The organism is uncultured Clostridium sp. (genome assembly GCF_947039605.1).
In the GTDB taxonomy this organism is placed as follows: Bacteria; Bacillota; Clostridia; order Clostridiales; family Clostridiaceae; genus Sarcina.
Genome location: NZ_CAMQZG010000024.1, coordinates 1 through 54,675, shown reverse-complemented (window position 1 = coordinate 54,675; position 54,675 = coordinate 1). Strand labels below are relative to the sequence as shown.

51 protein-coding genes, 1 pseudogene and 2 riboswitches are annotated in these 54,675 nt (G+C 28.8%); of the genes and pseudogenes, 39 read left to right on the top strand and 13 right to left on the bottom strand.

Translation table 11 applies throughout. From position 1 onward, the window contains the following. Together Q0V24_RS10385 and Q0V24_RS10380 are read right to left on the bottom strand one after the other, a co-directional pair. Positions 1-781: transposase (locus Q0V24_RS10385; RefSeq protein ID WP_297521158.1), on the bottom strand; the 781-nt coding region annotated here is incomplete at its 3' end. Beyond that, positions 775-921, bottom strand: a complete 147-nt coding sequence (locus Q0V24_RS10380; RefSeq protein ID WP_297521156.1) for a MerR family transcriptional regulator — start codon at positions 919-921, stop codon at positions 775-777. The genes Q0V24_RS10385 and Q0V24_RS10380, both read right to left, overlap by 7 nt. 253 nt (positions 922-1,174) lie before the next feature. On the opposite strand from Q0V24_RS10380, the gene Q0V24_RS10375 reads away from it, so the two are divergent. Then, positions 1,175-1,591 carry a hypothetical protein gene (locus Q0V24_RS10375; RefSeq protein WP_297521154.1) on the top strand — a complete coding sequence of 139 codons (417 nt, stop codon included), beginning with the start codon at positions 1,175-1,177 and terminating at the stop codon, positions 1,589-1,591. Positions 1,592-1,731: 140 nt separating this feature from the next. After that, positions 1,732-2,742: a DUF5050 domain-containing protein gene (locus Q0V24_RS10370; protein WP_297521152.1), complete on the top strand. Its 1,011-nt coding sequence runs from the start codon at positions 1,732-1,734 to the stop codon at positions 2,740-2,742. 59 nt (positions 2,743-2,801) lie between these two features. Here the strand turns inward: Q0V24_RS10370 and Q0V24_RS10365 are convergent, their stop codons facing one another. From Q0V24_RS10365 to Q0V24_RS10340, 6 genes are all read right to left on the bottom strand, one after another. Then, positions 2,802-2,975 (bottom strand): (2Fe-2S)-binding protein, encoded by a 174-nt coding sequence (locus Q0V24_RS10365; protein WP_297521150.1) that lies wholly within the window; start codon positions 2,973-2,975, stop codon positions 2,802-2,804. A gap of 137 nt (positions 2,976-3,112) precedes the next feature. Further along, entirely contained in the window at positions 3,113-3,445 is a 333-nt protein-coding gene (locus Q0V24_RS10360) for an EamA family transporter (protein WP_297521149.1), read from the bottom strand. After that, positions 3,438-3,776: an EamA family transporter gene (locus Q0V24_RS10355; RefSeq protein ID WP_297521147.1), complete on the bottom strand. Its 339-nt coding sequence runs from the start codon at positions 3,774-3,776 to the stop codon at positions 3,438-3,440. Before Q0V24_RS10355 ends, Q0V24_RS10360 begins: the two co-directional genes overlap by 8 nt. 8 nt (positions 3,777-3,784) lie before the next feature. Next, the gene (locus Q0V24_RS10350; RefSeq protein ID WP_297521145.1) at positions 3,785-4,420 is read right to left on the bottom strand and encodes an HAD-IB family hydrolase; all 636 of its coding nucleotides are present in this window, start codon (positions 4,418-4,420) and stop codon (positions 3,785-3,787) included. Positions 4,421-4,508: 88 nt separating this feature from the next. Further along, a complete protein-coding gene (locus Q0V24_RS10345; RefSeq protein ID WP_297521143.1) occupies positions 4,509-6,095 on the bottom strand; it encodes a hypothetical protein in 1,587 nt (528 codons plus the stop codon). A gap of 12 nt (positions 6,096-6,107) precedes the next feature. Next, positions 6,108-7,019 carry a decaprenyl-phosphate phosphoribosyltransferase gene (locus Q0V24_RS10340; RefSeq protein ID WP_297521141.1) on the bottom strand — a complete coding sequence of 304 codons (912 nt, stop codon included), beginning with the start codon at positions 7,017-7,019 and terminating at the stop codon, positions 6,108-6,110. A 325-nt stretch (positions 7,020-7,344) separates the two neighbouring features. Continuing rightward, positions 7,345-7,405: riboswitch (Fluoride riboswitch) on the top strand. A gap of 102 nt (positions 7,406-7,507) precedes the next feature. Between Q0V24_RS10340 and crcB the strand changes: the two genes are divergently transcribed. The 8 genes and pseudogenes from crcB to Q0V24_RS10300 form a co-directional block, all read left to right on the top strand. Then, entirely contained in the window at positions 7,508-7,894 is a 387-nt protein-coding gene (crcB, locus tag Q0V24_RS10335; RefSeq protein ID WP_297521139.1) for a fluoride efflux transporter CrcB, read from the top strand. Positions 7,895-8,121: 227 nt separating this feature from the next. Beyond that, positions 8,122-8,757, top strand: coding sequence for a DUF47 family protein (locus Q0V24_RS10330; protein WP_297521137.1), 636 nt, complete (start codon positions 8,122-8,124; stop codon positions 8,755-8,757). 222 nt (positions 8,758-8,979) lie between these two features. Then, positions 8,980-9,816 carry an MBL fold metallo-hydrolase gene (locus Q0V24_RS10325; protein WP_297521135.1) on the top strand — a complete coding sequence of 279 codons (837 nt, stop codon included), beginning with the start codon at positions 8,980-8,982 and terminating at the stop codon, positions 9,814-9,816. 17 nt (positions 9,817-9,833) lie between these two features. Next, the gene (locus tag Q0V24_RS10320) at positions 9,834-10,505 is read left to right on the top strand and encodes a peptidoglycan recognition family protein (RefSeq protein WP_297521133.1); all 672 of its coding nucleotides are present in this window, start codon (positions 9,834-9,836) and stop codon (positions 10,503-10,505) included. 567 nt (positions 10,506-11,072) lie between these two features. Next, a complete protein-coding gene (locus Q0V24_RS10315) occupies positions 11,073-12,278 on the top strand; it encodes a sulfurtransferase (protein WP_297521131.1) in 1,206 nt (401 codons plus the stop codon). Between the two features lie 184 nt (positions 12,279-12,462). Beyond that, entirely contained in the window at positions 12,463-14,070 is a 1,608-nt protein-coding gene (locus tag Q0V24_RS10310; RefSeq protein WP_297521129.1) for a hypothetical protein, read from the top strand. Then, positions 14,067-14,774 carry an OmpA family protein gene (locus tag Q0V24_RS10305; RefSeq protein WP_297521127.1) on the top strand — a complete coding sequence of 236 codons (708 nt, stop codon included), beginning with the start codon at positions 14,067-14,069 and terminating at the stop codon, positions 14,772-14,774. The genes Q0V24_RS10310 and Q0V24_RS10305 overlap by 4 nt, the downstream gene beginning before the upstream one ends. Positions 14,775-15,094: 320 nt before the next feature. After that, a pseudogene (locus Q0V24_RS10300) lies at positions 15,095-15,193 on the top strand (chromate transporter); the annotation flags it as partial. A gap of 102 nt (positions 15,194-15,295) precedes the next feature. On the opposite strand, the gene Q0V24_RS10295 reads toward Q0V24_RS10300, so the two are convergent. Then, on the bottom strand, positions 15,296-16,444 hold the full coding sequence (locus tag Q0V24_RS10295; protein ID WP_297521125.1) for an AI-2E family transporter: 1,149 nt from the start codon (positions 16,442-16,444) through the stop codon (positions 15,296-15,298). A 446-nt stretch (positions 16,445-16,890) separates the two neighbouring features. On the opposite strand from Q0V24_RS10295, the gene yjeM reads away from it, so the two are divergent. Beyond that, positions 16,891-18,405, top strand: coding sequence for a glutamate/gamma-aminobutyrate family transporter YjeM (gene yjeM / locus Q0V24_RS10290; protein WP_297521123.1), 1,515 nt, complete (start codon positions 16,891-16,893; stop codon positions 18,403-18,405). 101 nt (positions 18,406-18,506) lie between these two features. Beyond that, a complete protein-coding gene (locus Q0V24_RS10285; protein WP_297521121.1) occupies positions 18,507-19,217 on the top strand; it encodes an MgtC/SapB family protein in 711 nt (236 codons plus the stop codon). A gap of 47 nt (positions 19,218-19,264) precedes the next feature. Here the strand turns inward: Q0V24_RS10285 and Q0V24_RS10280 are convergent, their stop codons facing one another. Further along, positions 19,265-20,554, bottom strand: a complete 1,290-nt coding sequence (locus Q0V24_RS10280; protein WP_297521119.1) for an alkaline phosphatase family protein — start codon at positions 20,552-20,554, stop codon at positions 19,265-19,267. A gap of 157 nt (positions 20,555-20,711) precedes the next feature. Between Q0V24_RS10280 and Q0V24_RS10275 the strand changes: the two genes are divergently transcribed. The 12 genes from Q0V24_RS10275 (at position 20,712) to Q0V24_RS10220 (ending at position 37,441) form a co-directional block, all read left to right on the top strand. After that, entirely contained in the window at positions 20,712-21,251 is a 540-nt protein-coding gene (locus Q0V24_RS10275) for an NUDIX domain-containing protein (RefSeq protein WP_297521117.1), read from the top strand. A 109-nt stretch (positions 21,252-21,360) separates the two neighbouring features. Further along, a riboswitch (Lysine riboswitch) is annotated at positions 21,361-21,547 on the top strand. 173 nt (positions 21,548-21,720) lie between these two features. Then, on the top strand, positions 21,721-23,013 hold the full coding sequence (lysA, locus tag Q0V24_RS10270; protein ID WP_297521115.1) for a diaminopimelate decarboxylase: 1,293 nt from the start codon (positions 21,721-21,723) through the stop codon (positions 23,011-23,013). A 174-nt stretch (positions 23,014-23,187) separates the two neighbouring features. Next, positions 23,188-23,691 carry a signal peptidase I gene (gene lepB, locus Q0V24_RS10265; RefSeq protein WP_297521113.1) on the top strand — a complete coding sequence of 168 codons (504 nt, stop codon included), beginning with the start codon at positions 23,188-23,190 and terminating at the stop codon, positions 23,689-23,691. 477 nt (positions 23,692-24,168) lie between these two features. Next, positions 24,169-24,705, top strand: coding sequence for a signal peptidase I (gene lepB, locus Q0V24_RS10260; protein WP_297521111.1), 537 nt, complete (start codon positions 24,169-24,171; stop codon positions 24,703-24,705). Positions 24,706-24,742: 37 nt separating this feature from the next. Then, the gene (ftsH, locus tag Q0V24_RS10255; RefSeq protein ID WP_297521109.1) at positions 24,743-26,914 is read left to right on the top strand and encodes an ATP-dependent zinc metalloprotease FtsH; all 2,172 of its coding nucleotides are present in this window, start codon (positions 24,743-24,745) and stop codon (positions 26,912-26,914) included. 139 nt (positions 26,915-27,053) lie between these two features. Further along, the gene (locus Q0V24_RS10250) at positions 27,054-29,186 is read left to right on the top strand and encodes a UvrD-helicase domain-containing protein (protein ID WP_297521107.1); all 2,133 of its coding nucleotides are present in this window, start codon (positions 27,054-27,056) and stop codon (positions 29,184-29,186) included. A gap of 468 nt (positions 29,187-29,654) precedes the next feature. Beyond that, positions 29,655-30,761, top strand: coding sequence for a BMP family protein (locus tag Q0V24_RS10245; protein WP_297521105.1), 1,107 nt, complete (start codon positions 29,655-29,657; stop codon positions 30,759-30,761). Between the two features lie 108 nt (positions 30,762-30,869). Continuing rightward, complete coding sequence (locus tag Q0V24_RS10240) at positions 30,870-32,435, top strand: ABC transporter ATP-binding protein (RefSeq protein WP_297521103.1); 1,566 nt, start codon at positions 30,870-30,872, stop codon at positions 32,433-32,435. Beyond that, a complete protein-coding gene (locus Q0V24_RS10235; protein ID WP_297521100.1) occupies positions 32,428-33,507 on the top strand; it encodes an ABC transporter permease in 1,080 nt (359 codons plus the stop codon). The genes Q0V24_RS10240 and Q0V24_RS10235 overlap by 8 nt, the downstream gene beginning before the upstream one ends. 1 nt (position 33,508) lies before the next feature. Further along, complete coding sequence (locus Q0V24_RS10230) at positions 33,509-34,465, top strand: ABC transporter permease (RefSeq protein ID WP_297521099.1); 957 nt, start codon at positions 33,509-33,511, stop codon at positions 34,463-34,465. A 376-nt stretch (positions 34,466-34,841) separates the two neighbouring features. Then, positions 34,842-35,885, top strand: a complete 1,044-nt coding sequence (locus Q0V24_RS10225; protein ID WP_297521097.1) for an aminotransferase class I/II-fold pyridoxal phosphate-dependent enzyme — start codon at positions 34,842-34,844, stop codon at positions 35,883-35,885. 188 nt (positions 35,886-36,073) lie between these two features. Continuing rightward, positions 36,074-37,441, top strand: a complete 1,368-nt coding sequence (locus Q0V24_RS10220; RefSeq protein ID WP_297521095.1) for an MATE family efflux transporter — start codon at positions 36,074-36,076, stop codon at positions 37,439-37,441. Between the two features lie 50 nt (positions 37,442-37,491). Here Q0V24_RS10220 and Q0V24_RS10215 read toward each other — a convergent pair whose 3' ends face one another. Beyond that, positions 37,492-37,701: a hypothetical protein gene (locus Q0V24_RS10215; protein WP_297521093.1), complete on the bottom strand. Its 210-nt coding sequence runs from the start codon at positions 37,699-37,701 to the stop codon at positions 37,492-37,494. A gap of 207 nt (positions 37,702-37,908) precedes the next feature. Between Q0V24_RS10215 and Q0V24_RS10210 the strand changes: the two genes are divergently transcribed. Beyond that, entirely contained in the window at positions 37,909-38,889 is a 981-nt protein-coding gene (locus tag Q0V24_RS10210) for an LCP family protein (RefSeq protein WP_297521091.1), read from the top strand. Between the two features lie 144 nt (positions 38,890-39,033). Next, a complete protein-coding gene (locus Q0V24_RS10205; RefSeq protein ID WP_297521089.1) occupies positions 39,034-39,873 on the top strand; it encodes a Cof-type HAD-IIB family hydrolase in 840 nt (279 codons plus the stop codon). A gap of 61 nt (positions 39,874-39,934) precedes the next feature. On the opposite strand, the gene Q0V24_RS10200 is transcribed toward Q0V24_RS10205, so the two are convergent. Next, positions 39,935-41,527, bottom strand: coding sequence for a peptide chain release factor 3 (locus Q0V24_RS10200; RefSeq protein ID WP_297521087.1), 1,593 nt, complete (start codon positions 41,525-41,527; stop codon positions 39,935-39,937). A gap of 159 nt (positions 41,528-41,686) precedes the next feature. Next, a complete protein-coding gene (locus Q0V24_RS10195; RefSeq protein ID WP_297521085.1) occupies positions 41,687-42,304 on the bottom strand; it encodes an AAA family ATPase in 618 nt (205 codons plus the stop codon). Between the two features lie 422 nt (positions 42,305-42,726). Here Q0V24_RS10195 and Q0V24_RS10190 point away from each other — a divergent pair, with 422 nt between their 5' ends. From Q0V24_RS10190 to Q0V24_RS10130, 13 genes are all read left to right on the top strand, one after another. Further along, a complete protein-coding gene (locus tag Q0V24_RS10190) occupies positions 42,727-43,359 on the top strand; it encodes a sugar transferase (protein WP_297521160.1) in 633 nt (210 codons plus the stop codon). A gap of 2 nt (positions 43,360-43,361) precedes the next feature. Beyond that, a complete protein-coding gene (locus Q0V24_RS10185) occupies positions 43,362-44,276 on the top strand; it encodes a glycosyltransferase (protein ID WP_297521083.1) in 915 nt (304 codons plus the stop codon). Positions 44,277-44,292: 16 nt separating this feature from the next. Next, positions 44,293-45,186, top strand: coding sequence for a glucose-1-phosphate thymidylyltransferase RfbA (gene rfbA, locus Q0V24_RS10180; protein ID WP_297521081.1), 894 nt, complete (start codon positions 44,293-44,295; stop codon positions 45,184-45,186). Positions 45,187-45,199: 13 nt separating this feature from the next. Next, entirely contained in the window at positions 45,200-45,769 is a 570-nt protein-coding gene (gene rfbC, locus Q0V24_RS10175; protein WP_297521079.1) for a dTDP-4-dehydrorhamnose 3,5-epimerase, read from the top strand. 34 nt (positions 45,770-45,803) lie between these two features. Continuing rightward, entirely contained in the window at positions 45,804-46,685 is an 882-nt protein-coding gene (rfbD, locus tag Q0V24_RS10170) for a dTDP-4-dehydrorhamnose reductase (protein WP_297521077.1), read from the top strand. Positions 46,686-46,698: 13 nt separating this feature from the next. Further along, on the top strand, positions 46,699-47,748 hold the full coding sequence (gene rfbB / locus Q0V24_RS10165) for a dTDP-glucose 4,6-dehydratase (RefSeq protein WP_297521075.1): 1,050 nt from the start codon (positions 46,699-46,701) through the stop codon (positions 47,746-47,748). After that, a complete protein-coding gene (locus Q0V24_RS10160) occupies positions 47,749-48,747 on the top strand; it encodes a glycosyltransferase family 2 protein (RefSeq protein ID WP_297521073.1) in 999 nt (332 codons plus the stop codon). A gap of 13 nt (positions 48,748-48,760) precedes the next feature. Next, positions 48,761-49,939 carry an O-antigen polymerase gene (locus Q0V24_RS10155; protein ID WP_297521071.1) on the top strand — a complete coding sequence of 393 codons (1,179 nt, stop codon included), beginning with the start codon at positions 48,761-48,763 and terminating at the stop codon, positions 49,937-49,939. Beyond that, entirely contained in the window at positions 49,939-51,006 is a 1,068-nt protein-coding gene (locus Q0V24_RS10150; protein ID WP_297521069.1) for a glycosyltransferase, read from the top strand. Before Q0V24_RS10155 ends, Q0V24_RS10150 begins: the two co-directional genes overlap by 1 nt. Beyond that, positions 50,996-52,138 carry a CDP-glycerol glycerophosphotransferase family protein gene (locus tag Q0V24_RS10145; RefSeq protein ID WP_297521067.1) on the top strand — a complete coding sequence of 381 codons (1,143 nt, stop codon included), beginning with the start codon at positions 50,996-50,998 and terminating at the stop codon, positions 52,136-52,138. Before Q0V24_RS10150 ends, Q0V24_RS10145 begins: the two co-directional genes overlap by 11 nt. Before the next feature lies 1 nt (position 52,139). After that, complete coding sequence (locus Q0V24_RS10140) at positions 52,140-53,537, top strand: lipopolysaccharide biosynthesis protein (RefSeq protein WP_297521065.1); 1,398 nt, start codon at positions 52,140-52,142, stop codon at positions 53,535-53,537. Between the two features lies 1 nt (position 53,538). Next, a complete protein-coding gene (tagD, locus tag Q0V24_RS10135; protein ID WP_297521063.1) occupies positions 53,539-53,961 on the top strand; it encodes a glycerol-3-phosphate cytidylyltransferase in 423 nt (140 codons plus the stop codon). A gap of 53 nt (positions 53,962-54,014) precedes the next feature. Further along, positions 54,015-54,675, top strand: a 661-nt coding sequence (locus tag Q0V24_RS10130) for a glucosaminidase domain-containing protein (protein WP_297521062.1), incomplete at its 3' end; no start/stop codon positions are given.

Here is a 54,675-nt window from a genome sequence, read left to right as displayed (position 1 = left end):
CTATTTGTTTTTGGATATTTTGTCTAGTAGCTTCTCCTTTTTCTTTATTTTTTCTGAATTTAAAACTTTCATATTTTCTTGAAAGAATTCTTTGTTCTTTTTTTAATTTTCGCTCTAATCTTTTTACTTTTGAGGTTTTATTAATATTCTTAAACCTCATGGTATTACTTGCGATTAAGGTATCCTTGATTCCTAAATCACAACCTATACCACACGAATAAGGTTTATCGTTAATTATTTCTTTAATTTCTATTAGCACAGATACAAAATATCTTCCAGCTTTTTTAGAAACCGTACCACTTCTAACTTTTCCATTAGTCGGAATATACCCAAACTCCTTTAATCTTACCCATTTTAGGGTAGGAATATTTAATCTATGTCTATCTATTTCCCAGTCTGTTTTATTACTTTTGGGAAAATAAATACTAATATCTTGATTCTTTTTCTTCTTAAATCTAGGAAATCCACCAAGACATTTAAAAAATCTTTTAAATGATGTTTCTGCATCACATATAGCTTTTTTTCTAGCTTTAGAGCCACCAGTATTTATAAAGGAAAACTCATCTAATACTTTAACCTCGTTATTAATATATTTATCAAAGTTATTTGCACTAATAAATGCATCTTTTTTATCAATTTTTTCTTCTTTGAACTGATTATAAAGTTCAATATTTTTTGATATATAAAAGTTATATAAATATCTACAAACCCCAATACTTTGTTCTATTTTAAGTTTCTGTTGCTCTGTTGGTTTTATCTCGGTTTTGTATGCTTTTAACATTGTTCGTAGGTATAATACCTTCTATCCGTTGGCATTCTAAATATTTTTAATATTCCATCATTATCCCAACGATGCAAAGTCCTTACAGAAACATTTAGAAGTCCTGCAAATTCATTAAATTTATAGTTATTATTTTTCAATATAATCACCTCTAATTATATTGTTCTACATATGACTGTATTTATACATAATTTTAGTAACTAGTACCTTCCTCCTTAATTATTCAAATATCCATTATATATATAATAACATTTAAATATAAAGAATATAAATATTATTTTGCGTACTAAGAAGATAAATTTAATACTAGACAGATAATGTTTTAAGTTTTAAAATTAAATGTATTCTTATTTTGCATAAAGTTTATGCAAGATATAATTAGGAGGATTTATAATGTACGTTAATTTTATAAGAGAAGTTGTAGATACAGATGAGTTAAGAGAAAAGATAGAAACTGAAAGTTCTTTTAAGGTAGTTGCAGACCTTGCAAATGCTACTAAAAGAGAAGACTTTGCAGCTTTTGAACTTGAAATATCATTAAAAGATGTAAAAGCTGTTTTAGAGGAGAATGAAGTGGATTTAGACGCAATGTCTGAGGATGATTTATTTGATACATATTTAAATGCGGCAGAAGAAATTGCTGAAGGTTTAGCAGATATTATGCCAGACTATGCATTTATGGATGCTAGAGCTTATACAATATATGAGCTTGAGAATGTTGTTAAGTTAGTAGTTGCTACATGTCCTGAAAGACTTGGAGAGTTAAAACTTAATGATGTAATGAAAAGATTATTAAAACAAGTATACTAAAAGAGTTAGCTATCAATTTGATTGATAGCTATTTTTTTATAGAAAAGATACAGTATGTTTATAACGTAGTGTATCTTTTTTGATAAAGTTAATTAAGGGGACAGACGATAATATAAAAAATATACTTGGATGGTGGAAAGATGAAAAAGATAATTCTTTTAGTACCTATATTATTAGGTGGGATGCTAGTTAGTTGTGGAGAAGAACCAAAGGAAATAGAGAAAAAAGATAATAATATAAAAGTTAATAGTTATGTTAAAGCAGAGGATGCGACTATAAAGGAAGAACTTTTTTTAGTTGATGCAAAAACACAAGAAACATATTCATCAAGGATTGCAGAAACAAAGATTAATTACTTTTATTCATCTATAAAAGATAATAATAGAATTTATAGAGAGGTTATTAAAAATGATAATATAAATAATCCAAAGTCAGAAGTTTCTATGTTATCTGGAAAGGACTTAATACATAATGAGGGGAAGATGTATTATTCTAATACTCAAGATGAGGGGAAGATATACTATTTTGATGAAAGTGATTTTAATGAAGATATAGAAGCAGTAGCTCTAAATATTAGTAGTAGTAGAGACCTTGTTGCAAGTACTGATGGAATATTTTATATTAATGAGGATGATAATGAGAAAATATACTTTGTAAGTTATGATGGGAGTATTGATAAAGCTGTAACACAAGATAGGGGAGCAAAATTTATTGTATCTGATTCTGTGTTATATTATCAAAATGCGAGTGATGGATATAATCTATATGCAATAAATTTATTAGAAAATAAAAGATATAAATTAACAGATTTTTCAGTTGAAAGTTTCACTGTGGTAAAGGGTTTTGTACTAGCTACAAATAGTGATGACAATAATAGTTTATATTTTGTGAAATCAAATGAGAATATAGAAAAATTAAGTGATAGAAAATCATTTGAGTTAAAAAGTGATTTAAATAAAACAGAGCAAAATAAAAATAAATTTTACTATATAAATGAAAGTAGAGAGCTTATAGAGGCAGATATGGGCGAGGGTATGAAGATAAAGTTAGAGAAAAGAATTTCAAGAGATTCTGTAGAGGATTACTATTTTACGAGCGATAAGATAGTTATAAAAGATGAAGAGGAAGTATTAAAGTCATATAACAAATAAAAAGAAAAGGACTATCTCGGAATAGAAAATTCTATTCTGAGGTAGTCCTTTTTTATAAATTATTTTGTATTTTTAACAATTATATTTTCTATATCATTAATGCAAGATCCACAAGCTGTTCCAGCTCCTGTTACATCTTGAACTTCTTCTAATGTTTTAGCACCATCATTGATAGCATTTACTATGTCAGCCTCGCTTATGTTTAAGCAGTGGCATATTATATTATCTTCCATAAAACAAATTCTCCTTTTGTTAAAACAAATTCTCACTCTATTAAGAGTAAGTTATATGTTTATTTTACCATAAAATTAATAAAATATACAGAATTATTGTTAAATAATTCTGTATATTTTAGGAGAATTGATACTATTTATATGGCTACATAGATAGAACCGATTAATATTAGCACTATTCCAATAATTTTTTTAATTGTTATTTTTTCACCAAGTGCAAGTCTTGCAATAATTAAAGTCCACACATAAGTTATTGAAGTTAGTGGAATTACAACACTATAAGGTAAATATTTTAATGCAATAATATTTAAAATTGCAGCTGTTACATAGAAAAAGCCACCAACATAAATTTTCCAATTGGTAAATAAAGATAAAATTCCAGTTAAAGTATCTGTGCCTTTTTTAAAATAAAAGGCACCGAGTGCTCCAAATAATGTCATTATAGGGAACAATAAATATGCTTTATTCATTTTTTTCACCCCTTGCTATAAAGATAACTCCAATAATTATAATAACTATTCCAATTGTATGATTAGTAGTTATTTGCTCATTAAGGAATAGTGTTCCATTTATAAGTGCAAAAATATATCCAACACACATAAGAGGGTGAAGTATTGATAAATTTCCGAATTTAAAAGCGACTATCATAGATAAGGCACCAACACCATATAAGACAAAGCCAAGCAATATTAAAAGTATGTTACCACCTACCCCCATTTTCCAAAAAAGTTGTCCAAAAGATGTGCAAAGAGCTGCTAGTACTATAAGAATAATTCCTTTTGTTAAGTTTGTACTTTTCATATTATCACCTATTTCCATTTCAATACTTCATAAGTATCATTATTTTTCTTGAAGTTTATAAGATAAGCTTTTTTTACAAGGTTAAACATAGGTGTATCAGATAGTGAATCAGAGAAAGCTACAGAATTTTCTTTATCAATTGATATATTTTGAGATTTTAGATAAGTGTTTATTCTCACAACCTTTTCATCACCCTTGCAATTTATACCATCCATTTGATTAGTAACTTTATTTTGAGCATATTTAAATTTTGTACCAATGACAAAATTAACATATTCTTCATCTTCAAAGTATTTAAGATAAGCTTCAGGAGAAGCTGAAACAAGAAGAATAAAGTATCCATTGTTTTTAAGAACTTTCATTTTATCGAGTGCATTTGAAAAGATTTTTTCTTTTAAAATAGAATTATAAAAAGATTTCAAATCATCACTATTTAAATAGTTGAAAGTATAGAACATAGCTTCTTTAGCTTTTTGTGTATTAATAAGCCCTAGTTTATATAAAACAAGTTTTATATAAAGTGAAGGGAGCTTTGCTTTTGAGGCTGGATATTTTATTTTTGTATATTGCAGAAGATGAAACATTGAATCACCACTGATTATTGTTTTATCAATATCAAATATTGCAACTTTTTTAGATATCATAAGTAAATGCCTCCATTTTGTCTTTAGTAGTTTTATATTAAAGTATAAATATAATCACTTGAGTAAGATACTCAAGTGATTAGTTAGTTTATTTTACTATTGTATATTTCAAATCAAATTCTTTAGCCTTATTTATGAATGATTGTTCAAAGTTATTTTGATAAATAACTAAAGGTTTTGTAAATATATATTTTTTCACTCTGTTTGATTGATTGATTTTAAAATAAATCATTGTTGGAAGTATCATTGCTGAATTTACAAAAATTAAAATTAAAAGCAATAATCCAATAATTCTAGATATTTTAGATTTTTTTATCATCATCAGAGTTCCAACTCCAACAGGGATAAGCCAAACAAAGTTTATATATCTAGCCCACCAAAAAGCACCGGCAGCAAGGAAAGTTCCAATAGTAAATACAAGTGTTAGAACACTGTAAATAAGAGCTTTCTTATTTCTACATGATGCAAGTAGATAAAGCATACCTATAAATGATAGAGGTAGGAATATGATAGAATAAACTCCAAATCCTCTTATTCTAGCATCAACACCAGAATAGAAAGTGAGAACATGAGAGTTAACTTCAAAAAGTTCTCTAAGAGATGTTGCAGATTTACCATCTGGATTTGTGTTTGAAGGTACTGCTATCATAGATTTATAAAATTGTTCAAACTGTCCATCATATCTATAGTCTAATGGTGTATTAGAAGTCATTATATTTATTTTCCCTGTGCCAGCAAGTGGGTAAAGAGGATTTCCATTATTAATAGTATTTGTAATGTATGGGTTGAATCCTACAACGCATACAGTTATAGCAAGACTAGCAATAAGGAATATTAGAAGTCTTATATTGTATTTCTTTGAATTAAAGAAGAAACTACAAATTAAGAATGCTAAAAGAATTACTCCTGCATAGGCAAGTCCTGTAAATTTTATATTTGAAAGGAATATTGCTACATTCACAAGTGTTAGATATTTAAAGAACATTAAATCCTTATAGAATAATATTAATATTAAATTTATTATAAGGAAGATAACATAAATACCAAGCATTGAATCTACATAATAAGTAAAAGATTGCCCAAGTACAACTGGGTTAAGAACTAATAATAGAGCAGCAAATGCTGATAAGATTTTTCTTTTCTTTGTTATTAAATAGAATGTACCAAAACTTAATACAAGTAGTATTAATGGTAAGAATGAAGAAAGTATTTTTGCACTTTCAATTCTATTAGTAATTTTAAAAATACTTGCTGCAAATACACAAGATGCTTTTGCATAGTGCATTACCCAAATATTCATTGGTATATGTGATTGATAAAATGGATTCCATCCATTTTTTATAGCCATAACAGCCTCTTGGTGGTAAGCCATAGAATCGTATGAGTAGTCCCAAATTATATTATTTATCCATGCTAAAAGTGCAGCACTAATAAAAAAGAATATAAGTGAGAAAATCATAAATTTCCATGTAACATTTGATTTATCCTTATCAAGGAACAGTTTTGAAATAAACATAGCTATGATAGGGAAAACAAAAAAGTTAAAGCTAGTCATAGACACGTGTATTGCAAAAAGAAGTGTACTACCTATAAAAATACTTCCTATGTATATTAAAAACATAAAAGATATAAGTATTGAGTAAAATGAAATTTTATTATCCTTTAATCTTTCCATTGAAGCCTCCTATTAACTAAACCATAAAAGTATAATCATACTTGTAATGGCCCATAAAATAATATTCGCGATAAGAGGTTTATCAGTGATAAGTGCTTCAGTTGGACTACCACCTTCACCTTTTTTTATAACAAGATATTTATATCTAAATAATCCATAAACTACAAATAAATTAGTTATCATCATATAAGGATTTGGATGCCCTATAAAAGTATACATTGCATAACTTACAAGTGTGCAAGGTATAGATATATTTGATATTTCATTTAGTAAATCCTCAGAATAATCATCAAGAATTTTTCTATGTTCGTTTGCATTTCCTTGTAATTTTATAATCTCATTCTTTCTTTTTTCAAAGCCAAGGAATAAAGAGATAAAGAAAGTACAAAGTAAAATCCAACCTGATAGTTTTACATCAATAGCAATTCCACCAGCGACAACTCTTAAAATAAACCCAATAGCAATTGATATAACATCAACAATAACTATATGTTTTATTTTGAAAGAGTAAAGTACATTATTGATAAAGTAAAGTATTATTACAATAAACAATTCAAAATTAATCAGATAAGATCCAACTAAACTGATTGTAAGTAAAACTAAGAAAGATACGATAGCAGCAGGAACTTTAATTGCACCACTAGCTATTGGCCTAAGCCTTTTCTTTGGATGTATTCTATCTTTATCAACATCAACAATATCATTCATTATATATACTGTAGATGAAATTAAACAAAATAATACAAAAGCTAAAAGACTATATCCTATTTTTTTAGGCTCTAAAAAGCTGACTGAAAAAATAAGAGGTCCGACAACAAAGAGATTTTTCACCCATTGTTTTGGTCTCATTAGTTTAAGTAAGTTATGAATAAAAGATTTTTTTTGAATATTATTGCTATTTTCTTCTTCATTGGTAAAATTCATAATCTTATTCCCCTAAGTTAAATTTTTTCTAGTAAATTTATTTACCGAAAATTTGCATTTTTAATTATATCATAATATTTTTTGTGTGAAAAATTTTTTAGCTATGATAAAAATAGAATTTAAATATATTGCACATTAGAGATGAAAGAAGTAATAATATATACAATTAAATGAGAAATATGTAATATATAAATTTAAATTTTAAAATTTTTTTTAAAGAGTAATTTTATTTTGAAAAATATATTAATAAAATTTGAACAGTAGACACAAAACTGTAATAAAGAATCATTATACTTATAGTATATTAAAAGAGAAAAAATATAGCTTTATTATAGGTTATGGAGTCAACCGTTAACTGCAGAAATGCTAATGACTCCTACATATTTATCCTTATTGTAAAATAGTGTAGGGCTAAAGATAGGATAGTAACTTAATTCTTAGTTTATTACTAGCGAAGAAAAACTTGTAATATTTAGGAGGACTATAATATGGAAAGATCATTATTAGTATTCGTAGTAGGTTGCGGAGGATTTATAGGAGCATCATTAAGATATCTTATATCATTATGGGCGACAAAGGGAATAGGACCAGGCTTCCCATTTGGAACTTTAATAGTAAATATTTTAGGAGCTATCATAATAGGTTTTGTTACAGAAATGAGTTTAAGAACAAATGTAGTTTCACCAACAGCGAAGACATTTATAACAACAGGAATGATGGGAGGATTAACAACTTTCTCAACTTTCTCATTAGAGACAATAACAATATTCTCACATGGTAATATTGGACTTGGATCATTAAACATAATATTAAACTTAGGATTAAGTTTAGTTGGAGTTATAATAGGTCAATTTATAGCTAAAGTATTATTCTAATTTATAGCAATAAGTTTAGTTTATTTACATTACAAAAGTAGGTTATTTGTAATTATATCATTTAGTATTTATCAAAAAGTAATCTACTAAGAATTAAGTTATCAATAAAAATAATACTTAAAATAGTACAATTAAAGTTATCATATATGTATTTGGGGACTTAGGGTATGGTTTTATGAACAATAATATATGGTTAAATTGAAGTTTATTTCAAGGGAGTTGTAGACATGTTTAATAAAAACCAAAGTGAAGATAAGTTCTATAAAAAGTTTATTGAACAAGCAGAGAACGTATTAGAAGGAACAATAGTACTTAAGGATTTTCTAAATACTATGGATAATGAAACTATTTATACTCAAAAAATGCAAACATTAGAGCGCAAGGGCGATCAGATAGTGCATGAAGTAATAGCAGAGCTTAATGATACATTTGTAACACCAATGGATAGAGAAGATATATATAAATTAACTAAAAGATTTGATGATTGTATAGATTATACAGATTCAATTGTGAATAGTTTTATAATATATAATGTTAGTAAGTGTACAGATGCAGCAAAGGTTTTTGCAGATTATATTGTTGAGTGTGCAAAAGAGGTATTAGAGTTAATGAAAATATTGAGTCTAATGAAGAAAAAGCACGAAAAAAAAATCATACATAATAAAATTATAGAAATAAATAAAATTGAACATAAAGCAGATATTCTTTTTAGGGATACTGTTGGTAAGATGTTTAGAGAAGAAGAAATAGATGTCTTAGAAATTATAAAATGGAAAGACCTATATCAGGCATTTGAAAATACAGTAGATTCTTTTGAAGCTGTTGTAAATATTATAGGTGGAATTATTATGAAAACTGCATAGGATATCATAATAATTTTAAAAATTAAAAATAGTTAAACTCAAATGTTTAAAAAGGTCTAGAATTTTAATTCTAGGCTATTTTTTTATACTTTTTTAGAATCGAAATTATTTTAAAATTATATTTGTATCAGGTTAATATTAGGAAAATAAAATATAAATGGATATATAAAAATTGTATTAATATGGTATTATTAGTATTAAAAGTATGTTAAGGGGGTATTTATGAAGCTGAAAATATTAGGGTCAGGTGGATGTAGGGCACTACCAAGACCAACTTGTAGATGTAAAGTTTGTATTGAAGCTAGAAAAAAAGGTGAACCTTTTAAAAGGACTGGTCCATCTTTATTTATAGAGGGAGAGAATATATTAATAGATACACCAGAGGAAATAGTTTACCAGTTAAATAGAGAAGGAATAGAAAAAGTGAATTATATATTATATTCACATTGGGATCCAGATCACACACTTGGTATGAGAGTTGTAGAGCAACTACAGGAGTCTTCGTGGATAAAAGATGGTGGTAATCCAGTTCAGATTAGAGCTTTGAGAGAGGTCTATAATGATATAAATGATATTCAAAATAAGTTTGGTGGATATTTTGAGTATTATAAAAGCAAAAACCTATGTAAATTTGAATATAGTGAGAATTTTAAAGTAAATAATTTGACTGTGAAGTTATATCCTGTAAGGGGTAATATAATAGCTACAGTTTTTTTGTTTGAAGAAAATAGAGTTAAAGTTATATATGCACCTTGTGATATAAAACCATTTCCTTATATTAAGGATTTAGAAAATGTTGATTTACTAATAATAGGTTGTTTTGTACCAGATAATTTTATAACTGATGAAAAAATATTTGGTACAGATATAGTTATGTATAGTGATTTATATACAGCAAATGAGATTATTAAGATAAAAAAAGATTTAGGAATTAAAAGAGTTATAATAACTCATTTAGAAGAAGAGTGGAAGCTTAGTTATGATGATTATAAATTATTAGAAAAAACATATAATGGGGAAATAGAGTTTGCAAAGGATGGTATGAGTATAATTTTATAAAGTAAGGGGTAAGAATTTTGAGAAAAGTTAAAAAAAAAATAGAAACAAAGTATTTAGTTAGAAGGATTTTATGCTTAGGTATTTTAGTTACAGGCTTTTTTAGTATTATAAGTATGGGAAGAATAAGTGGAAAAAAAGTTAGTGATAAGGTAGCAAAGATTAAAAATTCATATAATATTGATATAAGTTTGGAAGAATTAAAAACAATATATAACTCATTAAATATAATTAAAACAGATTTTAAGTGGGATGGAGAATTAGAAAAAGGGAATAAGCCTAATAGAGTAATATTACATCATTCAGCTATAGAGAATATGACTATAGAGGATATTCATAATAAACATGCGGAAAATGAGTGGGCTGGTATAGGATACCATTATTTTATAGGAAAAGATGGGAAAATATATCAAGGTAGAGAAGAGAATATTATTGGGGCTCATGTGAAAAAAAATAATATTAATACATTAGGTATTTGTCTTGAAGGGAATTTTGAGAATGGAGAACCAACAAGTAAGCAGAATGGAAGCTTATTGGAATTATTAAGATATTTATTTTTAAAGTATGATATATCAACACTTGAGGGACATAGAGATAATGGAAAAACACTTTGCCCAGGAGAGAAGTTAAAGGTATCTCAAATAAAAAATAACTTGGATTTATTAATGGGAAAAGAAATGAATATAAAATAAAATAAAGAAATCTCAAGAGTTTTAATTAGAGTAAATTTAAAATAAATAATGTTTGATAAAAAAAAGGCTATAAATTTTGGCTAATGATAAAAGAAAGGCTATTTAATTGATATACTATCTATTAAGTAGGCCTTCTACTGATAGTATATCAATTAAAATGCTGTGTTATTATTGTTTTCAAGATATTTTGTTTTGAATTAGACACTTTAAGGTGATAAAATTTCTTAGAGAGAATTTTCAGGGAATATAACAGGGAATATAAATAGTTAGCAAATTTATAGATATAAAAGTATCTAAACATACTTTCGAATCAAGAAAGTGTGCAATAGAACTAGCTAAAAGAATAAAAAAATAAAGAAAGGGGAAAGCTACTTAAGTACCGATGGCTAGTCGGGATCTAAAGACTGTGGAAAAGTAGAGAACAAAAAGCTTTGGTTTTATGTGAATCACTTAGTTGTTCACATAGTTCTATATCAAATTGGAGTAGTGTATGCGAAACAAGGGACAAAGACGCAGTGAAATTCTTGATATGGACATTTTTGTCTATATTTTAAGTAGCAGGTTAGCATGAATAATAAAATTCAGAAGGCTGTGGTTGCAATAGTTGCTATAATTGTTTTTTTTGCAACATTTTTTGGCTCTACAAGAGAGCAGGTCGTTGTTGAAGCAAAGAAAATAGTTTCAGATAGTAATAGTATAAATAATGAATATTTAATGGGGATTCAATCTTTAGAAAATGCACTAGGTGCAAAGGGATTAGTAATACTAGATATAAGAAGTGAAAAAGAATATAATCAAGGACATATCCTAGGGGCAATAGATGTTTCATGGAATCAATTTATTGATAAAAATTCAACTAAAAAAAATAATCAGGAAGCCAAGGGTTCAAACTATACAACAAACTGGACTAATTTTATAAATAAAGATACTTTAACAAAAGAGTTAGATAGTCTTGGTGTAACAGAAAATTCAACAGTTGTAATTTATGGTGATTCAAATGGAGATGATTTAGGCGAGCTTGGTAAACTTTCTTGGATGTTTAGAATGGTTGGTATTCAATCAAAGATGCTTAATGGTGGTTATAAAAACTGGGAATCGCAAGGTTTTAAAACTACAACAGAAATTCCGAGTATTGAAAAGAGCAATATGATAATAGATTCTTTTGTACCTCTTAAAGTGATTAAGAAAGAAGATATACAAAAAAATATTTCTAAGATAAAAATATTAGAACTTGTAAATGATGTAAAGGGTAGTGAAATTAATGTACAAGCTCAGGAAAATAAAGTCAATGATACAACTGATGTAAGTAATAAAACAAATTCAGATTCAGAAAATGTTCAACTTAAAACAAATGAGCAAGATACAAAAATTGATCCGCCAGTAAAGGGTGTTATACAAATAAAGCTAAGTGATATGTTAAATCCTAATGGAACTATAAAACCTGTAAGTCAATTACAAGATTTATTTAGTTCAAAGGGCATTGACCAAAAAGATATAGTATTATTCTATAATACTGATAAGGGGAATTTAGCATTCCTAACATTAATGCTTAATATGGCAGATTATAATAATATAGAAAGCTATAATGCTAGTTTAAAACAAGTTGTGCAGATAACAACACAAATATTAAAAAAAGAGAAAGCTAAAGATAAGGAAGCTAATAAAGATAGCAATGATAATAGCTTATCTCAAAATAATAATATTAAAAATCCTATAACAGATACAAGCAGTACAAATACAAGTAGCACAAATCAAAAAAATGAAAATAATTAGTTAAAAAAACTATCCTAGTAGAAAAAATCTACTAGGATAGTTTTTTTAGTTGCAAGAGTTATTTTAAGAAAATAGATAGAGATTTTGCATATTAAAAAAATATTAAGTAATGACTTATTGCATATTACATAACTTTTCTAACATATAAATATATAGTAGTAATTTATTAAAATAGGAGGGTAAAATGGATGTTTTGTCAAAAACAATAAGTTCTATAACAGCACAAAATTTACTTGGATGGCTTGTTATAGGAATAATTATCATAACTTTTATAATAGGAATTGTATTAAATATTACGATAAAAAGATATTATGATGATTTGAATAAGGATATTTTAGCGGGAATAAATAGAGAGGGTGAGGTTTACTTTCAGATTCCAGAACTTAATAAGATATTTAATAGATTTAAAAAGAGTACAGAGTGTGGAACTGACAACATAAATACACAGGTAATTATAGAAAAAAATCTTGATGATAAATTTACAAAATTTGAGGATACTGCAAAGCTTATTCCATCAATATTAATAGCCCTTGGGCTTCTTGGTACATTCCTTGGTCTAACTCTTGCAATTTTTGAAACAAAAGAAGCTTTAACAGGAATTGAAAGTATAAATGTTTTTACACAGAAGCTTCAAGCACCAATAGCTAGTATGGCAACAGCCTTTTGGACAAGTATATTTGGGGTTCTTACATCAATGGTTTTAAATTTTATGACTCAATCAGTAAAACATTCTAAAAGTAAATTTTATAATGAAATGGAAGACTTTTTAGATAATGAGATATTTGCAAATCATGCAAAAACATTTAATACAATATTTGAAGAGTTTAGCAAAACAGTTAAACTTACAATGCTAACTTTAACAGAGGAAATGACTAATTTATTTAAAAATGGAGTTGAGGAATTAGTTAGTAAAATTAATGCAAGTTCTATTGATCTAACAGAGTCAGCAAATGGGCTTACAGAGTATACAAAAGAGTTCAAAGGGCTTGTTGAAACATTCTCTCATACTGTGCATAGTTTTGAGGCACCGGTTGAATCATTTAATGAATCGGTATCAAGTTTTGTAATTACATCAGAGAATTTAAGTGGAAGTGTTGAAAAAGGATTTAGAGATTTTGTATATTCAGCAGAAAACTTAGATAGAGCTATGGTAGATTTAACAAATAATATAGATACATCATTTGAAGCTATGAGCAGGTCTATGGATGTATCATTAGATAATTTATCAGCAAATCTAGGGCAATGTTTTACAGGGATATCAGTTAAATTTGAAAATTCAATGGGGAAAATGCAAGATGGTATTGATGATAGCATAATAAGAATAAGTAATGCAGTTCTAACAAATGCAGAGAGTTCCCTAGAGGTTGCAGCTACGATTAAAGAAGAAACAGATAATCTTGTAATTAACCAAAATAATATAAAAGATTTAATAGCAGAAGTTAAAAAGAATAATGATGTAAGTAATAAAGAAGTAGCATATCAGACTGTTGTTCTTAATAAACAGACTAAATCATTAGATGATAGTCTTAGAACATTCTCAAAGAGTTCAGAGCATATACCAATATTCCTTGCAGAGAGATTTTCTCATGCTTTAAAAGAGTATTTAGATGATGTGGGGATTAAGATAACTAAACATATAGATAATAATATGGGAACTATACGAAGCGATATTATTGGTGCAAGTAGGACTCTTGATGAAACAATGAATGTTATAGATTCTTCAAGAGAAATAATTAATAGTACTAATAGAAAAAGAAAGGAAACTAACAATTATAGGAGTAAAAGAGAATGAAGCTAAGAAGAAAAAATTATAAGGAAATAGAAGAAAGCCCATCATACTGGCCATCTTTTGTGGATATTATGTCTATAACAGCCTTAGTTTTTTTCTTTATAATGATACTTGCTATGGGTTTTTTAACTGTATATGTAGATGATATATCAACTAAAAGAGAAAAATTATATGATAGGATTGAAATGGAACTTAAAGAAAGTAATGTTGACCCTAGTATGATAAGTTTTAATAGAGATGAAGGTAAAATAGATATAAAAACAGAAACATTTTTTGATACAGATTCAGCAAAGCTTAAAGGTGAAGGAAAGAGAGTTGCTAATATATTTGGTCAAATATTTGAAAGTCTTTTAGATGTAGAAGAGATAAATAATGAAATAGATTATATAGAGATAATAGGCCATACAGATTATGCAGGTACAACTTTTGATAATAGAGAATTATCAACAATGAGGGCTATAAGTTTTTTAAATGAAATAATGCCTATGAATAGTGGACTTGAGAATAAATATGGACCTAAGTTTAAAGCAGCAGGTATGTCAGAGTTTGAAACTAATACGACTCCAGAGGAAAGAAATAAAAGTACAGAAAATTATAATAAAAATGAACACACAGTTGATAGAAAAATAGAGATAAAAATGATATTTAGCAATTCAGATTTAGAAGATGCAATAAAAGAAAGACATAAGGAAGAGGCGGAGAAATAAAAAGAATAACAAAAAAAGCAATCCAACAAATAAATTAATTGGGTTGCTTTTTCTGTTGTGTTTGAAAATTAAAGATAAAAGAAAACTAATTATTTAAAATACAGGTACTAAAAGGCCAATAAGACTAAGAGCCATTACTATGAAAATACCCCAAATGGTTCCAGATTGTTCTAAATTATTATTTTCCATAAAGATTCCCTCCTAAGCAAAATAGTTTAGTTGCATTTTTAGTATTTGCTAGAAGGAAAAAAGTATACAAAATACTTTAGAAAAAGAAATTAAAATTTAAAGTATATTTTAAATTTTAACAATATGTTCAAATGTTTTTTTCTTTTTTAAAAATAGGAATGTTTGGCTTTGGTGGTGGTTATGCAATGATTCCTTTTATACAAAGGGAAGTTGTTGTAAATAATACTTATACTACTTATAATAAGTGCATTTGTATCACTTGCAAAAGAGTCATATGTTGATATAAAAAGAACTCAAGCTATTTTTTAGCTTGAGTTCTTTTTTGAAAAAAGTTAAACTTCAATTTCTTCAACTTCAATTTCTTCTTTTTTATGACCAGTTCTACGATAGTCATATCTATCAAGAAGTTTAGTTGTATAAATTTTAATCACTGAGGCTACAGGACTTGCAAGTATCATACCAATAGGTCCATAGACAAAAGCACCTATAGTGACGGCAAGAATTACAAGATAAGGACTAAGACCTACCTTATTACCAATTAATTTTGGATCAAGATACCAAGCATCAAACTGTTGCAAGATAAATAGGAAGATAAGTGACATTAAACCAAGTTTAAAATCAGCTGCAAAAAGATTTACAAAGAATGCAACTATCATTCCTATAAATGGTCCAAAGTATGGAATCATATTTGTAATACCAACTATTACAGCAAGTAGTAGTAAATACTTTGAATTCATGATGTATAAACCAATAAAAGCGATAACTCCAATTATAAGTGAATCAAATGCTTTTATTGAAATATAAGTACCAACTTTTTTATTAAGTATACTAATAAAAGTTATAGTTCTTGTACCATTTTTTTTACCAAGAGTAGTAAGTGTGATTCTTTTACCAAAAGCCAAGAAATTATCTTTATCAGTCAATACATAGATTGATATCAAAAATCCAAAAACTATATTAACAATAGAAGTTGTTAATAAAATTGCTGTATTTAAGATTCCATTAAACATAGAAGTAAAGACAGTTGAGAATTTCTCGATTATTGTATTTACATCAAAATCAAACGCGTTAAGCTGAGATAAGTGAGCTTGATTTTCTACATTAGATAATATGACTGTAAGCTTGTCTTGGAATTCCGTTGTCAATGTTGGTATAGCATCTACAAGGTCTATTATACTTATATAAAGCTTAGGGAATAAGAAGAAAGCTCCTATAGCTAGTATTCCTACAAATAAGATATAAGTAAGAGCAATGCTTAATCCATGTGAGAGTTTAAATTTTTTGTTAAAAAGTTTAACAACAGGATTAAGTATGTAAGCTATGACAAAGGCTACTACAAATGGGAAAAGTAAGTTGTAAATAGTGTTAATCCCATTAAATAAACTAGCATAGTTATCTATAAGTTTTATAACTACGTAAGAAAGAATTACAACTGCAAAGATTTTGAAATACTTTGAATTATCATTGTTAAAAAGTTTCATTAAAGGCCTCCTAAATTTGAAAAAAAGATATGGAAAATATCTTCATTTATTATAATTATACATAAAAAATGTTTTATAACAATAATTCAAAATAATTATAATAAATTTTTAATTTAATTTAGCAAAAATCTTTAATAAAAAATGACAAATTTAATATTAAAATAGTATAAATATTAAAAATAATGAAATTTGCAAGAAAAATTGCAAGTAGAGTATAAAAATGGTGAAATAATTGATATTTTTAAAAGATTGTTAAAAATAAAATAAAATGATTATTTTTAAGAAAAGGTTTTTAATATACAATAATTAATAAAAAATAAGAAAATATATTGATAAAATAATTTAAATATTTAAATTTTAATAATAATGTCGTTTTAAGTTGAATTTTACACATTAATATATTAAAGTATAATTAAAGATAGTAATAATAAAAAGGTGGGAAAAGAATGAGCAATAATAGTAAGAAGAAGAAGAAGTTAACCTTAATACCGTTAGTTCTAATGATATTTACATCAGTATTTGGATTTGCTAATATGCCTAGAGCCTTTTATTTAATGGGGTATGCAGCAATACCCTGGTATTTATTAGGGGCAATAGCGTTTGTAATACCATATGCATTTATGGTTTCTGAATATGGAGCAGCGTTTAAGGATGAAAAAGGTGGAATATACTCATGGATGGCTAAATCAGTAGGGCCAAGATATGCTTTTGTTGGTACATTCATGTGGTTTGCATCATATGTAATTTGGATGGTTAGTACTTCATCAAGTATTTGGATTCCACTTTCAAATGCAATATTTGGTTCAGATACAACATCTACTTGGAGTTTATTTGGACTTGGTTCAACTCAAACTATAGGTTTACTTGGAGTTTGTTGGATTATTCTTGTAACAATAGTTGGATCAAGAGGACTTGATAAAATTAAAAAAATTACAGGGATAGCAGGGACAGTAGTTGCACTTTTAAATGTAGTTTTAATTGGTGGAGCAATTTTAATATTTATACTTAATAAGGGTCAATTTGCACAGCCTATAACATCTGCTAAAGAATTCTTAGTAGGACCAAACCCTGCTTATGGAAGTCCACTTGCTATGATGTCATTTGCAGTATTTGCAATATTTGCTTTTGGTGGAATAGAAGTTGTTGGAGGACTTGTTGATGAGTCTGAAAACCCTACAAAAACTTTCCCTAAAGCAATAACTCTTGCAGCTATAATAATTGCGGTTGCTTATGCAATTGGAATATTTGTTTGTGGTATGTTTACAAACTGGGACTCAGCTTTATCTGGTGGTTCAGTTAATATGGCAAACGTTGCATATGTTTTAATGAAAAACTTTGGAGTTCAATTAGGCTTAGCCCTTGGAACAACAGCTGCTACAGCGGCTACAATTGGAATATGGGTTGCTAGATTTGTAGGACTTTCAATGTTTATAGCTTTAACAGGAGCTTTCTTCACATTAACTTACTCACCAGTAAAACAATTAATTGAAGGAACACCAAAAGAAATGTGGCCAAAATGGATCACAAAAGAAAATAAAGCTGGAATGCCTATTGGAGCTATGGCAGTTCAATGTGCTATAGTTGCAGTTATGATTTTCTTAACATCATTTGGAGGCGAAAATGCTTCAGAGTTCTTCTCAAAGTTAGTTCTTATGACTAACGTTGCAATGACTATTCCAAATATGTTTATAGCAGGAGCGTTCTATAAATTTAAAAAGAATAAATCTATTGAAAAACCTTTTGAATTATATAAATCAAAAGGAATGGCTTTAGTTGGAGTTTTATCAGTTATCATAGTTGTAGGACTTGGTAACATAATGACAGTAATTGAACCTGTAATTCAAAGTGGAGATTGGGAATCAACATTATGGATGATAGCAGGACCAATTATATTTGCTATAATAGCACTTATATTATTCCAAAAATCTAAGCATCATTTTATAAAAGATGAATTAAAATAAGAAATTTGACTCCTTACTTAGATTTTCTAAGTAAGGAGTTTTTTTATGTCAGAAATTAAAAATTTGAATATTATATATAAATCTATTGTTTAGGGGTATATATGATTATAGAAATTGGAATTGATATTATGATAATAAGACTCTTAATGGCTTGTTTTATTGGAGGAATAATAGGATATGAAAGGGAGAAACATAATAGAGCAGCAGGGTTTAGAACTCATATATTAGTCTGTGTTGGTGCTTGTATAATATCATTGATTGAAATGAGAATGGAAGAAGAGTTTTTAAAAGAATATTATGCGTATGGGATTGATACTGTTGGAATTCAAGTTACAAGAGGAAGGCTTGCGGCGCAGGTTATTAGTGGAATAGGATTTTTAGGAGCAGGAACTATTATGGTCCATAAAGGTTCTATAAAAGGGCTTACAACCGCCGCATCATTGTGGGTTGTAGCTTGTCTTGGAATAGCAATAGGTTATGGTCAGATTTGGGTAGCATTTTTGGGAGTGGGTCTTGCATTAACAACGCTTGTACTGCTTGGAGTAGTTCAAGAAAAAATTATGAATAAAGATTTAAGGTGTAAATTAGAAGTTGTATATACCAATAAAAAAGAAGTTCTAGAGCATATTGAAAACATATTTTTTACCCATGATATTCAAATAGAAAGTTTTAAAGTAAATGATAATAGTAAGGAGAATAGTGAGGGGACATTAGAGTATAAAATAATATTGCCAAAGAAAATTAAAGTATCAATGCTTAAAAATAAACTTATGATGAATGAATATATTAGTAAAGTAAAAAGAGTGAAATGAAAAAAAGAAGTGGCTAGAAACTATTCGAGCCACTTCTTTGTATTATATTATTTAAATATGCATCTTAAAAGCTTTCCATCAGTATCAAGCATAGCATCATCTAGAAGCTTTGTGATTGTTGGAGCTATATCAATTATTCTCATAGGGCCAATGTTAAAATCTTCTTTAACTCTTGGATCACAAACTATGAAAAATGTTCCATTCTCATAATTTGAAGGCTTATAACCATGTGTTGATTTATCATATTTAGTACCAACTTTTTCAATAACCTTATCACCATCAAAGTTATTAATAAAATAGTAACCATCATTTGCTTCAATCATTAAATCACAATTTGGATCAGCACCAAACTTTGTAGCTTCTTGCTTATTATATATACTTTTAATACAACCAAAGTTTGTTTCTGAAAGCTTGTTTATTTCCATTGTTACTTTTTCTAGTAAAGTTTTATTATTTTTATCTTTTAAATAAATATAAGCAGAACCATCACAAAAATTACAAAAGACTTCATGATAGTCTATTTTTTTATTTGTTTTATCAAGTCCAAGCCAGCATTTATCAAGAAATAATTTATTGAGTTTTATTACACTATGGGTTTCTTTCATACTATGATCACCTAAAAGGATTATACAAGCATCATCAAGTGAGTCAATAGTTTGTAGTTTTGTTATTACATCGCCAAGTCTAGCATCATGACGCATTAAAGCATAGTTAGCTTCTTTTGACTTATAACCGTGCTTATGTCTATTAGTATCAACATCTGTTAGATGAAGAAAGGCTACATCAGGCATATATTCAGTTAATGTATATAAGAAACAATTCATAGAAAAGTTATCAAGTTGTGGTTGTCTTAGTCCTTCCCTGATAGAAGCAAATTTATTATTTAAATTAAGCTGATATTTAATACTTCCGTTTAGTGCAGACACCATTATTTGATTTTGCCATCCTTTGTTTGGAAATATCTCTGGCATGTTATATTTAATATTAGCCTGACAAGTTACAGGCCAAAGGATAGAGCTACAAGTAAGTTTGTTTCTTTTTATAACATCAAAGAGTGTATCACCTTTAATTTCGCTCTTCTTCCAAAACCAATCGGGGTTTAAACAGTTGCTTACTTGGATTTTTATATTATTTATAACATTATGATTTTTGGGTAGCATACCAGTTATAATACTTGTATGAACTGGGTATGTTAAAGATGGATAAACACTTTCGACTTCCGTTGAGTAAGAAGACCTTTTTAAAAGTTTACCAAAGTGTGGAAGTTTTGATAAAAAAGCAAGGTCGTTTCCATCTACAGCATCAAATGATATAATAATAAATTTTTTTTTGTTCATTAAAACCTCCTAAAAAATGTAATTAGTATAATTATAGCGTAATTTGAAGAAAATCCATACATAATAAATATAAAATTTGAAATATAAACTAAAAAAAGTTATGATAATATATAAAATAAAGAGATGAAAACAAAAGAAAAGGGATGAGGGTGATAAAATGAAATTTAAATTTTGTCCACAATGTGGTTCAGAGTTAGAACTTAGAGATAATTACGATGAGGGATTGGTCCCATATTGTAAAGAAGATAAGACATTATATTTTGATTTACCAAAGTCATGTATGGTTGTAGCTGTTTTAAAGGGTGATAAGGTTTTATTATTGAAACAAAGTTATATTTTTAAAGAAAGCAAAGTATTATTATCAGGTTATGTTGGGATAGATGAAACAGTTGAAGAGACTGTTTATAGAGAAGTAAAAGAGGAAGCTGGGATTTTAGTTAAAAATATAGAATATATAGGTAGTGATTATGTAGAAGGAAAAGAACTTTCAATGCTTACATATGTTGCACAGTACGAAAGTGGAGAAATTAATCAGTCAGCAGAGGTTGAATTTATCGACTGGGTTAATCTTTGTGATGCTCTTGATGAAATGAAGGAAGATACTATTGGACAAAGAGTAATTAAAAAGATTTTAGAGAATAAAGGTGATGGAGTAATTTATCCATTTAAACAAGTTGAGTTTATAGAGGAAGTTTAAAATTTCCAAAAAAAAGATAATTTTCAGGAAAAAAGTATTGCTTTTATTTCTTATTGTGGTAACATTATAATCAAATATTAATATAATATATAGAAAACTTAATAAAGTAAACTTTTGTAGAGGTGCCAAAATTAAGAGTAAGTATTAGGAGTCGCAAGCTTTGATTAATACTAAAAGGAAAATTGGCCGAAGATTGATAGTGCAAAATATCATTCTGGACATATGCATAACATGTATATGGCTGTCACATTAATTGCAAAATAATTGTAATAATAAAGTGGAGTGCTACTAAGTGTTAATTTAAATAAGGTTTGTGCTGGGCTAGTATAGATTTTTATTGTAACATTTGTAATTTGTACCCACTGTGAAAACAGTGGGTTTTTATTTTAATTTTATATTTTGTGGGGGCTATTATCAGTTGAGTTTTAAGACTAGACTAATTTTAAAAAATATATGGAGGTAATTTAAGATGAAAATGTTTGGGGCAATGAAAGTAGAAAACAATGAACTTTATATTGGAGGGGTAAGCTGCACAGAGCTTGCAAAAACTCATGGAACACCATTATATGTTATGGATGAGGAACTTGTAAGAAATAATTGTAGAGATTTCTTTAATAATTTTAAGTGTGAGGCTAGAAATAATAGAGTAGTATATGCAGGAAAAGCTTGTATGACTATGGCTATGTGTAAAATAGCAGAAGAAGAAGGTTTATGTCTTGATGTAGTATCAGGAGGAGAACTTTATACAGCTTATAAAAGTGGATTCCCTATGGAAAAAATTTATTTTCATGGAAATAATAAAACAGTAGAAGAGATAAACATGGGGCTTGAATATGGAATAGGTAGATTTATGGTTGATAATCATAATGAATTATATAATATAGATAGAATTGCTAGAGATAAAGGGATGGTTCAAAAAATATATATAAGAATCACACCTGGAATTGAGGCACATACACATGATTATATTAAAACAGGACAACTTGATTCAAAATTTGGATTCCCAGTTATCGGTGATGATATAATTACACTTATGAATGAAGTGAAAGAACTTAAAAATGTTGAGTTAGTTGGACTTCATTGTCACATAGGTTCACAAATATTTGATTTAGAGCCATTTGAGGATGCAGCAGAAGTTATGCTTAATCTTATGGATAACATTTATAGAGAGTGTGGAATTAGGATACATGAGTTAGATCTTGGCGGTGGATTTGGAGTTTATTATACAAGCGAAGATAATCCAAGAACTACTAAAGAATATTGCGAGGCTATATTAAATAAAGTTGAGGAAGTATGTGAAAGACTTAGTTATCCATTACCCCTATTAAGCATAGAGCCAGGTAGAAGTTTAGTTGCTAATGCTGGTACAAGTTTATATGAAATTGGTGCTGTTAAAACTATAGAAGGTGTTAGAACTTATGCTTCAACTGATGGGGGAATGAGTGATAATATTAGAACTGCTTTATATGGTGCAAAGTATGAATGCTGTACAGCTAGCAGAATGGAAGGTGAAAATCAAGTTGTAACAATTGCAGGAAAATGCTGTGAGTCAGGTGATGTCTTAGTAAATGATGCTAATATAACGAAACTTGAAACAGGAGATATTCTTGCTATGATGACAACAGGGGCTTATGGATATTCAATGGCTAGTAATTATAATAGAATGCCAAGACCAGCAGTAGTTATGGTTCAAAATGGCTTATCAAGAGTAGTATGCAAAAAAGAAAGTTTTGATGACATGATTAAAAATGAGTGTATTTAAAAACTAAAAATAATTTGAAATATATATAACTCAATATAGATTTAGAAAAACTTTGCTTAAATATTAATTTAAGTAGAGTTTTTTTGTTTTGTAGTAAAATATTAAAAAAATGTAATACCCACATATGTTATAATAATTATGGATAAAAATGGTAAAAGAAAAAGGGGGATTATTATGAAGTTTTTTAAAGATTGGATAGTACCGGTAGTTTGTGCTGTGGTGATTGCTTTTTTGATTAATAAGTTTTTAATCTTTAAGGTAGAAGTACCATCTGGGTCTATGATACCAACGGTTATGATAGGTGATCAGATATTTGTGAGAAAAGTTTATAATACATCTAAAATTGAGCGTGGGGATATTGTAGTTTTTAAAAAAGATGGTAAGAAAGAATTACTTCTTAAAAGAGTTATAGGACTTCCTGGTGAAAATGTTGAGGTTAAGGATGGTGGTAACGTTTATATTAATGGAGTATTTTTAGATGAACCTTATGTGGAAAATCCAGATGCATTGACAGGTATATTTACAGTTCCAATGGATAGTTATTTAATGATGGGGGATAATAGAAAAAATAGTGAGGATGCAAGAATGTGGAAGGAACCATATATTTCAGAAAAAAATATTATAGCAAAAGCTGGTCTTAGAATTTATCCATTTAATAGTATCGGATTTTTAGAATAATATCATTAATAAAGGGTTAATTTAGCGTTTGACTATATTGTTTTAAGTAAATATAGTCAAATGCTAATTTTTTTTAGAAATGTTTCAAAATTATTCAAAAAAAATTGTGATTTAATTAGTATATAGTATAATATTTATAGGAAAAATAATAAATATGTAAGAGAAAATATATCTAAAATATGATATACTTATTATTAACAAAAAATCAATCAGAAATCTTGAGAGGGAGATAAAACTTGATTTTTTTATATTGGTGAAATTACTGTGAACTCAATGCATTAAGGGATGTTTGACATATAGTTGTTATAAAAATATGGTAGTATTACGACATATATTAAAGAGTAGAATTGTACATCAATAAAACAATAAAGTTATGGTTAGGTATTAATGTAATACCCACCCGATTTGAGAGAAATTTATCAATGTTTCTGAGGAAGTTTGGAGTAACTAGACTTTTAATAGAAAGGGATTGGTGTAATGAACACGAATAACAATGTGTTTATAAAAATTATCAAAGATTGGATAATACCTATAGTGTGTGCTATTATACTTGCAACTTTGATTAATAAGTTTCTTATTTTTAAGGTTGTGGTACCAACAGGTTCTATGGAACCAACGGTAATGCCAGGTAATCAAATTTTTGCTGTAAAAATTTACAATCCATCTAAAATAAAAAGAGGGCAAATAGTAGTCTTTAAAAAAGAAGGCGAAAAAGAATTACTTCTTAAAAGAGTAATAGGTCTCCCAGGAGATACTATACAAATAAAAGATGGCGGAAAAGTTTACATAAACGGAGAGCTTTTAAATGAGCCCTATGTTAAGTATTCTGATCCATTAGGCGGGACATTCCATGTTCCAGAGGGTGAATATTTTATGCTAGGTGATAATAGGGCAAATAGTAGAGACTCTAGGTATTGGAAAGATCCATATATACCAGGAGGTAATATAATAGCCAAAGCGTGGCTAAGAGTATATCCTTTTGATAAAATTGGGTTCTTGAAGGATAACAATTAAACTATTTGAAGAAAGACTGTAGAAAGGAAGCGAGAAGATGTTTAAGGGTAATAAAAAACTTAAGTATATTCTGATTTATGGTGCAATAGTTGCTGGTTTAATTATAAGTTTCAACTATGCGAAGGTAGAAATGTCTACTCAAAAAGTACCGTACAGTCAGTTTAAGACAATGTTAAATGCAAATCAAATACAAGCCGTTGAGTTTGTAAATGGAGAGATTAAAATAACTCCTAAAAAAGATACTCCAGAGTATGGAAAAACTCTATACGCAGTAAATGTTGGAGAAGGTCCTCAATTAATAAATCAATTAGAGGCTAAAGATGTTAAATTTGGTGCAGCGCTTCCACAAGCATTCCCAATATTTGAATTATTACTTTACTGGGTAGGTCCATTAGTATTCTTCTTAATCATTGGAAAACTTATGTTTGGTAAAATGGATAAGAAAATGGGTGGCGGAGTTATGTCATTCGGAAAAAATAATGCTAAATTATATGCAGAGGATGAAACAGGTAAAACTTTTGATGATGTAGCAGGTCAAGAAGAGGCTAAAGAATCATTAAAAGAAATTGTTGAATTCTTACATGATACTGACAAATATGTTTCAATAGGGGCAAAGCTTCCTAAAGGTGCATTACTTGTAGGTCCTCCAGGGACTGGTAAAACTTTACTTGCTAAGGCAGTTGCAGGGGAAGCAAAAGTTCCTTTCTTCTCACTTGCAGGTTCAGATTTTGTTGAGATGTTTGTTGGTATGGGAGCTTCTAGAGTAAGAGATTTATTCAAACAAGCAGCACAAAAAGCACCATGTATTATCTTTATAGATGAGATTGATGCAATTGGTAAAAGTAGAGAAGGTTCAATCCAAGGAAATGATGAGAGAGAACAAACTCTTAATCAATTACTTACAGAGATGGACGGATTTGATGGTTCAAAAGGAGTTGTAATTCTTGCAGCTACTAACAGACCAGAAGTTCTTGATAAAGCTTTATTAAGAGCAGGAAGATTTGATAGAAGAGTTATAGTTGATAAACCAGACTTTATTGGTAGAGAAGCTATTCTTAGAGTTCATACTAAAGAGGTTAAAATTTCAAAAGAAGTATCACTTGAGGCAATCGCTAAATCAACTCCAGGAGCAGTAGGAGCAGACCTTGCTAATATAGTAAATGAAGCTGCATTAAGAGCTGTTAAACATGGTAGAAAACTTGTTATACAAGAAGATTTAGAAGATGCTGCTGAAATGGTAATTGCAGGTAAAGAGAAAAAAGATACAATAATGAATGATAAAGAACTTAGAACTGTAGCGTATCATGAAGTTGGTCACGCACTTGTAGCAGCAATGCTTAATAATACAGATCCAGTTCATAAGATAACAATAGTTCCAAGAACTATGGGAGCGCTTGGTTATACAATGCAACTTCCAGAAGAAGAAAAATATCTTCTTAGTAAAGATGAAATGATAGATCAAATTTCTGTTATGTTTGGTGGTAGATCTGCTGAAGAAGTTGAATTCGGAAGAATTACAACAGGAGCTTCAAATGATATTGAAAGAGCTACTCAAACAGCTAGAAATATGGTAACTGTTTATGGTATGAGTGATAGATTTGACATGATGGGTCTTGAGTCTGCTTCAAGTAGATATATGGATGGTAGAAATGTTATGAATTGTTCTGCTGCAACAGCTACAATAGTTGATGAAGAAGTTCTGAAAATTATTAAAGCAGCTCATAAAAAAGCTGTTGATATTCTTACAGAAAATAAAGATTTACTTGATGAAATATCAAGTGTACTTCTTGATAAAGAAACTATCATGGGTGATGAATTCTTAGAAATAGTTTATGCTAAGTATCCAGAGAAAAAAGAAAAATATGATGAACTTAAGAAAGAAAAAGAATTCTTAAAAGAAAGATCTAAGATAAGAAGAGCAGAAAAAGCTAAACTTGCACAGGCAAGAGAAGAAGAGAGAAGAGAGAGAATTGAAGAGGAAGCTGTAGCACTTGAAGCATTAGAGCGAGAAGAAAGACTTGCAAAACTTGAAGCTGCTAAAGATGAATTAGATATGATTGCAGGACCAGCTACTGACAAAGAAGAGATAATCTTTGATGCAGATAAAAAAGTTGAGGAAAAGCTACTTCTTGAAGAAAAGAAAAAATTAGCTTTAGAAGAGAAAAATGATGAAGTCATCACTGAAAAGAAAGATGATGAATTAGAATAATTTTAAGCTAGTAAAAAAGGCTGTCTTTTATAAGACAGCTCTTTTTTCGCTTATAGAAGTAAGTATTAAAAAATAAAGTGTTAGAATTCATGGTATAATGGATATACTTAAAATATAGAGTGTGAAAGGATTTGATTAAATGTCAAAGCATGATATAGATAGAACAAAAAATGTCGAGTTTTTAGTTGAAGAAAGAAAACTTGAGGAAACATCAAAAATAATAGCAGAAGAAATGCTATCTTATGTAAATAAAAGAAAATTTCTTACAGAATATATTGTAACTCAAAGAAAAGCAGCAATTGAAGAATATAGAGATGATGAAGATAAACTTATAGAGTATTTTGATCATGAATCTTATGTTAGAGAAGAATCTTTCAAAATGATAGATAGAAAACTCAAAGAGCTTACTATTTTAAAAGATTCACCTTACTTTGGAAGAATTGGATATACAGATAAAGAGTTTGATGAAATTGGAACTTTATATGTAGGAAGATTTGGAGTTACACCGGAGGGAACTTTTGAGCCAGTAGTAGTAGATTGGAGAGCACCAATTGCATCACTTTTCTATCATGGTAGTTTAGGAGAAGCATCATATGTAGCACCAAGTGGGGATATAGATGTTGATATAACTGCTAGAAGACAATTAATTATTAAAAAGGCTATGCTTGAGGGATTATTTGATTCAGAGGTAGATGTAAAAGATGAAATTTTACAAATGGTTTTAAGTAATAATACATCAGAGAAACTTAAAGATGTTATTATGACTCTTCAGGCAGAGCAAGATAAAATAATAAGACTTCCAAGAACTAAAAATATAGTTGTTAATGGAGTTGCTGGTAGTGGAAAAACTACAATTGCACTTCATAGAGTAGCTTATCTTCTTTATAATAATAGAGAAGAACTAGAGGGGAAAGTATTAATACTTGGACCTAATAGTATCTTTATGGATTACATATCACAAGTACTACCAAGTCTTGGAGAAGTAGGGGTTAAGCAAGAAACTTTCCTTGGATTTGCAATGTCTGAAATTGATGAAGAGATATCAATAATGCCATATGAAGAGTACTTAGAGAAGATAGTTCAAAAAGATGGTGAAACTGTAGAGCGAGAAGCTTTTAAAAACTCTCATGAGTTTATTGAAGAATTAGATAAGTTTACAGAAGAGTTATCACAAGGATATTTTGATATAAAGCCAGTTGAAGGTTATGGAGATATAATAGTTTCAGTTGATGAAATTAGAGAATTATTCGATAAACATTATGCTTATATGCCTCTATTTAGAAGAGCTGAAAAAATCAAAAGAATTCTTACAATGAAGATAAAAGATAAAAGAGATGAAAAGTTTAGAGACCTTATAAAAGAAATTAAAGATTTAAAAGAATCATTAAGTGAAGAAGAACTTGTAATCCAAGAAACTGATATTGAGTTTAAAAGAAAGATTAAGGTAAGAGAACTTGTTCAAGAAGTTATGGATATTAGAAAAACACTTGATGAGTGGATACAAACAGAGAGTTGTGTATCACTTTATAATAAGTTTAATAAAAATAGAGTTATAACAGTAAATGATTTAGCTCCAATTTTATATCTTATGATTAAGTTTGAAGGTAAAAAAGCTAGTAAAGATTTTAGACATGTTGTAATTGATGAAGCACAAGATTATTCTCCATTACAGTTTAAAGTTATACGAGCGCTTATCGGAAGCAAGTACTTTACAGTTGTTGGTGATGTTAACCAAAGACTTATTAAGTATTCAGAAAAAGCAGCAATGATTGAACTTGCTGATATATTTAATGATGTAGAAACAGAAGTTTATAATTTAAATAATAGTTATAGAAGTACATCAGAGATTATGAACTATGCAAATAAATTCTTAAAAGAAGATAAAATAGTTCCTCTTGTTAGAGAAGGCGAAAAAGTTGAAGTTTTACGTACTTCAGATGTTCAAGAGTATAAAGAAAAGATAGTATCTCAAATTAAAAAGCTTAATGCACAAGGTTTAGAGAGTGTTGCAATAATAACTAGAAATGCAACTAGATTAAAAGAAGTATGGAATCTTTTAAAAGAGGACATACATCTTGTTAAGTTTGATAATGAGGATATTTTCTATAAAGGTGGAAATCTTATAATACCTACTTACTTTGCAAAAGGGTTAGAATTTGATGGTGTTATAATGGCAGATTTTGAAGAGGACTTAAGAGAAGAAGACTTAATTAAGTATATAATGAGTACAAGAGCACTTCATAGTTTAAGTGATGTTGTATTAAAAAAATAAAATTGTATCTAAAGGTCAAGATAATTTATGTATTATCTTGGCCTTTTTTGTATTTAAAATAATGGAAGAGTAAAATTCCTTGAAAATAATATTGTAATCTTTTACATTTAATGGTAGATTAGAATTGTGGTAAAAAATGTTAATAAAAGAAACTTGTTTCAAAAATTTTAGATGTGTTTTTTCTGAATTAATAGCAAGTTTGATTAATATAATTATAAAAAAAGATGAAAAATTTCTTTACGAATGATAGTTCGGAAAAAATATTAAATAACCGTTAATATATAGAGAATTTAAAATGATATAAATATTTTTGTGATAAAGATATGCTATAATAACTAACGAAGTGATAATAAAATCAATAAATATTAGAAAAGTGATTATTAGAATATGTTTAATGATAATAAATTGCTAATTTGGTTAATGTTGATTTTGTATTATAAATATTTAAATTTTTAGGGGGACGATTACATGAAAAAAAGAGTAATTGCAATGGCAGTAACAGCTTTAATGGCAACAGGTGTTTTAGCAGGCTGTGGTAGCTCATCAGAGGGTGGAGATACAGCTACAGATAGTGGAAAAGCTACATTACAAGTAGGAATGATTACAGATGCAGGAACGATTGATGATAAATCATTCAATCAAGGTACTTGGGAAGGGATTCTTAAAGCTAAAGAAGAGCTTGGAATTAAGGAGAAGTACTTACAACCAAAAGGACAAACAGAGGCAGATTATTTAAACGAAATTACTAACATATACGATGCTGGTAATAAGTTAATTATAACTCCAGGGTTTAAGTTTGAAACAGCTATATACAAAGCACAAGAAAAATATAAAGATGCTAAGTTTGTATTAATAGATGGAGCACCTAAAAAAGATGCTAATACAATGGAGCCAACTGTAGGAGAAAACACAGTTTCAATATTCTATGCAGAGCATGAATCAGGATTCCTTGCAGGAGTTGCTACAGCTTTAGAAGTTAAAGAAGGTGATGTTGGATTTATAGGTGGTCTTGAAATACCTCCAGTTCAAAAGTTTAACTGGGGATTCCAACAAGGTATAGCTTATGCTAATGAGAAGCTTGGAACAAAAGTAACAATTAAAGAAGAAAATGTAATTTATGCAGAATCATTTGAAGATCATGCTAAAGGGACACAAATAGCAGCTACTATGTATGATAGAGGCGTTAAAGCTATATTTGCTTCAGCTGGAAAAGTTGGAGTTGGTGTTATCACAGAAGCTAAGACAAGAGCAGCTAAAGGCGAAGAAGTTTGGGTTGTTGGAGTTGATGTTGATCAATATGAAGATGGAATATATGAAGAAGGCAAATCAGTAGTTCTTACATCAGCGACTAAGAAGATTGGTAAGTCAGCTTATGACATGATTAATAATGAGCTTAAAGGTGAATTCCCAGGTGGAGAAACTTTCATAGTTGATATTAAAACTGATGATGTTGGACTTCCAGCAGAAAATCCTAATTTATCAGCTGAAACTATGGCTAAGGTCAATGAAACAGTTGAATTAGTAAAGTCAGGAGAAATCAAAGTTTCTGGTGAAAAAGGTGATTTAATCAAGTAATTTAATTATTATATAGGCGGGATTTTAATTCCGCCTATTTTTTTAACTAGAGATAGTTTATTTTAAAATACATAACTTGCAATGAGCTTGTTATTAGGAGGAATAGTGATGGAATATGTAGTAGAGATGCTTAATATCCGTAAAGAGTTTGCTGGAATAGTTGCCAATGACAATATAACTTTAACGTTGAAAAAAGGTGAAGTTCATGCTCTTTTAGGAGAAAATGGAGCTGGTAAATCCACTTTAATGAGTGTTCTTTTTGGTATGTACAAGCCTGAGAGGGGACAGATAAAAATTAATGGTAAAGAGGTTAAAATTACTAACCCAAATAAAGCTAATGAATTTGGTATTGGTATGGTTCATCAGCATTTTAAACTTGTTGAGAATTTTACTGTTACAGAGAATATAATACTTGGATGTGAGCCAAAGAAGTTTGGAATTGTTGTAGATAAGACAAGTGCTGCAAAAAAAATTGAAGCTATTTCAAAAAAGTATAATTTAAATGTAGACCCTTATGCAAAAATTGAAGATATTTCAGTTGGAATGCAGCAAAGAGTTGAGATTTTAAAGATGCTTTATAGAAATGCAAATGTGCTTATTTTTGATGAGCCTACAGCCGTTTTAACTCCAAATGAAATAGATGAACTTATGAATATTATAAGAGACCTTATCAAAGAGGGTAAGTCAGTTATAATAATCACTCATAAGCTTAGAGAGATTAAAGCAGTTGCAAATAGATGTACTGTTATTAGAAGAGGTAAGTACATAGGAACTGTTGATGTTAAGGATACTAGCGAAGCAGAAATGGCTAAGATGATGGTTGGTAGAGAAGTAACATTTAAAGTAGAAAAAAAGGATGCGACTCCAGGTGATGTCGTGCTTAAAATAAAGAATCTTTCTGTTAATAATAATAAGAAAGTTTTAGGTCTTAAAGATTTTTCAATTGATGTTAAAGCAGGAGAAATCCTTGCAATAGCAGGAGTTGAAGGAAATGGACAAAGTGAACTTGTTGAGGCTATTACAGGAATGAGAAAAGTTATTTCTGGAACTATTGATTATAAGGGTGAAAATATCACTACTTTATCAATAAGAAATAGAATTGATAAGGGAATTGCTCATATTCCAGAGGATAGACATAAAAGAGGGTTAGTTCTTGATTATAACTTAGAGGATAATATGGTTCTTAAATGTTATAAAACAAAACCTTTTTCAAATAAAGGATTTATTAATAGAAAAGCAATAAGAGAACATGCAGAAAAGATTATTAAAGCTTTTGATGTTAGATCAGGACAAGGTGCTAAAAGTAGTGCTAGGTCTATGTCTGGTGGAAATCAACAAAAAGCTATTATAGGTAGAGAAATTGAGATGAACCCAGAAGTTTTAGTTGCAGTTCAACCTACAAGAGGGCTTGATGTTGGGTCTATTGAATATATTCACACAAGATTAATTCAGGAGAGAGATAGGGGGAAGGCAGTATTATTAATATCTTTAGAACTTGATGAAGTTTTAAATGTGGCTGATAGAATTGCAGTTGTGAATGGTGGAGAGCTTATAGGTATAGTTGATGCTAGGACTACTGATGAGAATGAAGTAGGGTTAATGATGGCTGGAATTAAAAAAAATGAAGAACTTACAAAAGTAGGTACAGCTAAAGGAGGTATGGACAATGAATAAGAAGACATTTTTATCTTTACTTGCTATGGTGCTAGGTCTTTTTGCAGGTGGTGTGCTTATGCTTGTAATGGGATATGACCCAATGGAAGGATATACATTCTTATTTAAGGGTGGTACTCAAAGTATGGAGAGAATAGGTAATACTATTGCTACATCAGTCCCCCTTATTTTAACAGGTCTTTCAGTAGCCTTTGCTTTTAAGACAGGGCTATTTAATATAGGGGCTCCAGGGCAAATGTTATTTGGTGGATTCTGTGCTTTAGCTACAGGGCTTACTTTAGAATTACCTCAAGGGGCTATGATTATTCTTATGGCTTTAGCTGGTATTGTTGGTGGAGCTTTATGGGCTATTGTCCCAGGAATTTTAAAAGCTAAATTTAATGTTCATGAGGTTGTTGCTACAATTATGATGAACTGGATTGCTTATTGGATAGTATTTTATGCAGTGCCAGCTTACTTTAAGGGTGAGTTTATGGAAACTGAATCAAGAGCACTTCCAGAGTTTGCAACTTTACACATTAAATCTCTTACAGAAATGTTTGATGGGTCATTTATAAATCTTGGAATTGTAATTGCTTTAATAGCAGTTACTATAATTGCAATTATTTTAGATAAGACAGTTTTAGGTTATGAACTTAAAGCAGTTGGTTTTAATAAAGATGGAGCAGAGTATGCTGGGATGCCAGTTAATAGAAATATTATTTTATCAATGATGATAGCTGGGGCACTTGCAGGGCTTGCAGGAGTTGTTCAGTACACAGGGAATTCAACAGCTATGCAGATTGGTGTTATGCCAACTCAAGGTTTTGATGGAATAGCGGTTGCACTTCTTGCGGCAAATTCACCTATAGGGGTTGTATTCTCAGCTTTATTCTTTGGTCTTTTATATACAGGAAGAGGCTTTATGAGCGCTATGACAGGAATTCCACCTGAGATAGCAGATACAATAATATCAATAATAATTTACTTTGCAGCTACAAGCGTAGTTATTAGTAAACTTATAGATAAGATAGAGAAAAAGAGAAAATTAAAAAAAGAGTTAAGTAATAGTTCATCAAAGGGGGAGTCTTAATATGTGGGATATAATTGAGCAGATTTTTCCATATGCTATGGCATATATGGTACCTTTATTAATAACAGCACTTGGAGCTTTATATTGCGAAAGAAGTGGAATTGTTAATATAGGTCTTGAAGGATTTATGATTGTTGGATCATTTGCAGGGGCTTTTACAATATCAGAATTACAAGATAAAGTTCCGGCAGGAAGTTCGTATCATCTTTGGATTGGACTGCTTGTAGCAGTTATAATAGGAGCATTATTCTCATTATTACATGCATTTGCAAGTATTAATCTTAGTGCAAATCAGGTAATTAGTGGAACAGCTATAAATATGATAGCTGGTGCTCTAACAATATTCCTTGCAAGAGCAATCACAGGAAGTGGAAATATAGGAATTCAAATGGGATTCATAAGTAGAGATATTCCAATATTATCAGATATTCCAGTTATAGGACCACTATTATTTACAAAGACTTACCCAACAACTTGGTTAGTTTTAGGAATTATATTATTAAGTGCATTTATTCTTTATAAAACAAGCTTTGGTATGAGACTAAGAGCATGTGGAGAACACCCTCAAGCGGCATCAGCAGCAGGGGTAAATGTATTAAAGATGAGATATATAGGAGTTATGATTTCAGGAGGACTTGCATCTCTTGGAGGAGCTATAATAATAGTAACTTATGCTGGAGAATTTAATGGAAGTGTAGCAGGACTTGGATTCTTAGCACTTGCAGGATTAATTTTTGGACAATGGAAGCCTCTTGGCATACTTGGGTCAACAATGTTTTTTGGATTTGCAATAACAATAGCAAACATATCACAAGCTATACCAGAACTTGCAACAATTCCACCAGTTATATTAAAAGTGTTCCCTTATGTAGTAACATTAATAGCACTTATAATATTCTCTAAATCATCACAAGCACCAAAAGCGGCAGGAGAGCCATTTGATGCAGGAAAGCGTTAAGTGACACCCCAAATTTTAATTTGGCTGGTGGAACTTACTCAGCGAACGAATGTGAGTCGAGTTTCCCGCACCCCAAATTTTAATTTGGCTAGTGGAACTTACTCAGCGAGCAAAGCGAGTCGAGTTTCCCGCACCAAAAATTTTAATTTGGTTGGTGGAATTTACTCAGCGAACGAATGTGAGTAAAGTTTCCTATTTAAATCTAGTCATGCTATGAAAGTAGCATGACTTTTTTTATGAAAACGAATAATTAAAATTAATAGTGTAAAATGATTCGTTAGAGTGTATAATTAATTAAATATAAATTTTTAGTAAGCTCTTTTATTGGGGAATAAAAAGATAGAGCTTACGCAGATAAAATGGAGGGCGATTTAAAATGACATTAAAGTATAGTTTTAAAAACGATTATAGCGAAGGGGCACATCCAAATATTATTCAAGCATTAGTTAGTAGTAATTTAGAACAAACAGATGGATATGGCTATGATCCTTATTGTGCAAAGGCAAAGGAATTAATCAAAGAAAGATTAAATAATGATGATTCAGATATTCATTTTATAGTTGGGGGAACTCAAACTAATTTAATAATGATATCTTCAGCATTAAGACCATTTGAAGCTGTTATTGCAGCAAATACAGGGCATATAAATGTACATGAAACTGGAGCTATTGAAGCAACAGGACATAAAGTTTGTAGTGCGCCTTTTAGAAAAGATGGAAAGCTTCGAGTACAAGATGTACAAGCTATATTAGATGAACATGTTGACGAGCATATGGTTATGCCAAGAATGGTATATATTTCACAATCAACAGAGGTTGGAACGGTTTATACAAAGGCAGAACTTAAAGAAATGTACGATTTCTGTCAAAGTAATGAGCTATCATTATTTGTTGATGGGGCAAGACTTGGCTCAGCATTAACTAGTTATGAAAATGATATGACTTTAGAAGATTTAGCACATTTAAGTGATGCTTTTTATATAGGAGCTACTAAAAATGGAGCACTTATTGGAGAAGCACTTATAATAAATAATTCTGCTTTAGGTAAGGATTTTAGATATCACATAAAGCAAAGAGGAGCATTACTTGCAAAAGGTAGACTTCTTGGAATTCAATTTGTAGAGTTATTTAAAAATGACTTATTCTTTGAACTTGGAAAAAATGCTAATGATAGAGCAATGCAACTTAAAAGAGGCCTTGGAGAACTTGGGGTTGAATTCTTAACAGATTCACCTACAAATCAAATTTTCCCAGTAGTAGCAAATAAAGATTTAGACATCTTAAAAGAAAGTTATGATTATACTTTTTGGAGCAAAGTTGATGAAGAAAAAAGCTGTATAAGACTTTGTACTTCATGGGCAACTAGAGAAGATATGGTTAATGAATTTTTAAGTGATTTTAATAAGATTTTAAATAGATAATATTAATAAAACTCCTGTTGAATTTTAATAATTCAATGGGAGTTTTTTCTTATAAAAAAGTAGGGGAATGATGCACGCTATGTGTTAATAAATTTAACAAAAATTTCTTGTAAAACCATCTTTTTTTTCGTTGTAAAAAGTGCTACAATAATCTAGTTAAATTTGTAATTAGGTAGGAGAGAAAGGGTATGACAAAGAGAAAAGATGATTTATTAAATGATAAAGAAAGTACATTACTAATGAAGTATATTTTACCTTCTGTAGGTGGAATGATGGGTCTATCATTATGTATTTTATTTGATACTATGTTTATAGGTAAAAAGCTTGGAGCTATTGGGATTGGTGCGTTAAATATAACTCTTCCAATATATAGTCTAATGAGTGCACTTGGGCTAACTTTAGGGGTTGGTGGTGCGACTGTTTTGAGTATATATATAGGGAAGAAAAAGTTTGAGTCTGTAAATAAGATTTTTACAACATCAATGATTGGGATAGGAATTATATATATAGGATTTTTAATTGTGAAAGTATTCTTTATAGATGATCTTGTTTGGGCACTAGGGGCTTCACCACAAACTTTTAATATGGTTAAAAGTTATCTAGATATTTTAATCATTTTTAGTGGTGCTTATATGCTTCTTAATGCTTTAAATGTTTTTATAAGAAATGATGGAAATCCAAAACTTGCTATGATAGCAGTTATAGCAACTAATATTGTAAATATAATTTTAGATTATGTATTTATGTTTACTTTGGATATGGGGATTGGTGGGGCAGCACTTGCAACATCAATAGGGCAATTTGCTGGAATAGTAGTACTTGCATTTCATTTTATTCAAAAGAAAAATAGTTTTAAATTTGATTTTAAAAATAATGATTTTAGATTCATGGGAAGAATAGTTAGAACAGGAATTCCAAGTTTTATCTCAGGGATAACAGCTGGAATAGTAATAATGATATTTAATATTGTAAGCTTTAAATTAATGGGTAATGCAGGGCTTTCAGCTTATGGAGTAGTAAATAATATTGCATTGATTTTTGTAGCTATATTTAATGGGGTAGCTCAAGGTATTCAACCGCTTGTAAGTACTAATTATGGTGCGAAAAAAGAGGCAAGGGTAAATCACTTTATTAGAAAAGGTAGAATTATAATGTTTGTAACAGGAATTGTATTCTTTATGATAGGTGCAACCTTCCCAGTACAGCTTATAAATATATTTACCAATGCTCATGGGTCATTTTTAGAAGTTGCTAAAGAGGGGATAATTATCTACTTTGCATCCTTTATTCTTGCGGGGGTTAATATTTTAAATATAGCAGCACTTCAATCAGTAGAAAAAGTTAAGTTATCAACAACTTTATCTATGCTAAGAGGTTTTGTTTATATATTAATAGTTCTTGGAGTGCTATCAAAAACGTTTGGAATGACTGGGCTATGGTTAACTATCCCAATAGTTGAATTTGCTACTATAGGGACTCTTATGATTATAGATATATATAGAAGTAGAAGAAATAAAAAGCTTAAAGATAAAATAGAAAATAAAGTTTTTGTTTAAATAAATATAGCAAAAAGGGACTTTCTCATAGGATGAGAGAGTCCCTTTTTTTACTTAGTTGTTTCTTCATCAGCTAGATTTTCTGTGTAGTCAAATTCAGGACAGGCAATATTGTTAACAACTATTGGGTCTTCTTCAAATTCTGATATGTTAGAAAAAGTATTAGTATTACATGAAAATAACTTTTCATCATTAGATGTTGTTGAAAAACTCCTCATTTTTGGTGGGTAAACTGATTTTGGATTCTTATTATCATTCATAGGCGAACCCTCCTTTATAAATGTATTTTACCCACCTCTTTGTAAACTATGTATTAATAGAATTAAATCTTATTTAAAATTGTTGATAGTAAAAAATTTACATTATATAATATGAAAATGTAGAATTGTGTTTTAGGGGGAATATTTCTGTAAAGGGAAGAATAATTAAGAAGTAGTAGAATTAATTTTTTAAGGGGGATTCATAATATGCGTTTAAATAGAACAAAAAGAGCTAAAAAAAAAGGTTCTGTAAAAAGTAAAATATTAATAGGTGCATTGATTGCTATACTTGCCGTTGTTGGTGGTATTGGTGGATATGTATGGGCACTATTTGGAAAAATGGATAAGGTAGATTTAGATAAAGAAAATTTAGGATCAAATGTAGAGCTTAATGATGAATATTCACATATAAAAAATATTGCATTCTTTGGAGTAGATCAAGCTGATGGTGAAGGTGGTAGAAGTGATTCTATGATGGTTGCAACTATCGATACTAAAAATGATAAGATTAAGCTTACATCTTTAATGAGAGATTCATATGTTGAGATTCCAGGCAATGGTTCTAATAAACTTAATGCAGCTTATGCTTTTGGTTCAGAGGAACTTGCGATTCAAACTATAAATAAAAACTTTGATTTAAATATAGAAGATTTTGTTACTGTTGATTTTTCAAGTTTGCCTAAGGTTATAGATGAAATTGGTGGGATTGAAATAAATATAGAAGCTAATGTATTAAATGAATTAAATAGATATATTGGTGATAATAATAGGAGATTAAATAGAAATTCAGGAAATATATATAATGCTGGACTTACTAATTTAGATGGCGTACAAGCATTAGCATATTGTAGAATTAGATATGGGGTAGGTGATGATTTTGCAAGAACAGATAGGCAAAGAGAAGTAATTGATGGGATATTAAAGAAAATATTTAGTATGTCACCAACTAAGTATCCAGGATTATTAAATGAAGTGTTCCCAATGGTTAAGACAAGTTTATCGACTGGGGCAATTATGGAAATGGGTACAGATGTTCTTAGCATAGGTAATAATCTTGAGCAAAATAGATTCCCAACAGATGATGATTTAAAAGGTGAAATGATTAATGGAATGTCTTGTTTAACATTTGATAAAGCAGTTACAACAGATAAAATTCATAAGTGGATTTTTGAAGATATAAAAGAGTAATATTAAAGTCTAGAGGTAATTAATTTATTTCTAGGCTTTTTTGATATTTAAATTTATTAAGTAAATAATAATTAAGATATGATATAATGAATTATGGTGAAAAATGTAATATTTTGTTAAGTGGAAAGGGTCGAGGTGATAATTATGAAGTATAAATTAATAGCGATTGATATGGATGGGACTTTGCTTAGTAATAAGCATGAGGTTCCAGAGTTTAACAAGGAAATGATAAAAAAAGCGACTGAAAAAGGTGTTAAAATAGCAATTACTACAGGTAGACTTTTTGCATCAGCTAGAAAGTATTCACAAGTTATAGGTGTTGATGCTCCTATAATTTCTTCAAATGGGGCTTATATCAGAGAACAGAATAGTGAAGAAGTTATTTATGAGTCAAATTTATCAAAGGAACAATTTGAGAGAGTAATAAGTGTTATTAGAAAATATAATTTTAGAGTATATATGAATACATCAGATACTGTTATTTCAGAAGAAGTAGTTCCAGAAAATCATGCTTATAAACTTGTTAATAATGAACTTGATGATGCTTGGAAAATACAGTTCATAGAGGGAAGAAGTTTTGAGGAAGTGTACAAAGAAAAAAGCAATGATATTTTAAAGTTTATTTGCATTGAAGAGGGGAATGATAGAAGTGAACTTATGAGAGCTAAGGCTGAACTTTCAAAGTTTGAGGATTTAGAAGTTGTAAGTTCATGGGAGAATAATTTTGAGATTATGCCAGCAGGGACGTCAAAGGGAAGTGCTGTAAAAAAACTTGCACAGATACTTGGGTTTAAAAGAGAAGAGGTTATTTGCATAGGTGATAGTGAAAATGATTTAAGCATGATTAAATATGCTGGTCTTGGAGTAGCTATGGGAAATGCAATTGACATAGTTAAGGAAAATGCAGATTATATTACAGATACTAATTCAAACTGTGGGGTTGGTAAGATGATTGCGAAGTTTATATTAGAAGAGGAAGTTTAAAATAATAAAAGACCTAGATTTCAAAATTTGAAATCTAGGTCTTTTTATATAAAAATCAAAATTAGTCGTCTGATTTACCGATATCTGAAAGTATAAGTCCAGCATTATGGTCAAGAGCCCAACTAATACCCCAATCATTTTGGAATATAAGAAGATTTCTATCTTTCATATCTTTAACTTTTCTAGTATCAGATGTAAGGTTTAATGTTAATGGGTCTACATCAGTTTCAATCCATCTTACAAATTTATAAGCAAGTCTATCCATTTTGATATCAACGTTATATTCATTTTTAAGTCTATATTCAAGAACTTCAAATTGAAGTACTCCAACAACACCTATTATGATTTCTTCCATACCAATGTGTAGCTCTTTATAAGCTTGGATAGCTCCTTCTTGAGCTATTTGAGTGATACCCTTTATGAATTGTTTTCTCTTCATAGTATCAACAGGTCTAACTCTTGCAAAGTGTTCAGGTGCAAATACAGGGATTCCTTCGAATTTGAATTTCTCAGCACTAGCACAAAGTGTATCACCTATTGAGAATATGCCTGGATCAAATACACCAATGATATCTCCTGCATAAGCTTCTTCAATAACTGCTCTATCTTGTGCAAGGAATTGTTGAGGTTGTGCAAGTTTAAGTTTTTTACCACCTTGCATATGATAAACTTCCATACCTTTTTTGAATTCACCAGAGCAAATTCTCATGAAAGCAAGTCTATCTCTATGAGCTTTATTCATGTTAGCTTGTATCTTAAATACAAAAGCAGAGAAGGGCTCTTGAGTTGGAACTATTGTTCCTTTACTTGAATTTCTTGATAAAGGTCCAGTTGTAAGCTTTAAGAACTCACCAAGGAATGGAGCTATACCAAAGTTTGTAAGAGCTGATCCAAAGAATACTGGTGATAATTCACCAAGTTGAACAGCTTCATCATCAAAATCATCTCCAGCTATATCTAGAAGTTCAATATCTTCCATAAGTTTATCATATAAGATATCTCCAAGAAGTTCTCTAGCAGATTCATCATGAACTGAAATAATTGTTTCAATAACTTCAGTTTGCCCATGATTTCCACCTGAGAAAGCTATAATTGTTTCGTTACTTCTATTATATACCCCTTTAAAATTGTTTCCACAACCTATAGGCCAGTTTACAGGGTAAGTTTTGATTCCAAGTTCAGCTTCTATATCATCTAAAAGCTCAAATGGGTCTCTAGTTTCTCTATCCATTTTATTTATAAAAGTGAATATTGGGATTTCTCTAAGTGATGCAACTTGGAAAAGCTTTCTTGTTTGAGGCTCAATTCCTTTAGCTCCATCAACAACCATAACAGCAGAGTCTGCTGCAATAAGTGTTCTATATGTATCTTCTGAGAAATCTTGGTGACCAGGTGTATCAAGGATGTTGATACAGTAACCATCATAGTTAAATTGCATAACTGATGATGATACAGAAATACCCCTTTGTTTTTCTATTTCCATCCAGTCAGATACTGCATGAGTAGATGCCTTTCTAGCTTTAACAGAACCAGCCATTCTAATAGCGCCTCCATATAAAAGGAATTTCTCTGTTAATGTTGTTTTACCAGCATCTGGGTGAGAGATGATAGCAAAGGTTCTTCTTTTTTCAATTTCATTAATTAAATTAGACAAATCTATTTTCCTCCTTAAAATTATATAGGCTATTTAAATAATCTATATAAGGTGTTTTCAACATTTTATTTCATTATTAACTTAAACATTATAACATATTGGCATAAAATAAAACTAGGCTTAGTTCAACTTAGCCTAGTTTTATATAGAGTTTAAAGATTATTTAGCTTCTGTTTGGTTTTTAGATTTCATAGTATCAGTAATTGTTGGAATTACTTCAAGTTTATCTAAACCAACATGCTTAAGGATTGATTCTGATCTAGCTCTTGTTGAACCAGTTAAAACAGTATATTTGATGTTTTCTGAATCAAGGAATATTCTGATAGCTTCATCTATCGCGATAGCAATATCTTCATCCTGCCATCTAACACCATCTTTTTCATATCCAAATTCTCTTGGAACATAGAATATATGATCATACTTATTTACATCATTTAATGCTATTTTATATAAATCATTAAGAATTTCAATTTCTTTTTGAGTTCTTTTTTTATCCCCAAGCATAAATCTACCATATATATATGGTACAAATGTTGCATAGTCTGTTAAAGCATAATCAAAATTATTAAGATTTGATTCAAGTCTAGCCTGACCAAGATAGATACCATATTGTTCAGATATAGTTTCAATCATTCCTTTTTCTTTTAAATATTCTGTACTATATTCAGTCTCAGCACCTACATTAAGTCCTCTAACTTTCATATCAACATAAATTTGTTGTATTAAAGTTGTCTTACCACATCTTGGACCTCCAAGAATAGCTATTCTAATTGGCATAAATTAAACCCCCAGGTAATACGAATATTTTCGTGTTTATTTTAAATTAAATACACTATGATTATAACAATTTCTAAATAGATTGTCATCATATAGGTTGCGAGAAAATTTATAGTTAATAATTATATTTTGTAAAGCATATAAAAAGTATAATACAATAAAAATTATTAATACCAAAAAATGTAAAAATAGATTAACAAATTATTAATATGATAATACATTGATGAATTTAGTAATAAAAAGTATTAATAAGGCGTAAAAGATTATCTAAATAACTTAAGTATTTGTAAGGTTATGATATAATATTTTTAGAAAAGAAAAGGGCACAAAATTATCTATAATTTGAAAAAAAAGTAAAATATAATTATTGATTATTTAACTTTTGGGGGAGTAAAATGCAAAATTTAAATGTTAAGGGAAATATGAATGTGTGTAAGGTAAATGAACGTAAAGGGTATTTATTTTTAAAAAGAACTTTTGATGTTATTTCATCAGGGATAGCTATTATAATGTTTACGCCAATATTTATCTTATTAATTATTTTAATAAGATTAGATTCAAAGGGAGCGGCATTATTTGGTCATAAAAGAATGGGGAAGAATGGAAAAGAAATTAGTGTTTATAAATTTAGAACTATGGTAATAAATGCACAAGAAGTTTTAGAAAACTTTACTCCAGAGCAAAAAGCAGAATTTGAAAAGAATTTTAAGTTAGAGAATGATCCTAGAATAACTAAGATAGGTAGTTTTTTAAGAAAGACTAGTTTAGATGAATTACCACAACTAGTAAACATATTAAAAGGTGATATGTCAGTAGTAGGTCCAAGACCAATAGTACAAGCTGAAGTTGAAAAATATGGTCAATTTGCAGATAAATTTTTTTCGGTAATGCCTGGATTAACTGGTCATTGGCAAGCAAATGGAAGAAGTGATACTACTTATGAAGAAAGGGTGCAAATGGATATGTATTATATTGATAACAGAAGTTTCATGATGGATATAAAAATAATATTACAAACTGTAGTATCTGTTATTAAAAAAGAAGGAGCAATGTAAAGGTGAATATAACAATTATTTGTCCACTTTACAATGCTAGTGGATACATAAGAGATTTAAATGAAAAGTTATTAGACCAAAAAGTAGATAAAGAATATAAGATTTTTATAAAGTATATTTTGACAGAATCAAAAGATAACACCGAGAATATTTTAAAAGAATTAGAGTCAAATTATAAAAAAATAACAGCGAAAGAATTTTCACATAGTCAAACTAGAGAAAAAGCAGCAATGGAATTAGAAAATAATAATATTATAGTTTTTATTTCTCAGGATATAAAAATAAAAGATGATAAATGGTTAGAGAATTTAGTGAATCCCATTATTGAAGGGGAGTGTGAAGCTTCATTTAGCAGACAACTTCCTGAAAATGAGACAATAGAGAAATATATAAGAGAAAAAAATTATCCAGCAACTTCGCGAGTTGTCTCAAAAGCTGATATAGCTAAGATGGGATTATTAACATTTTTCTATTCAGATGCATCATCAGCGGTTAGAGATGATGTATATAGAAAAGTTAAAGGTTATGATAATAAAAGACTTTTGATAAATGAGGATATGTATTTAGCAGAAAAGCTTATAACATCTGGATATAAAATAAAATATTGTTCAGATTCAGAAGTATATCACTCACATACATTTACATTAAAAGAACTTTATAAGAGATATTTTGATACTGGAGTATTTTTTAAGCAGAATTCACAGTTTTTAAAATATAAAAGTAGTGAAAGTGGGCTAGCGATGGCTAAACATGCTTTGAAAAGATCTATAGAAGAAAAGAATTATAAAGTAACAATAAATATTATGCCTAACTTTGCAGCAAGATTAATTGGTAGTCAGTTAGGCAAACGTTATAATAACTTATCAAAAATAATTGTGAATAAATCATCATTAAGTAAAAAAGTATATGGAGAATAGAAGGAGGATATTGAATATGAAAGGTATTATATTAGCAGGTGGATCAGGTACAAGACTTTATCCCGTAACAAAGGCAATGTCAAAGCAGATGACAGCAATTTATGACAAACCGATGATTTACTATCCAATGTCAGTTTTAATGCTTGCTGGGATAAAAGATATTTTAATAATTTCAACAGAGAGAGATTTACCAAATTTTAAGGAATTGTTTGGAACAGGTTCAGAATTAGGACTTAAAATAGAATATAAGGTACAAGAACAACCGAATGGTTTAGCAGAGGCTTTTATTATTGGAGATGAATTTATCGGTGATGATAATGTTGCATTAATACTTGGAGATAACATATTTTATGGTCAGAATTTCAGTTCTCATTTAAAAGAAGCAGCAGAACTTGAGAAAGGTGCTATGGTATTTGGATATTATGTTCAAGATCCTAGGGCATTTGGAGTTGTTGGGTTTAGTGAAAATGGACAAGTTACTTCATTAGAAGAAAAACCAGAAAATCCAAAATCAAAATATGCAGTTCCAGGTTTATACTTCTATGATAATAGTGTTGTAGAAAAAGCTAAAGGACTTAAACCATCTGTTAGAGGTGAGCTTGAGATTACAGATTTAAATAGAATTTATATGGAAGAACAAACTTTAAGAGTTGATTTACTTGGTAGAGGGATGGCATGGCTTGATACAGGAACACATGCATCAATGCTTCAAGCATCAAATTTTGTAGAAGCAGTTCAGAATACACAAGGTACATATATAGCATGTCTTGAAGAGATTGCATATAGAAAAGGCTGGATATCAGATAAAGATGTTCTAGAACTTGCAAAACCATTAATGAAAACTGGATATGGAAAGTATTTAGTAGAAATAGTTGAAGAAATAGAAGCTAAAAAAATAGTAACTGTTTAGAGGGGGATTAAAGTTGAGTAATTTTAATTTTATAGAAACTAAAATAAAAGATTTATATATTATAGAGCCTAAAGTATTTGGAGATGAAAGAGGATACTTTATGGAATCATATAATGAGAGTAGCTTTAATGAAGCAGGTCTTACTATGAAATTTGTTCAGGATAATGAATCAAAATCTAAAAAAGGTGTTTTAAGAGGGTTACATTTTCAAACTAAACATACGCAGGGGAAACTTGTAAGAGTTACTGAGGGAGAAGTTTTTGATGTAGCTGTTGATTTAAGAAATGGTTCACCTACATATGGAATGTGGGAAGGAATTGTTTTAACAGCTCAAAACAAAAAGCAATTTTATGTTCCAGAAGGATTTGCACATGGATTTTTAGTTTTATCAGAGTATGCAACTTTTAATTATAAGTGTACAGATTTTTATGCTCCAGAGTATGATAGTGGATTAATTTGGAATGATAGTGACGTTAATATAGAATGGCCACTTGATGGAATAGAAGAAATTTTATTATCTGAAAAAGATAAAAAACAAAAATCTTTAAAAGAATTGGAAGTACCATTTCTTTATAATAAATAGGTGAAATTAAATTAGTGTTTTAGGGGATAAAATTATGAAAATATTGATAACTGGTTCAAATGGACAATTAGGAAATGAACTTCAAGATATTATAAGAAAAGGTTATTCAGAAATCAGAGAAGTTTCAGAAAAGATAGTAAATGCAGAAGTTATAGCTGTAGATGTGGATAAGCTTAATATAACAAATGAATTACAAATTAAAGAATTTATTATAGAAGAAAAACCAGATGTAGTAATAAATTGTGCCGCATATACAAATGTTGATAAGTGTGAAGAGTGTAAGAATATAGCATATGAAATTAATGCTGTAGGACCTAGACACTTAGCACAAGCATGTGAAGTTGTAGGAGCAAAGTTTGTTCAGGTTTCAACTGATTATGTATTTGAAGGTATAGGAAATGTACCATTTACAGAAGATTCTAATTTGAATCCTCAAAGTGAATATGGAAGATCAAAACTTGATGGAGAGAAATTCACAAGTGAATTTTGTAGTAAGCACTTTATAGTAAGAACAGCATGGCTTTACGGATATGTTGGAAATAACTTTGTTTATACAATGAGAAATCTTGGAGCTACAAAAGAAAGTTTGATGGTTGTTGATGACCAAAGAGGAAATCCAACACATGCAAATGACTTAGCTTATCACATACTTAGAATGATAGAAACTGAAAATTATGGAGTATATCATTGTACTGGTAAAGGAGAATGTTCATGGTATGACTTTGCAAGTGAAATAATGAAATTATCAAAATTAAATTGTAAAGTTAGTCCATGCACAACAGAAGAGTTTCCAAGACCAGCAAAAAGACCAGAATATTCATCATTAGATAATAAAATGCTTAGAGAAACTATTGGTGATGATATGAGGGATTGGAAAGAAGCATTAAAATCATTTATAAATAAGGCTAGTAAGTAGGGGGAAGTAATTTATGAAAACATATTTAGTAACAGGTGGTGCAGGATTTATAGGATCAAACTTTGTTTTATATATGCTTAACAAGTATGAGGATATAAAAATAATAAATTTAGATAAATTAACATATGCAGGGAACTTAGAAAATCTTAAATCAATAGAAAGTGATGAAAGACATATCTTTGTTCAAGGAGATATCTGTGATAAAGAACTTGTAGCAAGTTTATTTGAAAAATATGATATTGATTATGTAGCACACTTTGCAGCAGAGTCACATGTTGATAGAAGTATAGAAAATCCAGAAGTATTTGTACAAACAAATGTAATGGGAACTAATAATTTATTAAACTGTGCTAAAAAGTCTTGGGAAACTATTGAAGGATGGAAAGAAGGAGTTAAGTTCTTGCATGTTTCAACTGACGAAGTATATGGTTCACTTGGGGATGAAGGGTTCTTTATGGAAACTACACCAATAGACCCACATAGCCCATACTCAGCAAGTAAAGCAGGGTCAGATTTATTAGTACAAGCTTATGCAGATACTTATAAAATGCCAGTGAATATAACAAGATGTTCAAATAACTATGGACCATTCCAATTCCCAGAAAAATTAATACCACTTTTAATTAATAATTGCTTAGAGTTAAAAAATTTACCAGTATACGGTGATGGACTTAATATAAGAGATTGGTTATATGTAGAAGATCATGCAAAAGCAATAGATATGGTAATTAATAATGGTAGACTAGGTGAAGTTTACAATGTTGGTGGTCATAATGAAAGAACAAATATTCAGATAGTTAAAACTGTTATAGGGTATTTAAATGAAAATGTAAATGAAGAGATAACAGAAACTTTAATTAAATATGTTGAAGATAGAAAAGGTCATGATAGAAGATATGGGATAGATCCAACAAAAATAAAAGAAGAACTTGGATGGTATCCAGAAACAACATTTGAAGTTGGAATTAAAAAGACTATTAAATGGTATCTAGATAATAAGAAATGGATGGAAAATATAACTTCAGGTAACTATCAAAAATATTATGAAGAGATGTATAAATAGATGAAAAAAAAATTAGTGAGTTTAATAATAATTAATTATAATAACAAGGATTATTTATCAAGATGTTTAAATTCTATATTTGAGCAAACATATGAGGAACTAGAAATAATTTTTATTGATAATGAATCAAAAGATGGTTCATTTAAGTATATGGAAGAAGAATATTCTAATAAGAATATTCTTCTAATTAAAAATGATATAAATAATGGATATGCAGGGGCTGCAAATCAAGGTATAAAGTTATCTACAGGTGAATTCATAATGATAATAAATCCAGACATAGTAATGGAAAAGGATTTTGTAGAAAAATTAGCATTTTATATGAGCAATAATTTAGAAGTTGGAGCAATAACAGGAAAACTTTTGAAGTATGATTTTAGTAATAATAAAAAACTTAATTATATTGATAGTGCTGGAATAGAAATGTATAAAAGTACAAGGTGTATTGATCGAGGTCAAAATGAGTTAGATGAAGGTCAATATAATAAAACAGAAGAAGTATTTGGCGTTTGTGGTGCAGCACCAATGTATAGAAGAAATGCCTTAGATTTAGTTAAATATAAAGATGAATATTTTGATGAAGATTTTTTTGCATATAAAGAAGATGTAGATTTATCATGGAGATTAAATCTTATAGGACAAAAAAACATTTATTATCCAGAAGCAATTGCATATCATGGACGTGCTTTAGGTCGAAGTGAAAAAGGTATATTTAAGTTTATAAAACATAGAAAAAAACAATCAGAATTTTTAAGGGGAATTTCTTATAGAAATCATTTAATGATGTTAGAGAAAAATAAAAATTCGGATTTTATTATTGAAAATAAATTTAAAATCAATAAAAGACAATTAATGCTTCTGATATATTCATTAATATTTGAGCAATTTATATTTAAATTTAGAAAAGAAGCAAAATTAAAATTTAAATTGATGAATCAAAAAAGTAATAATTTAAAAGAAAAAAATAAAATAAAGTCTATAAGACATTTAATAAAATAGGAGGTTTAATTATATGAATCCTTTTATAATATATATTTTAGCTTTTGGATCTGCATTAGGACTTTATATATTTAATTGGTCTAATTTATATCCGGAATTAACATTTTCTTTGGTCTTTTTTTTAGGTGTAAGTTCCTTAATTTGTGGATACATATCATTAAAGATGTCGAAAGAAAATAAATTTGAGTATAAAGATATAAAAAAAAATAGAATAGGAGATATAGCATTAGCTATTAATTCATTACTTTTTGTAGCAGATTTTATCTATGCAGGATATATTCCTATGTTTGATATGAAGAAATATTTAGAGTTTTCTGGAATACCTATGGTGCATGTTTTTATATATACATTTAATATATTTTTAGGAATATATTTATTCCACATATTTATTTCAGAGAAAACAATTAAAAACTTTCTTAAATATACAATAACTTTTTTACCAGCTTTTCTACTAGTTTCTAGAGGTATGATTATGAATATAGTAATAGGTTCAGGTATAATATTTATTCTTAAATATGGAAAGTGGGAGTTTTATAAAAAGAATTTTATAAAATTAATTATTGTATGTTTAGTAGGGTTATTTGGGTTTGGAGTTTATGGAAATATACGAAATAATTCAATTAACGGAGCAAATAACAAATTAGATAGTTCATATATTATGAGTGTTGGTGGAGCACGAGAGGAATTTAAAAAATCTATAATTCCAAAAGAATATTTTTGGGGATATCTATATATATCATCACCACTTGCTAATTTGCAAAATACGATAATAGAACATAAGCCTAAAATAAATGGTGGAAATTTCTATAAATTTTTATCTAATGAAGTTACTATTGATTTTATAGCAAAAAGAGTATTTAAAAATTATGAGAAAAATAAATCAGAAAAAAAAATTCCGTTAATAACACCACATTTAACAGTATCTACAGTTTATACGGGGGCATATTATTATTTAGGCTGGCTAGGTGTTTGGTTAATGTTTGCAATATTAATAGGTGGATCATACCTGTATATGAATTTTATATCAGATGATAATCCACTAAGAGTTATTGCTATTGCAATGTTATGTAATCTAGTAGCATTATGTGCATTTTCAAATATGGTTAATTTTTCAGGAATGTCATTTCAATTAATATTTCCAATATTATTAGAAATATATTTAAAGGTAAAAAGGAGTAAGAGTGAGAACTAATGAAAATTTTATTTGTAAATAGAAAAAATGCGTATACATTAAATGGTGGAGATACTATGCAAATGGAAAATACTATGAAGGAATTAAAATTACTCGGTAATGATATTCAAGTTTCATTAGGGGAAAATAGTATTAGCTATTATAAAAAATTTGATGTTATTCATTTTTTTAATATGCAAACTGATAAGTTTACATTAAAGGAAGTTGAAAAAATTAAAAAAACAAAAGCAAAATTAGTTTTATCACCTATCTGGTGGGATTTTGAAGAAGAAAATATAAAAAATGAAAAAGGGTATAGTAAAAAAGCAATATTGGCAAGTAAGATAATTGGAATAGAAAATATTAAAATATTAAAAATAAAAAATTTAATGATGAGATATAAAAGGATGAAAAAAATTCTTAATAAGGTAGATGTTATTTTACCAAATTCAAATTCTGAAATAAAATTAATAAATGAAAAATTTGGAATTTCAAATGGGAAAATGCATGTTGTTTATAATGGAATTTCAAAAATATATCAAGATGAAAGTATTCAGGTTAATGGTGCACGTAATTTTGCTCTCCAAGTAGGTAGGATAGAGCCAAGCAAAAATACATTATTGACGATTAAAGCGTGTAAAAAAAATGGAATAGCATTGAAACTTGTTGGTAGAATAATTGACAAAGATTACTATAATGAATGTTTAGATGAGATAGAAGGTAGTGAAATTGAATTTTTAGGAGTGAAAACTCAAAAGGAGTTAGTTGATATTTATAACAAAAGTAAATTACACATTTTGCCGAGTGAGCGAGAGACACCAGGGTTAGTAAGTTTAGAAGCTGGTGCAATGGGATGTAAAATTGTTTCAACTGAAATAGGGTGTGCACATGAATATTTTTTAGAAAGAGCTTTTTATTGTAATCCTAATGAATATACAAAGATGGAAAAAACAATAAAAGAAGCATGGGATAGTGAGGGGAAATGGGATTTAGCAAAAGAAATTAGGGAAAATTTCACATGGGAAAATGCAGCGAAAATAACAAATGAGATATATGAAAATATTGCAGGGGGGAATTATGAAAAATAAAATTTTGAATATGGCTTTATTTTTTATGAAGATTAAAAAAAATAGAATAACGATTTTAGATGAAACTGAATTCTCAGGATCTAATTCTACTGCAATGAGGAAAGTTTTTGAAAAAAAATCTGAATTTGAAGTAAGAGTTTTTAATAATAAAGAAGGATATAAGATATTTGAAAAAATAAAAAAACATATATTTATAGGAACTAGTAATATTATACTAACAACACACTCTGTGATTAGATATAAAAAGCAACAAAAAGTAATACAATTATGGCACGGAATTCCTTTGAAAAGCATGGGGTTATTAGATATCAATTATTGTAGTAAATGGAATGACAAAGATAAAAAAATATTTGATAGTTGTGACTATTTTATTTCAACATCAAAGTTTTATAATACTATCTTAAATGCTACGCTTGGACAAATAGCTGATAAGTATAAAATTTTAGGATATCCTAGGAATGATTTTATGATGACTGTGAGTGCTGTGAAATTAGAGGGATTATTTGAAGGGTTTGATATAACCAATAAAAATATTTTTTATATTCCAACATTTAAAAATGGGTATAAAAATAGGAATGAGGGAAATAGTAAAGAACAAAATTTTTTTGGGATAGATAGCTTTAGTATTATGGAGTTTTCTGCATTTTTATCTAAAAATAAATTAAATTTTATTTTAAAAATGCATCCATTTGAGGAACAATTATATAAAAAAATATATATGAACATGAAAATCCCAAATGTTTATTTCATGAGCAGTGAAATTTTAAAGGAAAATGATAGTGATTTATATGAATTTTTAAGTGAGTCAGATATTTTGATAACAGATTATTCAAGCATATATTTAGATTATTTAATTACCAATAAACCAATATTATTTATAAATCCAGATGAAGAAGAATATAGAGAAAAAAGAGGGTTTTTATTAGAACCATACGATGTATGGACGCCAGGACCTAAAGTTACAATACAAAGTGATATAGAAAAAGAAATAGTACACTTATTAAACAATAAAGAATATTTTGCAGAAGAAAGAGCAAAAATGAAAAGTATTTTTCATGAAAATTCAGATAATTGTAGTTCTGAAAGAGTTTATGATTTTATAAAAAAAATAGCAGAGGAAAGATGGATTTAATATGGGGATTATAAATAGTTCATTTAAAAGTTTTTTTTGGAATATAAGTGGAGCAATTTTAGGTTTTTTATTTCAGATGATATCAGCAAAAGTTTTAGGGGCGGATAAATATGGACAAGCCAATTATTATTTAGGATACGTTTCAACATTAACAATAATTATGTGTTTTGGATTACAAACGTATATACCTAAAAAAATTGAAGAATATCCAGATAAAAAAAAGTTTTTTTCAGATGTTGTTTGTACATATACAGTTGTTTTTTTAGGGATAAGTTGTATATTTGGAGTTATTGGTGGGGGACTTACATATATAAAAATTTGTATTATATTATTAGCTTATTTGACGATAATTTCAGAGTTGATATTAATTTATAATATATCGACAGGTAATGCATCAAAAGGGATGTTTTTTAGAAAGTTTTTATATAGTCTTTTAAATTTAATATTATTTTTAATTACATTTTTCTGTATATCAAAAGAGTATTATATTTATATCATAGTTATGATTTTTTCTTATTTATTAACAACAACACCCTTTTTAATTAAGAATTTAAAAGGTGGATCTTATAAATTTAGAATATTAAAAGAAAGTTCAAGTTATTATTTGATACAAATAATATATGGAATTTATTTAGGGTATTCAAAAATATTACAAAAAGATTTTGGAACATTTGAAACGGTAGCTGTATTATCAATTTCACTAACTTTAGGAGCTATAGTAGCAATGTTGGGGGATATATTTGCTAAAATAAGTATGCCAATATTTGCAAAAGCGTGGAAAGAAAAAGATTTTGTTATGTTAAAAAGTACTTATAAGCAAATAACAAGACTTAATTGTTATTTGGTTTTACCAATAGCTCTTTTATTGTTGATCAATAGTGAACGGATTTTAGGCGTGCTAGGAAAAGGCTATTTAGGGGGAGGGACAATATTTTCATTAATAATGTTATCACAATTTATCAATTCTTTTACAGGCCCAAATGGAACATTATTAGTTATGGCGGATTTTACTAAAAATGAAATTATAAATGGAATATTGAAATTATTGGTATCAGTAGTGATTATGACATTGATAGGATCGCAATATACTTGGACAATTGCATTTTCAATATTAGCTTCAGAAATTTTTGTTAATATAATAAAAACTCTTCAAGTTAAAAAGTATATAAATATTTGGCCATATGAACAAAAAAGCTTTGTATATATTTTAATGCTTACAGTTGTGGAAGGAATAATATTGTGTAGTATAGCAATGATTTCTAATTTTTGGATATGGATAGTTGTAAATATTATAGTTGTAATAGGGTTTTATGTAATGAGTTTTATAAAATCACCTATAAATTCTGATAGAGAAATGATTTTAAGTTATATAAAAAAGATAAAAGTAGGGAGATGGTAAAATGAAAAAAATTATAACGTATGGAACTTTTGACTTGTTGCATTATGGGCATATTAATATACTTAAAAGAGCGAAGGCAGAAGGGGATTATTTAATAGTAGGGTTATCTACAGATGATTTTAATTTATTAAAAGATAAAAAGTCACATTTTACATATGAACAAAGAAAATTAATACTTGAGTCAATAAGATATGTAGATGAAATAATTCCTGAAAATTCGTGGGAACAGAAATTAAGTGATATTGTAGATGAGAAAATAGATACTTTTGTAATAGGGAATGATTGGATTGGAAAATTTGATTATTTAAAAGAATATTGTGAGGTAGTATATTTAGAACGTACAGAGGGAATATCGACAAGTAAGATTAAAGATGATTTAAGTTGTGTAAATAAATTGAATAATATGTTAAAAATGCCAAATTGATATATCAATTTGGCATTTTTTGTATTATATTATATTGTGGAAGGGGGGAGATTATGAAAAAAAGAATATCTATGGTTTGTTTAATTGTTTTTATATTTAATTTTATTCCAACAGTTTATGTAAAGGCAGAAAGTGATATATACATAATTTCTAAGACAAGTATAACAGGTCAAGATGCAAAAGAATGGGCAAAAAGTAGAGGGGCTACACAAACATTCATTAATTTAGCAGATTTATATTGGAAATATTTTGATGCTAATGGTGGTGTGAATCCTGGAGTTGCATATGTTCAAGCAGCAAAGGAAACTGGTTATGGGAAATTTGGTGGAATTATTAATGAAACTTATAATAATCCATGTGGATTAAAAACAACAGCAGGCGGGGATGATAGTGACCCAGATGCACATATGAGATTTAAAAGTTGGAATGATGGAGTACAAGCACATTTAGATCATTTAGCATTATATGCTGGTGCAACAGGATATCCTAGAACAGAGACTTTTGATCCAAGGCATTTTCCATCAATTTTAGGTAAAGCTAAAACGGTCAGAGAATTAGGTGGAGCATGGGCTCCAAGTCAGTCATATGGAGTAGAAATTGGAAATTTATATAATAGTCTGCTTTCTTATTCAAATAGTAAGAAACCAGCTAGAAGTGGAATAGATACGCCAACTACGAATCAAGCTATAAATGGTGATAATTTAGTAGTAAGAG

Bases quoted from the DNA above. Each gene is read 5' to 3' on its own strand.
- Q0V24_RS10375 (WP_297521154.1), top strand. From the start codon at position 1,175: ATGTACGTTAATTTTATAAGAGAAGTTGTAGATACAGATGAGTTAAGA.
- Q0V24_RS10370 (WP_297521152.1), top strand. From the start codon at position 1,732: ATGAAAAAGATAATTCTTTTAGTACCTATATTATTAGGTGGGATGCTA.
- Q0V24_RS10365 (WP_297521150.1), bottom strand. From the start codon at position 2,975: ATGGAAGATAATATAATATGCCACTGCTTAAACATAAGCGAGGCTGAC.
- Q0V24_RS10360 (WP_297521149.1), bottom strand. From the start codon at position 3,445: ATGAATAAAGCATATTTATTGTTCCCTATAATGACATTATTTGGAGCA.
- Q0V24_RS10355 (WP_297521147.1), bottom strand. From the start codon at position 3,776: ATGAAAAGTACAAACTTAACAAAAGGAATTATTCTTATAGTACTAGCA.
- Q0V24_RS10350 (WP_297521145.1), bottom strand. From the start codon at position 4,420: ATGATATCTAAAAAAGTTGCAATATTTGATATTGATAAAACAATAATC.
- Q0V24_RS10345 (WP_297521143.1), bottom strand. From the start codon at position 6,095: ATGGAAAGATTAAAGGATAATAAAATTTCATTTTACTCAATACTTATA.
- Q0V24_RS10340 (WP_297521141.1), bottom strand. From the start codon at position 7,019: ATGAATTTTACCAATGAAGAAGAAAATAGCAATAATATTCAAAAAAAA.
- crcB (WP_297521139.1), top strand. From the start codon at position 7,508: ATGGAAAGATCATTATTAGTATTCGTAGTAGGTTGCGGAGGATTTATA.
- Q0V24_RS10330 (WP_297521137.1), top strand. From the start codon at position 8,122: ATGTTTAATAAAAACCAAAGTGAAGATAAGTTCTATAAAAAGTTTATT.
- Q0V24_RS10325 (WP_297521135.1), top strand. From the start codon at position 8,980: ATGAAGCTGAAAATATTAGGGTCAGGTGGATGTAGGGCACTACCAAGA.
- Q0V24_RS10315 (WP_297521131.1), top strand. From the start codon at position 11,073: ATGAATAATAAAATTCAGAAGGCTGTGGTTGCAATAGTTGCTATAATT.
- Q0V24_RS10310 (WP_297521129.1), top strand. From the start codon at position 12,463: ATGGATGTTTTGTCAAAAACAATAAGTTCTATAACAGCACAAAATTTA.
- Q0V24_RS10305 (WP_297521127.1), top strand. From the start codon at position 14,067: ATGAAGCTAAGAAGAAAAAATTATAAGGAAATAGAAGAAAGCCCATCA.
- Q0V24_RS10295 (WP_297521125.1), bottom strand. From the start codon at position 16,444: ATGAAACTTTTTAACAATGATAATTCAAAGTATTTCAAAATCTTTGCA.
- yjeM (WP_297521123.1), top strand. From the start codon at position 16,891: ATGAGCAATAATAGTAAGAAGAAGAAGAAGTTAACCTTAATACCGTTA.
- Q0V24_RS10285 (WP_297521121.1), top strand. From the start codon at position 18,507: ATGATTATAGAAATTGGAATTGATATTATGATAATAAGACTCTTAATG.
- Q0V24_RS10280 (WP_297521119.1), bottom strand. From the start codon at position 20,554: ATGAACAAAAAAAAATTTATTATTATATCATTTGATGCTGTAGATGGA.
- Q0V24_RS10275 (WP_297521117.1), top strand. From the start codon at position 20,712: ATGAAATTTAAATTTTGTCCACAATGTGGTTCAGAGTTAGAACTTAGA.
- lysA (WP_297521115.1), top strand. From the start codon at position 21,721: ATGAAAATGTTTGGGGCAATGAAAGTAGAAAACAATGAACTTTATATT.
- lepB (WP_297521113.1), top strand. From the start codon at position 23,188: ATGAAGTTTTTTAAAGATTGGATAGTACCGGTAGTTTGTGCTGTGGTG.
- lepB (WP_297521111.1), top strand. From the start codon at position 24,169: ATGAACACGAATAACAATGTGTTTATAAAAATTATCAAAGATTGGATA.
- ftsH (WP_297521109.1), top strand. From the start codon at position 24,743: ATGTTTAAGGGTAATAAAAAACTTAAGTATATTCTGATTTATGGTGCA.
- Q0V24_RS10250 (WP_297521107.1), top strand. From the start codon at position 27,054: ATGTCAAAGCATGATATAGATAGAACAAAAAATGTCGAGTTTTTAGTT.
- Q0V24_RS10245 (WP_297521105.1), top strand. From the start codon at position 29,655: ATGAAAAAAAGAGTAATTGCAATGGCAGTAACAGCTTTAATGGCAACA.
- Q0V24_RS10240 (WP_297521103.1), top strand. From the start codon at position 30,870: ATGGAATATGTAGTAGAGATGCTTAATATCCGTAAAGAGTTTGCTGGA.
- Q0V24_RS10235 (WP_297521100.1), top strand. From the start codon at position 32,428: ATGAATAAGAAGACATTTTTATCTTTACTTGCTATGGTGCTAGGTCTT.
- Q0V24_RS10230 (WP_297521099.1), top strand. From the start codon at position 33,509: ATGTGGGATATAATTGAGCAGATTTTTCCATATGCTATGGCATATATG.
- Q0V24_RS10225 (WP_297521097.1), top strand. From the start codon at position 34,842: ATGACATTAAAGTATAGTTTTAAAAACGATTATAGCGAAGGGGCACAT.
- Q0V24_RS10220 (WP_297521095.1), top strand. From the start codon at position 36,074: ATGACAAAGAGAAAAGATGATTTATTAAATGATAAAGAAAGTACATTA.
- Q0V24_RS10215 (WP_297521093.1), bottom strand. From the start codon at position 37,701: ATGAATGATAATAAGAATCCAAAATCAGTTTACCCACCAAAAATGAGG.
- Q0V24_RS10210 (WP_297521091.1), top strand. From the start codon at position 37,909: ATGCGTTTAAATAGAACAAAAAGAGCTAAAAAAAAAGGTTCTGTAAAA.
- Q0V24_RS10205 (WP_297521089.1), top strand. From the start codon at position 39,034: ATGAAGTATAAATTAATAGCGATTGATATGGATGGGACTTTGCTTAGT.
- Q0V24_RS10195 (WP_297521085.1), bottom strand. From the start codon at position 42,304: ATGCCAATTAGAATAGCTATTCTTGGAGGTCCAAGATGTGGTAAGACA.
- Q0V24_RS10190 (WP_297521160.1), top strand. From the start codon at position 42,727: ATGAATGTGTGTAAGGTAAATGAACGTAAAGGGTATTTATTTTTAAAA.
- rfbA (WP_297521081.1), top strand. From the start codon at position 44,293: ATGAAAGGTATTATATTAGCAGGTGGATCAGGTACAAGACTTTATCCC.
- rfbD (WP_297521077.1), top strand. From the start codon at position 45,804: ATGAAAATATTGATAACTGGTTCAAATGGACAATTAGGAAATGAACTT.
- rfbB (WP_297521075.1), top strand. From the start codon at position 46,699: ATGAAAACATATTTAGTAACAGGTGGTGCAGGATTTATAGGATCAAAC.
- Q0V24_RS10160 (WP_297521073.1), top strand. From the start codon at position 47,749: ATGAAAAAAAAATTAGTGAGTTTAATAATAATTAATTATAATAACAAG.
- Q0V24_RS10155 (WP_297521071.1), top strand. From the start codon at position 48,761: ATGAATCCTTTTATAATATATATTTTAGCTTTTGGATCTGCATTAGGA.
- Q0V24_RS10150 (WP_297521069.1), top strand. From the start codon at position 49,939: ATGAAAATTTTATTTGTAAATAGAAAAAATGCGTATACATTAAATGGT.
- Q0V24_RS10145 (WP_297521067.1), top strand. From the start codon at position 50,996: ATGAAAAATAAAATTTTGAATATGGCTTTATTTTTTATGAAGATTAAA.
- Q0V24_RS10140 (WP_297521065.1), top strand. From the start codon at position 52,140: ATGGGGATTATAAATAGTTCATTTAAAAGTTTTTTTTGGAATATAAGT.
- tagD (WP_297521063.1), top strand. From the start codon at position 53,539: ATGAAAAAAATTATAACGTATGGAACTTTTGACTTGTTGCATTATGGG.